General features: G+C 44.1%; 33 protein-coding genes and 1 pseudogene. 13 read left to right on the forward strand and 21 right to left on the reverse strand.

Translation table 11 applies throughout. The annotated features are described in order from the left end of the window. Positions 1-159: 159 nt before the first annotated feature. The 7 genes from sstT to malT all read right to left on the reverse strand — a co-directional run bounded on the left by sstT (position 160) and on the right by malT (position 9,372). Complete coding sequence (gene sstT / locus ACED25_RS02555; RefSeq protein ID WP_009845849.1) at positions 160-1,377, reverse strand: serine/threonine transporter SstT; 1,218 nt, start codon at positions 1,375-1,377, stop codon at positions 160-162. A 412-nt stretch (positions 1,378-1,789) separates the two neighbouring features. Further along, a complete protein-coding gene (rsgA, locus tag ACED25_RS02560) occupies positions 1,790-2,854 on the reverse strand; it encodes a ribosome small subunit-dependent GTPase A (protein ID WP_102249434.1) in 1,065 nt (354 codons plus the stop codon). A 521-nt stretch (positions 2,855-3,375) separates the two neighbouring features. Next, a complete protein-coding gene (locus ACED25_RS02565) occupies positions 3,376-3,834 on the reverse strand; it encodes a copper chaperone PCu(A)C (RefSeq protein ID WP_017096254.1) in 459 nt (152 codons plus the stop codon). 114 nt (positions 3,835-3,948) lie between these two features. Next, positions 3,949-4,545, reverse strand: coding sequence for an SCO family protein (locus ACED25_RS02570; RefSeq protein WP_012600175.1), 597 nt, complete (start codon positions 4,543-4,545; stop codon positions 3,949-3,951). Then, complete coding sequence (locus ACED25_RS02575) at positions 4,542-4,982, reverse strand: hypothetical protein (RefSeq protein ID WP_371694562.1); 441 nt, start codon at positions 4,980-4,982, stop codon at positions 4,542-4,544. Before ACED25_RS02575 ends, ACED25_RS02570 begins: the two co-directional genes overlap by 4 nt. A 203-nt stretch (positions 4,983-5,185) precedes the next feature. Then, entirely contained in the window at positions 5,186-6,106 is a 921-nt protein-coding gene (locus ACED25_RS02580; RefSeq protein ID WP_041473030.1) for a DUF368 domain-containing protein, read from the reverse strand. A gap of 557 nt (positions 6,107-6,663) precedes the next feature. Continuing rightward, positions 6,664-9,372 carry an HTH-type transcriptional regulator MalT gene (gene malT, locus ACED25_RS02585; protein WP_029223176.1) on the reverse strand — a complete coding sequence of 903 codons (2,709 nt, stop codon included), beginning with the start codon at positions 9,370-9,372 and terminating at the stop codon, positions 6,664-6,666. A 566-nt stretch (positions 9,373-9,938) separates the two neighbouring features. Here malT and ACED25_RS02590 point away from each other — a divergent pair. From ACED25_RS02590 to glgB, 3 genes are all read left to right on the forward strand, one after another. Further along, positions 9,939-12,392, forward strand: a complete 2,454-nt coding sequence (locus tag ACED25_RS02590; RefSeq protein ID WP_371694563.1) for a glycogen/starch/alpha-glucan phosphorylase — start codon at positions 9,939-9,941, stop codon at positions 12,390-12,392. A 176-nt stretch (positions 12,393-12,568) separates the two neighbouring features. After that, positions 12,569-14,749: a 4-alpha-glucanotransferase gene (gene malQ, locus ACED25_RS02595; protein ID WP_017096249.1), complete on the forward strand. Its 2,181-nt coding sequence runs from the start codon at positions 12,569-12,571 to the stop codon at positions 14,747-14,749. Between the two features lie 175 nt (positions 14,750-14,924). Next, positions 14,925-17,105 carry a 1,4-alpha-glucan branching protein GlgB gene (glgB, locus tag ACED25_RS02600; protein ID WP_371694564.1) on the forward strand — a complete coding sequence of 727 codons (2,181 nt, stop codon included), beginning with the start codon at positions 14,925-14,927 and terminating at the stop codon, positions 17,103-17,105. A gap of 152 nt (positions 17,106-17,257) precedes the next feature. Here glgB and ACED25_RS02605 read toward each other — a convergent pair whose 3' ends face one another. From ACED25_RS02605 to ACED25_RS02625, 5 genes are all read right to left on the reverse strand, one after another. Beyond that, complete coding sequence (locus tag ACED25_RS02605; protein WP_012600180.1) at positions 17,258-18,097, reverse strand: energy-coupling factor transporter transmembrane protein EcfT; 840 nt, start codon at positions 18,095-18,097, stop codon at positions 17,258-17,260. After that, on the reverse strand, positions 18,094-19,788 hold the full coding sequence (locus tag ACED25_RS02610) for an ABC transporter ATP-binding protein (RefSeq protein ID WP_371694565.1): 1,695 nt from the start codon (positions 19,786-19,788) through the stop codon (positions 18,094-18,096). The genes ACED25_RS02605 and ACED25_RS02610 overlap by 4 nt, the downstream gene beginning before the upstream one ends. A 6-nt stretch (positions 19,789-19,794) precedes the next feature. Continuing rightward, on the reverse strand, positions 19,795-20,343 hold the full coding sequence (locus tag ACED25_RS02615) for an ECF-type riboflavin transporter substrate-binding protein (RefSeq protein WP_009845837.1): 549 nt from the start codon (positions 20,341-20,343) through the stop codon (positions 19,795-19,797). 326 nt (positions 20,344-20,669) lie between these two features. Then, complete coding sequence (locus tag ACED25_RS02620; protein ID WP_009845836.1) at positions 20,670-21,800, reverse strand: HlyD family secretion protein; 1,131 nt, start codon at positions 21,798-21,800, stop codon at positions 20,670-20,672. Continuing rightward, positions 21,800-22,195: a DUF3302 domain-containing protein gene (locus ACED25_RS02625; protein ID WP_009845835.1), complete on the reverse strand. Its 396-nt coding sequence runs from the start codon at positions 22,193-22,195 to the stop codon at positions 21,800-21,802. Before ACED25_RS02625 ends, ACED25_RS02620 begins: the two co-directional genes overlap by 1 nt. Positions 22,196-22,457: 262 nt before the next feature. Here ACED25_RS02625 and ACED25_RS02630 point away from each other — a divergent pair, with 262 nt between their 5' ends. Next, positions 22,458-23,366 (forward strand): DMT family transporter, encoded by a 909-nt coding sequence (locus tag ACED25_RS02630; protein ID WP_371694566.1) that lies wholly within the window; start codon positions 22,458-22,460, stop codon positions 23,364-23,366. Positions 23,367-23,405: 39 nt separating this feature from the next. Here the strand turns inward: ACED25_RS02630 and ACED25_RS02635 are convergent, their stop codons facing one another. The 4 genes from ACED25_RS02635 to deoD all read right to left on the reverse strand — a co-directional run bounded on the left by ACED25_RS02635 (position 23,406) and on the right by deoD (position 28,902). Further along, complete coding sequence (locus ACED25_RS02635) at positions 23,406-24,986, reverse strand: GGDEF domain-containing protein (RefSeq protein ID WP_029225485.1); 1,581 nt, start codon at positions 24,984-24,986, stop codon at positions 23,406-23,408. Beyond that, positions 24,986-26,455: a hypothetical protein gene (locus ACED25_RS02640; RefSeq protein ID WP_009845832.1), complete on the reverse strand. Its 1,470-nt coding sequence runs from the start codon at positions 26,453-26,455 to the stop codon at positions 24,986-24,988. The genes ACED25_RS02635 and ACED25_RS02640 overlap by 1 nt, the downstream gene beginning before the upstream one ends. A gap of 186 nt (positions 26,456-26,641) precedes the next feature. After that, complete coding sequence (locus ACED25_RS02645; protein ID WP_029223173.1) at positions 26,642-28,111, reverse strand: lactate dehydrogenase; 1,470 nt, start codon at positions 28,109-28,111, stop codon at positions 26,642-26,644. 80 nt (positions 28,112-28,191) lie between these two features. Next, on the reverse strand, positions 28,192-28,902 hold the full coding sequence (deoD, locus tag ACED25_RS02650) for a purine-nucleoside phosphorylase (protein WP_004732072.1): 711 nt from the start codon (positions 28,900-28,902) through the stop codon (positions 28,192-28,194). 346 nt (positions 28,903-29,248) lie between these two features. Between deoD and ACED25_RS02655 the strand changes: the two genes are divergently transcribed. Continuing rightward, on the forward strand, positions 29,249-30,223 hold the full coding sequence (locus ACED25_RS02655) for a L,D-transpeptidase family protein (protein WP_032555087.1): 975 nt from the start codon (positions 29,249-29,251) through the stop codon (positions 30,221-30,223). Positions 30,224-30,417: 194 nt separating this feature from the next. Here ACED25_RS02655 and ACED25_RS02660 read toward each other — a convergent pair whose 3' ends face one another. Then, complete coding sequence (locus tag ACED25_RS02660) at positions 30,418-30,684, reverse strand: Lpp/OprI family alanine-zipper lipoprotein (protein ID WP_009845829.1); 267 nt, start codon at positions 30,682-30,684, stop codon at positions 30,418-30,420. A gap of 360 nt (positions 30,685-31,044) precedes the next feature. Here ACED25_RS02660 and ACED25_RS02665 point away from each other — a divergent pair, with 360 nt between their 5' ends. Then, complete coding sequence (locus ACED25_RS02665; RefSeq protein ID WP_009845828.1) at positions 31,045-32,376, forward strand: DEAD/DEAH box helicase; 1,332 nt, start codon at positions 31,045-31,047, stop codon at positions 32,374-32,376. Between the two features lie 152 nt (positions 32,377-32,528). On the opposite strand, the gene ACED25_RS02670 is transcribed toward ACED25_RS02665, so the two are convergent. Beyond that, positions 32,529-33,776, reverse strand: a complete 1,248-nt coding sequence (locus ACED25_RS02670) for an SGNH/GDSL hydrolase family protein (protein WP_371694649.1) — start codon at positions 33,774-33,776, stop codon at positions 32,529-32,531. 516 nt (positions 33,777-34,292) lie between these two features. Here ACED25_RS02670 and ACED25_RS02675 point away from each other — a divergent pair. Together ACED25_RS02675 and ACED25_RS02680 are read left to right on the forward strand one after the other, a co-directional pair. Beyond that, positions 34,293-35,234, forward strand: coding sequence for a triacylglycerol lipase (locus tag ACED25_RS02675; protein ID WP_012600192.1), 942 nt, complete (start codon positions 34,293-34,295; stop codon positions 35,232-35,234). Between the two features lie 39 nt (positions 35,235-35,273). Next, a complete protein-coding gene (locus ACED25_RS02680) occupies positions 35,274-36,167 on the forward strand; it encodes a lipase secretion chaperone (RefSeq protein ID WP_017101005.1) in 894 nt (297 codons plus the stop codon). A gap of 182 nt (positions 36,168-36,349) precedes the next feature. On the opposite strand, the gene ACED25_RS02685 is transcribed toward ACED25_RS02680, so the two are convergent. After that, entirely contained in the window at positions 36,350-37,993 is a 1,644-nt protein-coding gene (locus tag ACED25_RS02685) for a methyl-accepting chemotaxis protein (RefSeq protein ID WP_009845824.1), read from the reverse strand. 464 nt (positions 37,994-38,457) lie between these two features. Between ACED25_RS02685 and ACED25_RS02690 the strand changes: the two genes are divergently transcribed. The 5 genes from ACED25_RS02690 to ACED25_RS02710 all read left to right on the forward strand — a co-directional run bounded on the left by ACED25_RS02690 (position 38,458) and on the right by ACED25_RS02710 (position 44,550). Beyond that, positions 38,458-39,279: a phosphate ABC transporter substrate-binding protein gene (locus ACED25_RS02690; protein ID WP_009845822.1), complete on the forward strand. Its 822-nt coding sequence runs from the start codon at positions 38,458-38,460 to the stop codon at positions 39,277-39,279. 124 nt (positions 39,280-39,403) lie between these two features. Further along, positions 39,404-40,333, forward strand: a complete 930-nt coding sequence (gene pstC, locus ACED25_RS02695) for a phosphate ABC transporter permease subunit PstC (protein ID WP_009845821.1) — start codon at positions 39,404-39,406, stop codon at positions 40,331-40,333. Positions 40,334-40,397: 64 nt separating this feature from the next. Further along, positions 40,398-41,261 carry a phosphate ABC transporter permease PstA gene (gene pstA / locus ACED25_RS02700; RefSeq protein WP_012600195.1) on the forward strand — a complete coding sequence of 288 codons (864 nt, stop codon included), beginning with the start codon at positions 40,398-40,400 and terminating at the stop codon, positions 41,259-41,261. A gap of 75 nt (positions 41,262-41,336) precedes the next feature. Beyond that, positions 41,337-42,086, forward strand: coding sequence for a phosphate ABC transporter ATP-binding protein PstB (pstB, locus tag ACED25_RS02705; RefSeq protein WP_009845819.1), 750 nt, complete (start codon positions 41,337-41,339; stop codon positions 42,084-42,086). Between the two features lie 319 nt (positions 42,087-42,405). Next, entirely contained in the window at positions 42,406-44,550 is a 2,145-nt protein-coding gene (locus tag ACED25_RS02710; protein WP_371694567.1) for a diguanylate cyclase, read from the forward strand. Between the two features lie 135 nt (positions 44,551-44,685). Here the strand turns inward: ACED25_RS02710 and ACED25_RS02715 are convergent, their stop codons facing one another. After that, positions 44,686-46,368: a BatD family protein gene (locus ACED25_RS02715; RefSeq protein WP_371694568.1), complete on the reverse strand. Its 1,683-nt coding sequence runs from the start codon at positions 46,366-46,368 to the stop codon at positions 44,686-44,688. A gap of 2 nt (positions 46,369-46,370) precedes the next feature. Beyond that, positions 46,371-46,849 (reverse strand): annotated as a pseudogene (locus tag ACED25_RS02720) (hypothetical protein); the annotation flags it as partial.

A 46,849-nucleotide genomic window follows, 5' to 3' on the forward strand; every position in this document is an offset into this window, starting at 1 on the left:
ATTTGAAGTAGTCATAATTCGTCCTCAATGTGTAAACACATTTCAGGACGGGACACTCAAACAAAAAAAGGGAAGCATCTGCTTCCCTTTTTGTTTATGTACGATTTGCTTTTTAGAGCTTAGAGCTCAGAACTGTTTAGGTTCAGAGCAGCTAAAGGTTTATTGCTCTTTGTTTTGCTCGGCTTTACATACAGCAGCAGTGAACACTACGTCTGTTGAGCTGTTAAGCGCTGTTTCAGCTGAATCTTGAATCACACCGATAATGAAACCAACCGCTACAACCTGCATCGCTACATCGTTTGAAATACCGAATAGGCCACACGCTAGCGGGATAAGCAGTAGTGAACCGCCAGCAACACCCGATGCGCCACATGCTGAAACTGCAGCAACAAGGCTTAGTAGAATCGCAGTGAAGATATCAATCTCAATACCCATAGTGTGTACAGCAGCAAGCGTTAACACAGTAATGGTGATTGCAGCGCCTGCCATGTTGATCGTTGCGCCTAGAGGAATCGATACAGAGTAAGTATCTTCGTCTAGCTTTAGCTTCTTACAAAGGTTCATGTTCACTGGGATGTTTGCAGCGCTTGAACGAGTGAAGAATGCCGTTACACCAGATTCACGAATACATTGCAGTACAAGTGGGTATGGGTTTTGTTTTGTTTTAATAAATACAAGCAGTGGGTTAACCACAAGTGCGATGATCAGCATTGAGCTTAGTAGTACTGCTAGTAGTTGACCGTAGCTTGCCAGTGCATCGAAGCCTGTTGTTGCGAATGTTGCAGAAACAAGACCGAAGATACCGAATGGGGCAAGGCGAATAATGAAGCGAACAATGTGTGAAACACTGTGGCTTAGGTCTTCGAAAACCGCTTTGGTTGTTGCAGATGCGTGGTGCAGAGCAAGACCAAGACCGATTGCCCAAGCAAGAATACCGATGTAGTTCGCATTCATTAGTGCACTAACTGGGTTGTCTACAAGCTTGAATAGAAGCGTATGAAGAACTTCTGCAATACCTTGAGGAGGGTTAGCACCTTCAGCGCCAGCAACCAGTGTCAAAGTGGTTGGGAACATGAAGCTCAGTACTACAGCAGTCAGTGCAGCAGAGAACGTACCAATCAAGTAAAGCACAATGATTGGACGCATATGGGTATGCTGACCTTTCTTTTGGTTTGCGATAGAAGCTGCAACAAGAATGAATACTAAAATTGGGGCAACAGCTTTCAGAGCACCAACAAACAGGCTACCTAATAGGCCTGCATCTTGAGCTGCTGAAGGAGAAACCATGGCGAGAACGACACCGAAAACAATACCAGCAAGGATCTGTAGAACGAGATTTCCACGAGCGATGCGGGCGAGCATGTTGTGATTTTGCATAAAATACCTGCAATTGTTAATTTATTATAGTGATGTATCTTTTTATGAAGTTGTACCAAATCCAACTATACACTAGCGGAATTGGCGGTCATATTAGCGGGATCTAAGAGGGTGTCTAGGGATAGTTTACTTTTAGGGTTATTGTTTGCGCTATGTGGTGTTTTTAGAGCTAAATGTTAAATAAATGTATTTTGATTGAGCTATAAATCTGCTGATTCTCATTTGATAGATTCAAAACACTGCAAATGTAGAAATGTAAACGGCTATAGGAAAGAACATTGTGTGCATAAATAACCACACCATTATCAAATTGAAACAAAAAGCCCCACGTGATTAACACGATGGGGCTCATTGTCTTAATTTAAAGTTATCTTCAATACAGCTTATAGCTGTTAACCTTAAACCTTAAACGTTAGTCAGATGCTTTTTTAAGATTGCGGCCTTCTGATTGTACGGTTTTGTACATCTTGGAAAGCTGCTTATTGCTGGCGCGTTGTTCCGCTAACGAGGCGCCATTTCGGGCTTGTTCTCGCAATAACTTTCGATAGTTAGCAAATCGTCGCTCAGACAATTCTCCACTTTCAATCGCCTTGCGTATCTTGCAACCCGGTTCTGATTCATGATGACAATCAGAGAATCGGCAATGCATGGCTAACTCTTCCACATCAGAGAAGGTTTCACTCACGCCTTCAGCGCAGTCAGCAAGTTGTAGCTCTCGCATTCCTGGAGTATCGAGCAGTAAGCCGCCCGATGTTAGCAAGTGGAGCGATCGTGATGTGGTTGTGTGTCGGCCTTTACTATCGTCTTCACGAATGCCACCTGTGGCTTGTTCAGCCTCACCAAGTAATGAGTTGACTAAGGTGGATTTACCCACACCGGATGAACCCATTAAAGCCACAGTCTTGCCCGTTTTACACCAAGGCGACAAAACTTGAGTTGAGTCTTGGTCTAGGCTATTCACCGCTTCGATCATCAGCATAGAATCTAAGCTTTGCACTTGTTGTACTTTGTCTTCGTAGTCATCACACAAGTCTTTCTTGGTGAGTACGATAACGGCTTCAACCTGTGCTTCATTGGCGAGCGCTAGGTAGCGTTCAATACGGCTTAGATTAAAGTCGTTATTTAACGAAACCACGATAAATACCGTGTCGATGTTAGCTGAGATATATTGTTCGGCGACACGGCTACCTGCAGCTTTACGGCTGAAGAGTGATTGACGGTCTAATAAACGGCCGAATTGCAGTTCAGAGTTCAAGATTACCCAGTCGCCAACCGTCATTGCGGGTTGGTTTTGATGGATAGGGAGAACGATTTCGCCTTGTTCTGACGCTAGTGTATAGCCGCTGCGATGGTGCGCGGTAATACGAGCAATGACGGATTGGTCATAGTCTTCGAGTGTCAGTTGTTGTTGGAATACAGGTTGCCATCCAAGTTGTTGAAGTGACATTGGATTAGAAAATGCGTTTTGTGAATTCATGTCTATTTACCCAGACGTGCGAGCTTTCTTTTCTTGTGAGAGCATTAAAGTCTTATCACTGCATTAAAGTCTTATGAGAGCATTAACTTCTTGTGAGCTCTCTTATTGTTGATGAGATCAAAAGAGTTAATGAGACCAAAAAGAGTTGCTGAGATTAAAAGCGTCGAGCGTCAAAAATGTTTTGAGTTTGGGTCGAATTCAAATAGATAGGACCCCGGATTGAGTCATGCTTTACAGGCATGCAGGAATTGATCACTTACGATCAATAGTAAACCGGGTAAAAGTGTGCGGTCGTCAAAGAGTGACGATAAGTTGGTCGATCGGTATTTAAGTTGGATTAACCAAACAAGTTAACGCGTTACTTTTACTGCCAGTTTTAGTGTCTTCATTACAATCATCTTCTATTCTCCTTGGTTATTAATGTGGTCAGGCTTTGAATAAAAAGCGAGCTCAGTTTAGCAAAAAGCCACGATGGCGAGAAGTCATCGTGGCTTAAATTATTTCATCGGTTGTAAATCTGATTAATGATGATCGTGATTCATCTTTTTCATACCGCTCATCACTTTCTTCACTGGCGCATCAAAGGTCTGTGTTTCACCGTTTGCGAAGGTCAGTGTCATTTTGATTTGTTCACCTTCTTTTAGGCTGCTTTTCAAGTCAAACAACATGATGTGTAAGCTACCTGGTTTAAGTACTGCTTTACCATTTGCAGGGATGGTGATCGCTTGAACTTGACGCATCTTCATTACGTCGCCATCAACGATAACATCATGAAGTTCAACCTTTCCTGCTGCTGGTGTTGTTGCAGAAACAATAGCGCGATCTTTATCGCTATGGTTCATCAGAGTCGTGAATACCGCGCTGTTCACTGCTGAAGGCGGGGTTGCGCGCGCGTACGCGTCATGAACCATAATGTCGCTATTCGCTTGAGCAAGAGGAGTGAGCAATAAGCCTGCTAGAGCAAGTGCTTTTAACTTCATGTTGTTGTCCTTAGTTTTTTGTTTTGGTCTGGGACCTGACTTTTTGTTCGAACTTTATTCGTTAAGTTCTTTATTTTTGTACACGTTGTTTCTCGTCGCTGATGACTTGGTACGTTAGCGCGTTAATGTGTTAATAGCTTCAACAATTGGCGCTGGCGTTAACGTATGCGGCACTTTGGTAATCAGCGTGCCATCAGGTTTTAAAAAATAGAAATATGAGCTGTGGTCTAGGGTGTATTCCAACTCTGAACCTTCAAGCTTGGTCTTTCTAAAAATAACACCGTAGTTGTGTGCAAGCGTTGTTGTCACATCTAACGGGCCACTTAATCCTTCCATCATTGGGTGGAAGTATTGTGCGTATTCGTATGAGGCTTCAGCGGCATCACGTTCTGGATCGAGAGAAACAAACATCGGGCGAATCTTGGCTTTTGCTTCATCAGAAATCTGGTTAAGTGCTCCGGCTAACATTGCTAGAGAAGTAGGGCACACATCTGGGCAACGTGTGAAACCAAAATAAACGATACGAATTCTGTCATCGGTTTGGTCAAAGATTTCAGTTGGCTGGTTATCTTTGCCGAAAAGGGTTGTCGCGGAGAATTGTTGTTTTGCCGCGTGTTGTTTTTGAGCTTCGTTTTGCCCATCAAGATAACTTTTAACGCCAAAGCCAAGGACAAAAGCGACAACCAATGCTAACGACCAATTTCTACTCATCTTGCCATCCTTATTGCCGGGTTTACAGTATCGACACCATCAGTGAGCTCACCGATCCATGTCATCTTGTCTAAAGTACATACAGGTAAAATTACATCACCTTCATAGGTATTATTGCCCATGTTTTTTAATTGAAAACGTGCCGAGCCCATTTCCATCTCTAAACCTATAAGCGACAGCATTAATGTGTCAGAGGCTGCGCCTTCCCACACTACTTTGATTTTGGTGGGAGCCAGAGGTTGAGCTGTCTCGCGATCAAGTGTCATCGCAACTGTATTTTGCTCACACGATGTGGTGGAAAGCATGCAGTAATCATCTAAGTTAACCTCAGCAGAGGCTCGCTCCATCGCTGATTCAAATTGCTGAATTGCTTGCGGCCCATAAAAGCCTGCCACGAGAGCGATCCCAAGAGCAGCAACCTTTAACGCAGAGTGCATGTCGTGTTCTCATCTAATTTTATAAGAGCGGCGATGTTATCATATCCCTCAATATGTGCTTGTATCAAAAAGTAATTTTGTGCGTATGGTAGAACTAAAAAAGCGAAGCCATTGGCTTCGCTTTTGTCTGTGTCATAGGGGCGTGAGCTTAGTCTTTCTAAGCACTATTCGTTCTAAACGCTTTCCAGAAGTTGGCTGAATGATTAGTCAGCGTTGCGCTCTGCAAATTTCTCTAACCCAAGGACCAGAGCAATCGCTACAAGCATCATCACAATAGCCATTACTAGCTGTGAAGGTTGAGAAGTGACGGCTTCAAAATCAAACGGTGACAAGTTTTCTTGAATCAGAGGAACTTGCTCGCCTTTAGAGTTTGTACGCCAGCTGATCGTTTCTTTCCACGGCCAAATCTTCGGCAGTGTACCGATCATCAAACCAGTCAAGAATACTAATGTGAAGTCGCGGAATGAGCGCAATAACCAAGAAAGTACGTGAGAGAAAGTCAGCAGGCCAATCACACAGCCACTAAGGAATAGGGCAAGTACATCGACCTGAAATTCTTTAACGGCACCAAGTACCGGGCCGTACATACCAATTAATAGCAGAATGAAGCTCCCTGAGATACCTGGCAAAATCATCGCACAGATTGCAATCGCACCTGCAATGAGAATATTGATACTGGTAGGTTCCATTTGCAGCGGCTTAAGCACGGTAATGCTGTAAGCGAAGGCAACACCAAGCAGCAAAAATACGAATCGAATCATATCGCGCTTTTCTACTTGTTTAAGAATATGGAAAACCGACACCAAGATAAGGCCAAAGAAGAAAGACCATAGTGGAACTGGGTGGGTGACTAATAACCAAGAAATCAGTTTTGCAAATGTCGCAATGCTCGTGAATACGCCTGCGAACAGTGAAATTAGGAAAAAACCGTTGATGTGGCTAAACGCGGCTTTGAAACCTTCACGCTTCCATAGTCCAAGTACGCTAGGGTTAATTCTTCGAATGCTTTCTAGTAGCGTATCGTAGATACCAGTGATGAATGCGATGGTTCCGCCCGACACGCCAGGGACAACGTCGGCTGCGCCCATTGCCATGCCTTTGAAAAAAGTACTTAAGTAGTTCATTGCTTCATAGAGTTGAGAGTGATTTTGTGCAGTATACAAACTTTAGTGTCAAAAAAGTATGAATATGCCTTTGGCGAGGTGCTTTTATTACCTCTTTAATTGTAAGGCAATACGTTGATGTGAACATCTGCCTTACATTTAAAATACAACTGCTTGGAGTCTTATTATTATCGGCTGCAGTGAAACCTGTTTTCTATCGATATTGCATCTTGGTTGCATTATGCAAATGCACTTTGCAATTCGCATCATGAATTAGAGGTTTTTATGCGATGCAGGGCTTATAAAATGGCTGAATTAAAGTTGGCACGCTAACTGCATTATATACATTGACCCTTCTTAAGCCGAGGGTCACCTAGCCAACTGACGTTGTTAGTGAACTTATGATTTGTTCACAAATATATAGAGCCAATCGCGATTATTGCGGTTGGCTATTTTTTTGTCTGTCGTTTGGCTCTTTATGATCAGCTATCTGCTATTAACCCCATGCTCCAAACGAAAAAAAAGCCAGTCACCATCGGCGACTAGCTTAAGCTTTTCTCGAATTAATCTCGAATCGTTTAGTACCCCATCAACTGCAGTAAATTCTCCGCTGTGCTGATCGCTTCTTTGCGGTTAGCAATGTTTAGCTTTTGGTAAAGGTTACGGATGTGAGTCTTGATGGTGGTACCTGCTACATCGAGTTCTTGAGCTATCTGCTCGTTACTGAACCCTGAATAAATCAAACCAAGTACTTGCCATTCACGCTGGGTGAGTGGGCTTGTGCGCACAAGTTCAGGAATGTTTGGGTGATTGACTAAGTTTTCAACAAAGTCTTCATCAAAGTGAACCGAGCGGCTGCGTTGGGTGGTCGAGATATCTTTCATGATCTGTTGAGCGCGATGGCGTTCTAAGTCACCTAAGCCAGGCTTGTTGCTCAACTTATCCAAGATATGTCCGATAGTCCCGCCGTCTACTAAGAAGTTGCCGACCATACCGGTTTGGTTAGTCATATGAAGCGCTTCTTCAAGTAGCACGCGTGCGCTGTCTTCATCGTTAATTTGTGTACGTAACACGGCTTCAACGATCAAGTTTCGGTTGGTGTCTGTAATCAGGTGTGAACGCTGGGCTTCACTCTTAAGGAACGTCAGCGCTTCTTCCGCTTCTTCATACTGCTCAAGAATGATGTGAGCGCGAACGATGTTTCTCCATTGCAGTTGGCAGAAGTGGTTGCTTGCCGATTCAGGTCGAACAGCCACATTCAACCAATCACGTATCGCCTCTTTATTGCCTTTTACTTGCCAAAAAAGAATCAAAGAAAGAGAAGCGTTCGCCGTCCAGTCCACGTGGTAAGTCGATTGACGCAAAAGGTGCTGAATTTGGTCGATAAACTTAGATGCTTTATCAATTTCACCGCGACTCAGTGAAATACGAGCCAACATTGAATAACTGTGAAGGTGCTTACTTGGCGAATGGTGACCAAGGATATCCAAGCCTTTGTAACAGCACTCTTCCGCTTCATCTAATCGGTTCCAACACCAGAATATTTGAGCTCTAACACGCAGTAAGAATTCATGCAGAGGCACGTATTTTAGCTGGTGTTCTTCGATCAATTTGAACGCACTGTCTTGCAGCTCGAATGCCGCTTGAACGTAACCCTGTGCAATTAAGATCTCGCTCTGTTGTAGAATCGCCCAAAGCGCTTGGTGGTAAACTTGGTACTGGCGTGCAAGTTTTTCTGTTTGCTGCATCATCGGCAGTGCACGGCTCAAGTTGCCCATTACGTGATTGACTTCACCAACAACAGACGTGGCGACAATTCGGCTACGATAAACGGTGGTGTTCAGCTGACTTAGCGAAAGCTCTGCCAATTCTAAGGCTTTTTCAGGTTCATTACTGTTAATCGCAACTTGCGCGCGTAGGGCGTTGTATTGCCCTTGCTGTTGAGTGTCGAGTTCAATATTTCGAGCTTGATATTGTGTTTCAGCCTCTTCCAATAATGTCCCTACTTGTTCGTAGCGGTGCTGACTTTGTGCTAGCCAAGCTCGTAACATGGACAGTTTAGGGTCGCTGTAAAGTTGATCCGTAGTCAGTTGCTTGATCGCCATCTCTAACGAGGAAAGCTCGCCTTGGTTGAACATCGGCCAACCGTGGTCTGTCAGTATTTGAATGATCAGTTCTGGGTCTTCAGCGCGCTGTGCATGGCGTAGTGCTTGGTGTGGGGTGTCTTGTTTAATCCACGCCTTCGCGGCACTTCGGTGCAATTCTGCTTCTTGTTGAGGGATTCGAGCTTGACGCTCATGTGCCAAAAATTCACCAAACAGGTTATGGAAACGATACCAGTTCTTTTCGCCTTCAAGCGGGTAGATGAATAAACCGAATCGATTTAATGATTCGATCATACCCAGTGCGTCTTCACGTTGTGTTAGCGCACAAACCAGTTCGTCGTTGAAGTGGTCAAGCACTGAACACTGCATCAAGAACTGTCGAGTTTCTTTGTCTAACAGGTCGAAAACCTCTTCAACCAAGTAGTCCCAAAGATGGGCTTGATTAAAGTGGGAGAAGGACTCAGCAGACTGCGCAAGCGTACGTTTTTGATGTTGGGCTTGCAGCGCAATAAGTTGAAGTGCAGAAGGCCAACCCTCTACATAGGTACAAATACTGTCTGCCGTTGTGTCATCAATACCATCGGCAACACGCTGATTAAAAAAGCGCGTCGTCTCTTCGGTATCAAAAGCCAGCGAGTCATTACCTAATTCGATCATTAAGTCTCGAACGCGAAGGTTTGCCGTACCTAGGGGGGGTGTACCACGACTGGTTACAACCAGCGTAAGATTGTCGGGCATGTGTTTGAGGAAAAAGCGCATTGCTTCTTGAATGTCATCATTGTTGACTAAATGGTAGTCGTCTAAAACAAGAAAACATTCATGATGATAGTCCGACATCTCGGCGAATACTTCGCTCAATAAAGAATGCAGCGATGAAAACTGTCGTTTCTCTGCCAGTTTTTGGGCATTGGGACAGGAGTTTTGAGTCGCTTTATTGAGTGATTGGAGTAGGTAGTTGATAAAACGGAAGGCATCGTTGTCACTATCATCGATGCTGTACCAACCCACATTCGGCTTATCTAATAGCCACTGTGCAGCCATAGTGGTCTTGCCATAGCCCGCTGGAGAACGGAACAATACAAGCTTATAGCAATCTGCGTTCTGGAGCAGATCGAGAACCCTAGGTCGTAGGATTGCATTATGTAAGCGGCCGGGACGAGTCAGTTTCGAAGGGATCCACATGTCGAAGTTTTTCACCTATTCCGTGGCCTATGTTCTGGGGATTCTAAAACCGTAAAAGAGTTGCCCAATCACATCTGCCTAATTACTTAAGTCTGTGCTTATGTTACGTGAAGAAAAATGGCACCGACTATGATTCTCCTCAGAAACCTTGCGGTCTTGCATGTTTTTAGCTTTCTACGCCCTTAATTTGGGACTTTGCTCACGTTGCGTGGTGGTTTGTGAATGTGACTTTGTTCGGTCTTACACTGAGATTTATGTAAAAGATGAGATATGGAAAATAATTTCGTGATCTCAAACTCAGATTTGCTAATCAGTTTATTCCGGTTAAATAAAACTCACATCAATTAACGTTAAGTTATCGAACGGGAGCTTGTGATCTTAGTCACTCCAACTTTTTGTTCGAAGTTAGAACATGAGAGTCAGATCACTAACCTTACATCGGTACGCCCCCTACGCCCTCTCATCTACTCCTAGTTAGTCGTATTAACGGGAGGATGTTTAGTTAATGGTGACCATGCACGATATGTCACAGATGAATTAGAACTATTAAAAGCGAGATTTCTGAAATGAAACCAACTCAGCAAAAAACTTTCGATAAAGTGTCGTTCCAAGAAAGCGTTAAAAAGCATTTATCTGCAACTTACGCAACAACGATTGAAAACGCAGATAGCCGCGCATGGTACCTAGCGATGGGGCGTGCGCTAGCAGAATTGACAACATTTGACCTGCTAGAAACTGAAAATGATGAAAAAATCAAAAACGCGAAGAGCGTTAACTACCTTTCATTAGAGTTTTTGATTGGTCGTCTAACAGGTAACAATCTGATCAGCATGGGTCTGTACGAACAGATTACTCATGCAATGGAAGAGCTAGGCCAAAACCTAACTGACCTTCTAGAAGAAGAACGCGACCCATCGCTAGGTAATGGTGGTCTTGGTCGTCTTGCTGCATGTTTTATGGATTCTTGTGCTGCACAAGAGTACCCAACAGTAGGCTACGGTCTTCACTATGAATACGGCCTATTCAAACAGTCTTTCCAAGATGGTCGTCAACAAGAAGCACCAGACGCATGGCGTGGTGTTGAAGGTTACCCATGGGAAGTCGCTCGTCCAGAGCTAGCACAACACATTGGTTTTTACGGTCATGTAGAAGTTGAATTCATCGACGGTAAAGAAGTTCGTACTTGGGTTCCAGGTATGGAAGTAAAAGCAATGCCTTGGGATCTACCAATCGTAGGTTACGAGTCAAACACGGTTTACCCATTGCGTCTTTGGGAATGTCAGGCAATTGCACCATTCTCACTAGCAAGCTTTAACAACGGTGATTACTTCGAAGCGCAACACTCGCTAATCGATGCAGGTAACATCACTAAAGTACTTTACCCGAACGACAACCACGAGAAAGGTAAGACACTGCGTCTAATGCAGCAGTACTTCCACTCAGCAGCGTCAGTTCGCGATATTCTACGCCGTCACGAAGCAGCAGGTTTCTCTCTAGAAGATCTGCCTAAGCAAGAAACGATTCAGCTGAACGATACGCACCCAACGATTGCGATTCCTGAGCTAATGCGCATCCTAATCGACGAGAAAGGTCTATCTTGGGATCAAGCATGGGAAATCAGTGCACATACGTTCGCTTACACGAACCACACACTACTTCCAGAAGCGCTAGAGACTTGGTCTGAATCGCTGATCAACCGTCTTCTTCCACGTCACATGGAAATCATTTTTGAAATCAACCACCGCTTCATGCAAGAAGTTCGCAAGATGTGGCCTGGTGACGGTGAGAAACAAGCGAAGCTTTCTATCATCCAAGAAGGTTTCCACCGCATGGTTCGCATGGCAAACCTATGTGTGATTGGTTCTTACAAAGTAAATGGTGTAGCTGCACTTCACTCTCAACTTGTTAAGAAAGACTTGTTCCCAGAGTTCAACGAAATCTTCCCAGGTAAACTGACTAACGTAACGAACGGCATCACGCCACGTCGTTGGTTGAAGTTCTGTAACCCAGGTCTATCTAATCTAATCACAGGTAAGATTGGCTCTGAGTGGCCAGCAAAACTTGAGCAGCTAGAAGGCATCGCTAAGTTTGCAACAGACGCGAAATTCCAAAAAGAATTTATGGCTGTTAAGAAAGAAAACAAACAGCGTCTTGCGGATTGGGTTCAAGAGAACATGGATATCGAGCTAGATACTAACGCTATCTTCGACGTTCAAATTAAGCGTCTGCACGAATACAAGCGTCAGCACCTAGATTTGCTACACATTCTGTCTCTGTACCACCGTATTCTTAACGAACCTGGTTTCGAGTGTGAGCCACGCGTATGTTTCTTCGCAGCGAAAGCAGCACCGGGTTACCACCTAGCAAAAGAAATCATCTTCGCGGTTAACAAGATTGCAGAGAAGATCAACAACGATCCTCGCATCGGTAACAAGCTTAAAGTGGTATTCATCCCTGACTACCGTGTAAGCATGGCTGAAATCATCATCCCTGCGGCAGACGTTTCTCAGCAAATCTCATTAGCTGGTAAAGAAGCTTCAGGTACGGGCAACATGAAGATGGCTCTAAACGGCGCTCTAACTATCGGTACGATGGATGGTGCAAACGTTGAGATTCGTGAAGAAGTTGGTGATGAAAACATCTACATCTTCGGCCTAGAAGTTGACGGTGTTGTTGCATTGAAAGCTCAGGGTTACAACCCATATGACTACTACAATGCAGACCCACTATTGAAAGCATCTCTAGATCTACTGACTGGCGATGAGTTTACTCCAGGTCAACCAGGTCTTCTACGTGCAACGTTTGATAGCCTACTAGACGGTGGTGACCCTTACCTATGTCTTGCTGACTTCGCTTCTTACGTGAAAGCACATGAAGACATGGGTACACAATACAAAGACCAAGCAGGTTGGGCTAAGAAAGCGATTCTTAACACGGCATTGGTTGGTAAGTTCACATCAGACCGCTCAATTCGCGACTACGTGAACAACATTTGGAAACTTGAAGCGGTTAACCGTTAATAGTTGCAAAGTAGCCAAGGCAGTTTCTGCCTTGGCTCAATTAGCTTGTGAGCAAATAGACGGCTTATTCAGATAGCAATGCTTACAAACTGATTGTCACAAGCTAATTGATTAGTAAAAATTAAATAGACAACTCTACAAAAATTGAAAGCGTCAGAACGTTTTCGGAGAGAGCGATGAAAGAACAGACCGTATTAAAACAAGTCGCAGAAATGGCAAATATTGCCGATAGTTACGTTAGTGCGTGGGGCGATGAAGCACAAGTATCAGAAGAGACGATTACGTCTCTATTGGCTTCATTGGGCTACGATACAAGCAGCGATGATGCACTGCTTAAATCTGCAGAAAGAAAGCACAGAAAAGATGTACTAGACCCGGTTCTTGTCTTGCGTGACGGTGAGCCAGTAGAAGTGACACTCAATCTGGGTGTGAGTGCTCGTGAAAGTGAGTTCAGCTGGCGCTTAGAAACCGAGCAAGGAGAGGTACTTGAAGGCTATCTTCAATCTCAAGTCGTTCGTGACGAGCGTGCCGAGGGTGGCCCTTTAGTGTTTGCATTGCCAAGTGATTTGGCATGGGGTTATCACAAGCTCATTGTGAGTCGTAAGCGCCGTAAGAAACCTTACGAGATGACGTTGATTATTACGCCAAAAGCGTGCTTCAAGCAGTCACCCATTGAGCAAGGCAAAAAGCTTTGGGGACCAAGTGTTCAACTGTACACGCTAAGAACTCAGCACAACTGGGGTATTGGTGATTTCGGTGACCTAAAACAGCTTGTTTCGGATATCGCGTCTCGCGGTGGTGACTTTGTTGGTCTAAACCCAATTCACTCACTGTTCCCTGCGAACCCGGAAGGTGCGAGCCCATACAGCCCGTCTTCACGTCGTTGGTTGAACGTCTTATACATTGATGTGAGTTCAGTTCCTGAGTTCGCATTAAGCGCGGAAGCGCAACAAACGGTAGGCAGCGCCGAGTTCCAGCAGCGCCTACAGAAAGCTCGTGAAGCGCACTGGGTGAATTACACTGAAGTATCTGAGCTGAAGATGAGCATCTTACCTCTGCTATTTGCAGAATTTAAGACTCGTCATCTAGACAAAAACAGCGACCGCGCACAAGCGTTCTTAGCGTTCGTTGAAGAGGGCGGTGAAAGCCTGATGCATCAAGCCGCGTTTGATGCGCTGCACGGTGAACTGCATGCTGAAGATTCAGGTATGTGGGGCTGGCCTGTATTCCCAGAGAAATTCCGTACATTTGAAAGCCCTGCGACCCAGAAATACATCAAAGATAACCTAGATCAAGTGCATCTCTACATGTACCTACAATGGTTAGCCGATTGCCAAATCAACGATGCACAGTCTCTTGCTGAAGAGAAAGGCATGGCGGTTGGCCTTTACCGTGATTTAGCGGTAGGCGTTGCAGATTCTGGCAGCGAGACATGGGCTGATGAAGGCAACCTAGTGATGGATGCGAGCATTGGTGCTCCACCGGATATTCTTGGTCCTCTAGGCCAAAACTGGGGCTTACCGCCACTAAACCCAGAAGTACTTCAAGAAACCGGCTACGACGCTTACATCAAACTACTTCGTGCCAACATGAAGCACTGTGGTGCATTGCGTATTGACCATGTTTTAGGTCTGCTGCGTTTGTGGTGGATTCCAAAGGGTGAGAACGCAACGAAAGGTGCGTACATCTACTACCCAGTGCAAGACATGCTGTCTATTCTGGCGCTTGAATCTCACCGTTACCAATGCAGCGTTATCGGTGAAGACTTAGGCACGGTACCGGATGAAATCGTAGACATCCTTGCTGATGCTGGCGTGCATTCTTACAAAGTCTTCTTCTTCGAAACATCAGAAAATGACGGTGGTTTTATTTCTCCGAAGCACTACGCGTCACAATCGATGGCAGCACTGTGTACTCACGATATGCCAACGCTTCGCGGCTTCTGGCACTGTGATGACTTGAAAATGGGTCAAGAGATTGGTTTATACCCAGACGCACAACAGCTAGAAACTTTGTTCGATAACCGCTTGGAGTGCAAGCAAGGTATCTTAGACTCAGTGGCATGGCACGGCTTCCTACCTGAAGGTGTTGGGCGTGATGCAAGTCAAGTGCCGATGGATTCTTATCTTGCTGAAGCGCTTCAGTTGCACGTTGCTGCTGGTGGCTCAACACTCCTGAGTGTTCAGTTGGAAGATTGGCTAGAGATGGATAAGCCCGTTAACATCCCTGGTACGGTCGATGAGTACCCTAACTGGCGTCGTAAACTATCAATGAACTTGGACGAAATCTTCGCTCATGAAGGCGTGAATCGTATCGCATCTAAGCTAACTGATGTACGAGAAAAAGCAGCTAAGTAATGGAGTCGAGTGGCTTGAAAAGAGGTGGTTTTTTGCTTACGCCGTACGAAACTACAACCTCGGTCACTCAATATTGAATGCTCATCTGGTAGAATAAACCGTCGTTATATTGCCCGCACTAATAGCGGGCATTTTTGTATTATGTTTTTTGGATGTTTGGTTAGGGAGAAGCGTTTTGGAACTAAGTTCGATTTCAAAGCAAAAACAAATATATACCCAACTATCACAGGCTTGCTTCACAGACCCATTTGCGTTTTTAGGGCCATACTTACCTTCTGAACAAGGTTCATTACGAGTGTGGATTCCTGGGGCAGATAAAGTCGAGTTGATTGTTGGAAAGGAACCTCGTATTAAGTTAGCGCGAGAGGGTGAAAGTGGTTTCATTCTTAAGCAAGAAAGAGACTTACGTTTTACTCACTACAAGCTTGCGGTTGATTGGAATGGAGTAGAGCAGATCATCGATGATCCATACCAATACCATGATCTGTACGCGAGTTATGAGGATCTTCATACACCGAAAGATATGTATCATCACATGGGAGCTCAGTTTATTACGCTAGAGCGTGATGGACAGACGATTTCAGGCACGCGTTTCTTGGTGTACGCACCGCATGCAACAGCGGCTAGCTTGGTGGGTAACTTCAACGCTTGGGATGGTCGTCGCCACCCAATGCAGCGTTTAGATTATGGTATGTGGGGCTTATTTATTCCTGATCTGGAAGAAGGCGCACAATACAAGTTTGAATTAAAAGGGCCTGATGGCGAAGGCTTGCCACATAAAGCTGACCCATGGGGTTTCTACTCTGAGCAGTACCCATCATTTTCATCTGTGACTTACGATCACGCTCGCTACCAGTGGCAAGATTCTCAATGGCAGAATCGCCCAGTGACGCAAAAGCGCAAAGAAGCCCTTTCATTCTATGAATTGCATGCCGGTTCTTGGAAGCGCAATGCTGAAGGTGAATTCCTAAACTACCGTGAGCTAGCGGCAGAGCTAATCCCGTATCTAACGGATCTGGGTTACACACACGTAGAGTTGATGCCGGTTTCAGAGCACCCGTTTTACGGCTCTTGGGGTTATCAGCCAATAGGCTTGTTTGCGCCAACAAGTCGTTTTGGTTCTCCAGATGATTTCAAATTCTTCGTCGACCAATGTCACCAAGCCGGTTTAGGTGTTGTTCTGGACTGGGTTCCTGCACACTTTCCAAGTGATGATCACGGCTTAGCTAACTTTGATGGAACGCCTTTGTTCCATGATCCAGATCCACGCCGTGGTTGGCACCAAGATTGGAACTCGTACATTTACGACTTAGGTAAAGAGCATGTTCGTCGCTTCTTAGTAGCAAATGCATTGTACTGGTTCGAACAATTCCATATCGATGGCATTCGTGTTGATGCTGTTGCTTCGATGTTGTACCTCGATTACTCGCGTAGCCATGATCAATGGATTCCGAATGTAGACGGCGGCAATGAAAATTACGACGCCATCGCGACCCTTAAGTGGATGAACGAAGAAGTGTACAAACACTTCCCGAATGCGATGACAATTGCTGAAGAATCGACGGCTTTCCCGGGTGTTTCAGCACCAACCTTTATGGGCGGTTTAGGCTTCGGTTTTAAGTGGAACATGGGTTGGATGCACGATAGCTTGTCTTACATTCAAGAAGATCCAATCAACCGTAAATATCACCACGATACGATTACCTTCCCGTTGGTTTATGCTCACAGCGAAAACTACGTATTGTCTCTGTCTCACGATGAGGTGGTTTACGGTAAAGGCTCTATCCACAATAAGATGCCGGGTGATGAGTGGCAGCAAACGGCTAACCTACGCGCTTACATGGGTTACATGTATGCACAACCGGGTAAAAAGCTGAACTTCATGGGCGCTGAATTCGGTCAAACGGCTGAATGGAATCATGATGATCAACTGCAGTGGTTCTTGTTGGAATATGAACGCCATCAAGGTGTTCAACGCTTAACGAAAGATTTGAACAATCTATACCGCTCTGAGGCGGCAATGCACGATCTTGATTTCGACCCGAAAGGTTTTGAATGGCGTCTACAAGATTCTGCTGAAGCAAGTATCTTAGCTCATGAACGTATTAGTGAGTCGGGTGAACGAGTATTGGTTGTTTCTAATTTTACGCCCGTTCCTCATGAGCGTTTCCGCTTAGGTGTTCCAGCCCAAGGCCAGTACTCGCTATTGCTGAATACTGACTCGGCTGATTACGCAGGCAGCGGTTTTGAGGTGAAGCAGGTTGCTGAGGTTGAATCAGTAGCAAGCGAAGGTTTGGACACGTCGATTGAGCTGCGTTTGCCACCACTTTCAACGGTGTTTTACAAATTAAACTGATAACAATCACAGTAAGTCAGTGATCACAAAGACGACAAAGGGAGCCCTGAGGCTCCCTTTTTTTGTTTCGATTTTCACTCTAAAACGGCTTGAATTTCGTTAAGTAGAATATTATACAGCACGTTATTTAAGCGTCGCTTTCAATGAAAAACCTAAAATGGATACCAGAATAATTGTGGTTCTAAAACACGTTTTACGATCGCTAACACAACGATAAAGGCGATAACCATTAGCCAAACATAATCGATACGTTTCAAAGGCGCATAGCTATACCAAGTCCGTGACTTATGTCTGCCAAAACCTCGCAACGTCATTGCGTTTGAAATCTCGTCTGCACGGTCCAAACTAGAAAAAATGAGCGGACCTAGAACCTTAGCTACGTTTTTGATGCGAGTGAGTAAAGGTGCTTTCTTCGATAGTTCAACGCCACGAGCCTGTTGCGCGTGCATGATATTGATGAAGTCTTTTTTAACTTCAGGTAAATAACGCAGTGTTAAGCTGACCGCATAGGCGATTTTGTATGGAACGCCAATACGGTTGAGGCTTGCTGCAAACTCGGTCGGGTGCGTGGTAAAGACGAATATTAACGCTATCGGGAACATACTCATGTATTTGAGCGTGACAGTGATTAAATAAAACAGAGTCTCTTGGCTCAGCGAGTAGTTACCCGGCAGTGTCAGCAATAGAGTCTCGCTGCCGATGAGCTCTGTACCTTGCTGTGGAGCAAGCAGATACATGAACAAAGCATTTAGGCTTAATACACTCACCGTTCCCAATAACAAAGGCTTATAAACGCGCACAGGCACATTGGTAAGCTTTAGCAGGAATAAACCAGTCACAATAAGCAACGCAATCAATCTCAGATCGAACGTAGTTAAAACCACAGTGACCCAAGCAAGAAAAAGTACAAATTTAGTGATGCCGTTCAGTGCGTGTAACGGTGATTTAGTATCAATGTAATTGATGCCAAATTTTACTTTTGATGCATTCATAGCGAGCTTCTCTCGTCGTCGATGAAGTACTGCATAAAAGCGTTGGTGTCGTCGATTTTCATCATAGTCGCAAGTTCATAAATGCTGGTAGTACAAAGGTTCGCACGTTCTAAAAGCGATGGCTGACTAAACACTTCGGTCATGGCTGCATTAGCAATCAACTTACTGTCTGCGATTACGATCGAACGTGTGGTGTATTCTAGAACCAAGTGCATGTCGTGTGAGATGATCACAACAGTAATGCCCAAATCTCGGTTAAGCTTTTGGATGAATGCCAGCATCGATGTGTAGTTACGGTAGTCTTGGCCTGCTGTTGGCTCATCTAAGATGAGGAGTTCGGGCTCCAACACTAAGATAGACGCGATCGTTACACGCTTTTTCTGACCATAGCTCAGAGCTTCAATGGGCCAGTGGCGGAACTTACTTAACCCGCAAAGCTCAAGAACGTTCTCTACTTTTTCTGTGACCAGCTGTTCTGCCATACCGCGGTTACGAAGACCAAAAGCAATCTCATCAAAAATCATATGATGTGAGATCATATGATTCGGGTTTTGCATCACCACACCGACTTTCTGGCTTCTTTCAAAGATGGAAAGTTCAGATAAGTCTTGACCATTTAGATAGGAAGAACCTGAATCAGCATCTATCACACCCATGATGAGTTTGGTGATAGTGGATTTACCCGAACCGTTCTTACCCAAAATCGAGACAAACTCACCCTTACCAATTTTGAAACTCACATCTTCGAGTGCATTTTTTTCGCCGTCGTAAGAATAAGTTAAGCCATGAACTTCGAGCAAAGGCTGGTACTGTTTCTCTGCTACCGGTGCCGGGCGCTCAGCAAACCAAGCTTGAACTGCTGGGCGGAATCTTTTGTAATCCAACGCTTTGAGGTTTGAAAGTTTATCTTCGTTAGTCAGAGGGGCTTTCGCTGCTTTAAGTGCAGATAAGTAGAGAGGTTCACGAATACCGTGCGTCTCAAGTAACTTGGACGCTAAGATGTCATCCGGAGTCATATCCGCGACTATTTCACCGCGCTCCATTAAGATCACACGATCGATATCTCGATGTAGAACATCCTCAAGGCGATGCTCGATAATCACGATAGTCTTGTTGGTTTCTTTATGAAGTTGGTCGATGATCTCAATCGTTGCTTTGCCCGTTTTAGGATCAAGGCTTGCTAAAGGCTCATCAAACAGCAAGATATCGACATCATCGACTAAAATACCCGCTAACGATACTCGCTGTTTTTGACCACCTGAAAGGTCATGAGGAGAGCGCTCAAGCATATCCGCTAGGTCGACCATTTTTGCTGTCGATTTAACTAACGGGTACATATCAATGTTCGACATCAACTGGTTTTCTAATGCGAACGCGATATCTTCACCGATACTTAACCCCACAAATTGGCTGTCAGTATCTTGCAATACTGTGCCGACTTGCTCGGTATAGTCGTGCATTGAAAACTCAGACACATTCTTGCCGTTCATCTCTAAAGAACCAGACACCTCACCTTTAATTGCATGAGGTATCAGACCATTGAGACACTGACCTAGCGTAGATTTACCACTACCACTTGGTCCAATAATGACGATTTTCTCTCCTTTCTCTATCCTTAGATTGATATTTTTTAGCGTCGGTTTATCCAGCGACTCATATCTAAAAGAGAAGTTCGAAAATGCTATAGTCATTAGCGTTTATGCCTCGGTCAGGTTACGGCTTTGTTTGTTACGTTTAGCGACTGATTTTAGGATCAGGAAGCCTACCACTGCGATAAGAATAGTGTTGCCCGCAGCGATGATAGACAGTTGAGTGAAGACTTTAGTAAACGGTTCTGCGTATAGGATGGTATCTAGGAACGCAGAGCTACCATAACCCACAACGTTACCCGCAAGGGCAAGTACCACGAACAGTGCAAAATCTTTCATTGGTAGTTCACCTTGTTGAAGGCGATTCTTAGTCATCATTGGGAATAAGCCGATAACCATACCGACAATACCTGAGCCTAATACCCAAGTTAACCATACCCCCCAACCTGCGAACAAATCCGTTACCCAGTGACCGATAAAGCCAACCAAGAAGCCAACAATAGGGCCAAACAAAACAGAAAACAGTGCTAGGACTGCCATTGCTGGTTTCAATGTCGTGTTAGCAAACACTGGGACACCAAACATAGGTAAACCACCAATGCCGTACAGTGCCGCGCCAATAGCAATAACGACGACTGTTTTAGCTGAAAAGTTCATAGATAACCTCGAATACTGAAAATAAAGCATAATATTCGCCATTATTAATATGCGTCTCAATGAGAACGTTTTTTGGGCAAATATAAAAAATAAGGCGCGCATTATACAGTAGAACCCTTCCATAAGGGAAGGTAAGTGTCTAGATGTCTAAAATTCCATCTAGACGCATTAATATCATGTAAAAAGCGCAATTTTATGGTTAATCAAGCAACAAAAAAGCCAGAACGAGTCTGGCTTTTTGATTCATATTAACAATGTGTTAAGCGGGGTCGTCGTATATCTACGACCGTTTAGTGGTCTAGCTCTAGTTAGTGGTCTAGATACGGTTAGTGGTCTAGATATAGATAATTTTGCCAACTCTTCATGCGAATAAGCACTTTACGCATGATAGATACGTGAGTGAAGCTATCAGAATAAACGGCCACTTCGACGGCAGTACCCATAGGCAAATGGTACTCAGACAGATCATCAGTGATGGTCAGCTTAACAAATACACGGCCGCTAGTGCGCAGTGCGTCAGTACCTAGAAGTGTGCCTCGAGCTTGAAATTGGCTTTCACCAATGGCTGGGATCACTTCATCAATGCGTCCTTTAAACACTTTTCCTGGTAGTGCTCTAAATAGAAACTCAGCTTCGTAGCCAGGTTGCAGTCGTTGTAGTGAGTTTTGTCTAAAGGCTGCGGTATAGAATTGCGCCTCAGTGTGAACAAAGGTCATCACCGGCGCTAATGGTAGTGGTACAGCCATTACACCAGGACGAAGAGCGAGTTGAGTTACGTAGCCATCGGTTGGTGCTCTTACTACCGTTTGGTCAAGATTGAATTCAGCTTTACGTAAATCAGCAAGTAAGCCTGCAACCGCTGTATTCTCACCGCCAATCTCAGAGTTAAGTGCGATCTGAGCTTGTTGTTGGTTTGCTTCGGCTACTTTCACAGCAGCTTCTGTGGCTTTGTATGCCTGTCGACGAGTATCGAGCTGTTGCTCTGTAAATGCGCCACTTTCGAAGCCTCGCTTGTATCGAGAGAATTCACGTTGTGCTTTATCTCTTTCTGCAATGGCTTTTATTTTGGCTGCTTCGGCTTCTCCAACCTGCGACTCTAGACCTAAGGCACCTTGACTCGCTTCTTTTACTTTGGCTTGCAGCTTAGCAACTTCAGCTTCAAAAGGAATCGGGTCTATTTTGAAAAGTATATCCCCTTGCTTGAGAGGCTTATTTGCTTCAACCGGAACCTCGATGACTTTGCCTCGAACCCCTGAAACAATCGGTGTCGTTGAGTAAACTTGATTACCGATTTGTGTGAAAGGGTGGTTGTAGTTCATCAATAGAATCAAAGTACCGATGAGGACAACACCACCCAGTACGGCAGTGGGGACAGTCCATTTGTTTAGTGGGATTTTGAATACTTTGAAAATCGTAATACAAAGCGCCGCGTAGGTCATTATCAGCAGTAAATCCATTACTTAGCCTCCTGATCTTGAACGTTGTTTGTCTGTTTCTCTGTGCTGTTTTGCTCAGTGCCCGCTTGCTTTAGCTGTGCGATTTCGTTCTGAAGTGCACTCACTTGGTCGATGAGAGTGTCGACTCGGTGATGAATATCATGTTGTTCTTCTTCAAGCTTAGCGAAGCCCCAGCCACGATCTTTGCGCCACAACGTAGCCCAAATCCAAAGGAACGGCCAAATAGTGTGTAAAGTGAATAGGCTAACCCAGCCTGAGACATGAATAGCATCTTGATGAGGGTGATTACGTTCTTTCGCAATTTCATAAGGAATATCGTGAATAACGATGATGCCGTAAAAGATAACTAATGCTACGAAAATCAGTAGACCGAGTGCAAAGTAGTCTAAAAACATAACAGATCCTTGTAATGTTAGATGTTAGTTACAAATATACTACGCTATCATCCAAGTAATTGTTATAAAAATGATTTACCAATCTGAAAATAATATGTTGCTGCTAATAATGAGAATGAAATCACTGATGGATCTTATAAAATCCAATTGAACTTGAATAGGTTATTTCGGATTTCTTACTGACAAGATGACAGATCTGATTCAAACGATGCGCATAGCCATAATCATAGCCATAACAACAAAAAATTAAGGATAAATGCGGATGTATATAGGTGAATTAGCGGCCATTGGCGCTGCGATGGTGTGGGCGTGTGCGACATGGATTTATGGGCAGTTTGGGCATCGCTTCTCTGCGATGCAGTTGAATATCGTTAAGGGGGTTGTAGCCTCTGGCATGATGCTGTTGGTCATGCCGTTAATACCGATGCCTGAATTCGAACTGAGTGCTAACCATTTTTGGATCTTGGCGGTTTCAGGTGTTATTGGAATCGCGATTGGAGATAGCGCCTATTTTGCGGCATTAAAAAGAATTGGTGCCAATAAGACCTTGTTGCTGGAATCTCTGGCTCCACCTCTTTCTGGTGTTTTGGCATTAATGTTTCTTGGCGCGGCACTCACTTTGCAAAGTTGGCTGGGTGTTGTGATAACAACCTTAGCGGTGACCTTTGTGGTCTTTCAGCCGTCGAAATCAGCGAACGGTAATGATATTTCTAATGACAAAGCACAGTGGGGTGGCATTGGATATGGGCTTATGGCAAGTGTTTGTCAGGCGTCGGGTGTGGTGATTTCCCACTACGCATTGGTGGCGGGTGACATTCCACCATTGTTAGGTGCTTTGATTCGCCTGACGATTGGCGTGTTTGCCGTAATGCTGATTATCCCTTTCGTTGAAAAGAAGCCGTACTCGTCGATAAAAAGAGATTTATGGGCAATGACCAAGCTCGATAAACTTTGGTTATTAGGGGCAATCTTTGTCGGGACGTTTCTCGCTCTATGGCTTCAGCAAGTGGCGTTGAAAAATGCTAACCCCGCGATTGCTCAAACATTAATAGCGACCAGCCCGGTCTTTATTTTGGTGATTTATGCGATTAGAGGAGAGAAGGTGTCAAAGCAAAGTATCATCGGGACACTTGCCGCATTAGGTGGAATCTCTTTGTTCTTTTATCAATAAGAGGCGGGCTTAGCTACAGACCTACAGACAGACGTGGCACTATTCTGTACACACTTGATTACGGCCGTTGGCTTTAGCTCTGTATAGGGCTTTGTCTGCACGATAGAAGGTACGTTGAGTATTTTCTCCATCGCGATGCAAAGTGATACCGATACTAACGGTTAGACCGCGCTCGCCGAGTATTTCATGCCACCCAAATTGGAAGATACGCTCTCGATAATTTTCAGAGTGCATTTCTGCTTTCGCAAGGTCAGTATTCTCAAGGATGACGAGGAACTCTTCTCCGCCAAACCTGACACATGACGCGCCTCTAAACTTAAAGTATGAACGCAGTTCTTGAGAAACGCTGACGATCGCTTTATCACCCACTAAGTGGCTCAGTTCATCATTGATTGACTTAAAGTGGTCGATATCGATAACCATTAATGCGAAAGGCGTTTCGTGTAGCAGTAGATCTTTCAGTTTCACATCTAACCAGCGACGGTTGTGTAACCCGGTCAGTGGATCGGTGAAAACATCTTGTTGTAGCTGAGCAACTGTATTTTTATGTTGCTCTGTTGTCTCTTTAAGCTCTTTGTTCTCTTGTTCGGAGAGAATGAGTTTAAGTTGTAATTCAAACCGAGATAGACGGCGCAGTTGGCTTGCACCAAGTTCGCTGATCGGGATCTGCTTCATCAGATCCGTTTCAATTCGGTAGCCTTTCTTCTCGTAGCTCAGCGCTTCTTCAAAACGACCTTGATTCAAACACACATCACTTAGAGAATCATAGAAGCGCTTCGCAAGCACAGGTGACGAGCCGGGCTTCACACGTTTGTGGGTGCTCGACAAGATCATACTTGCATAGTCTTGCTTTCCGGTCGCACTCAAGCAATGTGCTAACTCTAGACGAGTCATGGTCGCGAGCCAACTTGCTTGAGTACTGTTGGCTGGATATTGAATTTTTGACAGACAACGAAGCGCTTCATGGTGCTTTTTCTTAGCACGGAGCACTTTTGCTTGATACAACAGTATCTGAGCTGTGAGTAGCTTATCACTCACTAAAATGCTCAGTTCTTCGCATTCGTTCAGTAAGTCGCTGGCCGCCGTTATTCGGTTGAGCAGTAGCAGACTTGCTACCATATAAAGCTTGAATTTCAGACGAAGTGATCGACTGCTTATCGCGTGATCTATGCTATTGATTTTTTGGTAGTAGCGAAGAGCTCTGCTGTGGTCTCCGTAAGCGTCACACAGGTTCCCCATACCTAAGATAGCCATTACATATTCATCGATATGTCCGTGCTCAACGGCGATTGTCGATGAGCTGACGAATTCATTCAGTGCCGACGTGTAATCACCAATTTCAACCAAGCGATTACTTAAGCTGGTCTTTACCGTAAGAATATCTTCTATATCTGTAGGAAGGTGGAGTAGGTCGAGTGCCAGTTTCAATTCATCAATACTGGTTTGATTTTGTTGTAACTCGGCGCGGTACTCAGAGCTGATGATGTAACAGTGTGCTTGTTCTGTTTGTGTCGTCGAAACGTGTTGGCGAATATGATTCCAGAATATGATCGCCTCTTCACCCGATACCGATGAAGGATCTAGACCTGCATCTGTAATCTTGCTTAATAGGGTTTCCATCATTCTGTTACCTCAGCATCGTCTTCTTCTAGTTGTTCAAGAGTGAACGGGAACGTCAAAATATCGTTGAGGCTGACGGTCGGTCTCGAACCTTTTAATCCTTTTCTGTGCCATGGATAGATATCTAGCATGGTGGTCAGAGTTTTGAAGATCTGGTCAGCAGCTTCGTCTTTTTCGGAAAGCATAAGAGCCACACGTTCCGAACTTAGCCTTGCAATGAAGTCGTTCTGATTACACAAGGTATGTGCTATCTCGGTACAGACATCTAAGTAATCGGTATCGATGTGATGGAACATGATGATGCAGTGATTAGAGCGTTTAAGCTCCGTCTTAAATAGTACCAGTTTTTCCCACCAGAAGGTTTCGGAAACGACATAAGAGAGGTGCTTTTCCGGGTCGTGTTCGTGTTGACCTCGAATGCGGTTAATTAGCTTACGAGCTCTCTGTTCAAGCTGGCGTTTTGAACTGCGCGCTTTGTCTAAACCGACACGATTTGTTTGTTCTTTAAGCATGCCGGTAGAATATTGACGATACTTCTTAAAAGCGATCAATGCGGCTTCAAAATCTTGATTTTCTTCTGCGACTAAAGACTGTTGATAACAAATTTGGCTAAGCAATTCGCCATTATCGAATTCGTTTGCTGACTCTTCTGCCAGCCTTAGCAACTCGGCGGCTTGTTCTGGCCTCTTTCTTAAGAGCTCCAGTCTAGCTCGGCTGATGTAGGAATGCGCTTTCATCCATACAAGGTTGTGCTCTACTGCTAGCTTGTGCGCTTTGGCTGTGGCTCGTTCTGCATCATCCAAACGTTCAAGGCCAAGTAGGGCAAGGCCTCGAAAATCCCATACTTCAGCGTGCCAAGTATTATCTTTATATTCTTTTAGTGCTTCTTCTGCACCGTCGAGCACCGATAGCATTTCAACATAGTTGTTGAGCAGGTAGTAATCCCATGCGAGAAGTATTCTTGCTTTGCCTTCTAACCAACCAATGCGGCTGTTATTCGCTACTTTTACAGCGAGCTGGTGGGTAGAGCGTGCAAGTTTATATTCGTGAGTCATTCGCCAAATGTTGCCAAGGCCAATGAGGCATTCAATTTGAATCTCCACTTCATCAACCAGTGCAGATTGTTCTAATGCATTGATCCAGAACTGTTGGGCGGAGTAATACTTGGCTTGTCCCCAGAATTGGAGAGCGTGTAAGTGGAGAATTTCAGGGAGAAAATGATCGGTATCTAATCGGCTTTGGCGTTTGTAGGCTTCCTTGATGTATTTTAAACCTTTCTGGTAATCCATAAGGTTCCAACAACATCTCGCCATTAACATGAATGACTGGATAGCGCCCTCTTCAAACAGAACTTGCTCTGATCTGACTAGGCATTGTTGTGCGATCTCTAGGATCACCAATGGCTCAGAATCAACGCGAGTTTTGAGTTGTTCTAGTTCGGTTTCAAGAAGGTACTGATTTTTGTCCAAGGCTTAGATCCATAATTATCGAACATATTGATAACACAATCATTATAGGAGTGTGATTGAGGATAAGCATCAATTATCTCTCGCTGAGCATAAAGGGGACACGTATCTTTTCCAATTTTGGGTGTTATCTCATGCTTTTGCTTTGAAATCAATGAGTTCTAGAGCGCTTGTCTAGACGGTAAATCTCTATGAAAGCAATTGCTTAAGGGTTAATGGCTGCTCTGTCACACCTAAGCGTTGTGCTGCCGTCAAGCCTTGCTTATCTTGGTAGCACAGATTGTGCCAAGATCTAAATATGTCGAGTAATGGAAGAATGCCCCCAGGACGAAGTTTACGTCTTGGCTCATTGATGAAGCTATCAAATAACAACTGAAAACGTTGTTGATAGAACTTTGTTTGCTGAATTGAAGCTGTATTAAACCACTGTTTTGGTTCTGGATTATTACCCGTTAGATAGCAGATACCTTTTTGACTGTCACCTTGACTCGCGATAGCCCAACGATCGCGCCACCAACTCATATGAACGATGTCGATCTTTTCAAAATTTTGGTCATCTTGCCAACCTGAGTCTTCCTCTACATACATAAGGTCAACATTTTGACTCTGAATACGCGGCAAGCAAACGCTTAGAGCGGCAGATCTTAGTAATGGGTCTTGTGGCATATAGATCGTGACATGCTTATTCTCATCACACATATCAAGCACGTGTAGGAAGTGAGCATAGGAAGTATAAGGCGGTCGAATTAGCGCGCCCTTCGAAGGGTAACTGAATGTCGTAAGGTTCCCCATTGGGTCCTCTACATTGCCTCTCGCAAGAATTACTTGATATTGCTGCTCAATGCGCTCTTTCAGTTTGTCAGATGGCTGAGGAAGTTCGAGATTCGCTTCTGAAGAATGCTCTTTAGACACAAAGCGTGCAACGTCATCATAAGGGTTGTGATCAGCACTTCCAGATGGTTCTTCATTTTGAGAGTAATTTACGTGTTGGCAAAGGATGTAGCCAGAGTGTGCCTCGCCAGTCGCTATCCATACCACACCATTGTTGCTTTTCGGTTGCAGGCGTTGGTAGTGAGAAGCGAATTCGTAATCTTTAGCATGGTTGACCCAACGAGCATCGATCATCGCTAACTTGCGACGACAGCGACTGGCGATATGGTCAACATGATCATAGAAAGTCTTTGGATTGATCTCTAACTTTCTACAAATTTCACGTACTGAATACCCCATGAACAATAAGCCCATGAGGTTCTCTTGAAACTGAAGTTTTTTGTTGGATCCTGACCACTTATCAACGAAGGTTGATTGGCAGTCTTTACATCTGTAACGCTGTCTATCGCCACTGTAGCCGAAGGCATGATAAAGATGTTTGTGGGTATGAACCGATAAGCCAAAGTTATCGCAATCATCATTACGACAAGCAGGGAGCCCGTCGCTGTGAAGTTGTCTTAGGCGATGAAGTTCGCTTAACACTTCACGATTGTTAAGTAAGGGGGGGAAAGCTCCACATTCACGACAAACCATCGCTGGACGCTTAGGGTTTGCGTGTTGCAAAACATACCGTTTTGCATCGCTCAAGCCAAAGTTGTCACACGCCAATGTTTTACAAAAGTTGAGTTGCAAACCATCCGCATCTTTTGGCAGCTTGTCGTTAGACACGATCTCCCCCTCGGGATTATTTGAGCAGCCAAGTGAGCTTGGCTGCGGGGTAACGCTTTTCAATGCATCTTATCAATTCGTTAGATGTTGATTGCAGTCTCTAGAGCAACTTTCATCATGTCGTTGAAAGATTTTTGACGATCTTCAGAGCTTAGTTTCTCACCACGGATGATGTGGTCAGATACTGTTAGGATAGTTAGAGCTTTAGCACCAAGATCCGCAGCAACACCGTAGATACCAGCTGCTTCCATATCAACACCAAGGATGCCTAGCTTTTCCATTTTTTCGAAAAGGTCAGCTTCTGGAGTGTAGAAAAGGTCTGCAGAGAATACGTTACCAACTTTAACTGGAACTTCTTGTGCACGTGCTTGGTTTACGGCTTCTTCTAGAAGACCGAAATCAGCGATTGCCGCGAAGTCATGGTTGTTGAAACGAATGCGGTTTACTTTTGAGTCAGTCGATGCACCCATACCGATAACAACGTCCATTAGTTTAACGTCATCACGTACCGCACCACAGCTACCTACGCGAATAACGTTCTTTACGCCGTACTCAGCAATTAGCTCATGTACATAGATGCAGCACGATGGAATACCCATACCGTGGCCCATTACAGAAACTTTCTTACCTTTGTAAGTGCCTGTGTAACCAAACATGTTGCGAACGTCACAAACTTGCTTCACGTCATCAAGGAATGTTTCTGCAATGTATTTTGCGCGAAGCGGGTCGCCTGGCATAAGTACAGTTTCTGCGAAATCACCAGCTTGAGCATTAATATGAGGTGTAGCCATGGTCGTTCTCCAAAGTTTTAACGGTAATTATAGGAACAGGGTTTTATTAATTACCGATTCTGTTGAATTGAATTCGTTTTGTTGAGGCAATATTAGCGAGTTAAAGCGAGGCTCCGTGAGATGTTTGTCACAAATTTGCTCTACCTTTAAAGTATTATTCATATAGATAACCAAATATGTTGAAAGTTTAGAGGCAATCGATTTTGTGTGGTTAAATTACGCTATGTCCAGAAGAAAAACGACAAATAAAGGCCTGTTGCATATCAGCTTGGAGCAACAATACGTTGTCGCGACGTTTGATCAGCGATAATCTAAACTTTGATAGAAAGACCAACCAAGGAATTGTATGTCGTACTGCGCTAACTCGACGCCTTTGCACTCAATGAGAACACAGATACGTAAGGTAGCTTTACCTCTAGTGAGGGTCACCATGCTTGTGGCAGCGATGGCTTCGTCGTGTGTGTCTGCGGCGACCTTTGTACTGCCTCCGGCTGAAAGCCGTATCGTCGGCAGAATACAACAACACGAAGTGGCTGCTGGCGAAACGTTGGCTATCATTGCTAAGCAATACGATATTGGTTTTCTCTCTTTAATGGCGGCAAACAAAGGCGTTGATCCTTTTCTTCCTGCTGAAGGTTATGTGTTAAGTATCCCTAGCCGTTTGATTCTGCCGGATACGCCGAGAAAAGGCATTGTGATTAACCTTGCCGAGTTAAGGTTGTACTTCTTTGAACCTGAGAAAAATCAGGTGCACGTATTTCCTGTTGGCATCGGTCGAGTGGGGCGAGATACCCCAGAGATGATCACTAAGATAAGCCAAAAAAGACCCAATCCGACTTGGACGCCTCCAAACTCAATTCGTAAAGAGTATCTAGAGAAAGGGATTGAGCTACCAAAAGTGGTTCCTGCTGGGCCGGAAAACCCTCTGGGCGAGTATGCATTACGACTTGCTTATGGTGCAGGTGATTATCTGATACACGGCACCAATAAAGACTTTGGGATAGGCTTGCGAGTCAGCTCCGGCTGTATTCGTATGGAACCTAAAGATATTGAGTGGCTTTTTGAACAGGTTAGTCGTGGTGAGCAAGTCACAATAATCGATGAGCCTATCAAAGTGTCTTTAGAGCCAGATAGGAGCGTGTTTGTTGAAGCTCACGAACCATTGACGCGAAGCGACGGCTCTAAGAAATTATTGCAAATCCCCGTTGAATTAAAATGGTGGCTTGAAGATGCAGATCTACCAAATTCAAAAGCGAAAGCGGTGATATTTGCTCAAAATGGCGTGCCTGTTGAGATAGCACCACCTGTGATTGAGTTCTAATTTGATTGCCTCTTCTGTAACAAGGGGCGTTTATTTTTGTCTACTTGAATTGATACCTTCTACTCGAATTAATGCCTTTTATTCGAATTAGTAACGCCCAAAAAAAGCACCACATCCGTTAAGAGGTGGTGCTGTCTATTTACTGCATTTTGCGACTGATTTGATCTACAGCTTAATCGCACTGAGCTCTCAAACTATTTAGTGTAAGACTCTGCGATGTTGTCGATACGGTCGTTAGCACGATCCGCTTCTTCTTTTGCTGCCATAGCGGCTGCAGCTGCTTCTTGAGCTTTCATTTCAGCTGCCGCTTTATCGCCTTTAAGTGCTTCAACTTCACTGGTTAGCTCAGCAACTTGGTTAGTCAATTGATCCATTTGTGACATTGCAGCTTCTTCTGGCTCAGAAGAACAACCAGCTAAAATGAAAACTGAGGCTGCAGCTGCGATTAACGTCTTATTCATAAGAACTCCTTGCTTATTTATCATCAAAAGATGCGCTATACATTCTTTATCATATAGTCGCTTCATTAATGATTGTAGCGACTAATTTTTTAACTGCAAAAACAATAACTAGAGAAATTACTAAATTTTTGAGGTAATTAGCTGAGCGTCACGTTATGTCTCGTTTATGAGATGAAGGGGTGAGAGCCGGTTTTGATGTGTTTTGGAGAGTTATTTCTTTACGATCAATGCATACAATGTGCTAGCAAACGAGAGATAAAGGGATAAATTTTCTGTGATCTCTATCCTTATAAAGTACTTTCGCGGTATCATGTCACGTTAAATTAATTTTATTCAATACCATCATGACTGGAGAGTCCTTTGCACTTTAAAGATTTAGGCTTAGATAACCGCTTACTGAAGAACTTAAAACATTACGACTTCAAGAAGGCGACAGAGATCCAATCAAAAGCGATCCCTGTTGCTATTGCTGGTAAGGATCTATTGGCTTCATCAAAAACGGGATCAGGAAAAACATTGGCGTTTGTGTTGCCAATGATACATAAGGCATTAAAAACAAAAGCGTTTTCTGCTAAAGATCCTCGTGGTGTAATTTTGGCTCCTACTCGTGAGCTAGCAAAACAAGTTTATGGCGAGCTGCGTAGCATGCTTGGTGGTCTATCTTACGAAGCCACACTTATTTTGGGTGGTGAAAACTTTAACGACCAAGTTAAGGCTTTGCGTAAGTACCCTCGCTTTATTGTTGCGACTCCAGGCCGCCTTGCGGATCACCTTGAGCACCGCTCACTGTTTTTAGATGGTGTTGAAACGCTGATCCTTGATGAAGCTGACCGTATGCTAGATTTAGGTTTCGCACCTGAATTGCGTCGTATCGCGAACGCAGCTAAACACCGTCGCCGTCAAACGTTGATGTTCTCTGCGACACTTGATCACGCGGAAGTGAACGACATTGCAAATGAAATGCTAGATTCGCCTAAACGCATCTCAGTGGGTGTTTCTAACGAACAGCACCTTGATATCACTCAGAAGTTTTACCTGTGTGACCATCTCGATCATAAAGAAGCGATTTTAGATCGTGTTATTGAAGAAGCTGAATACCGTCAGGTGATGATCTTCACGGCAACTCGTGCTGATACTGATCGCCTAACCGAGAAGCTAAACGAGAAGAAGCTTAAAGCGGTGGCATTGAGCGGTAACCTAAACCAAACGCAACGTAATGCAATCATGAGCCAGTTCGAGCGTGCGGTTTACAAGATCTTGGTAACAACAGACGTTGCTTCACGTGGTATCGATATTCCAAACGTAAGCCACGTTATCAACTTTGATATGCCTAAGCATACAGAAGAGTACGTGCACCGCGTCGGTCGTACTGGTCGTGCGGGTAACAAAGGTGATGCAATCTCTTTGGTTGGTCCAAAAGACTGGGATAGCTTTAAGCGTGTTGAGCTTTACCTTCAACAAGATCTTACTTTCTCTGTACTTGAAGGTCTAAAAGGTAAATTCAAAGGTATTAAGCCGCGTAAACCTGCTTTTGCTAAAGGCGGTCCTGCGAAGAAGAAAACCAACACTCAAGCTAAGAAAACGCCGAAAAAACCGGTTAAGCGCGATAAGAGCTTCCACAAGAATGTGGCAGTGGGTGATACAGTATTTATCCCTAAGAAGAAAGTTGCGCCAAAAACTGACGACGAGTAATCAACTCGCGTGAGCTAAAAGGTTATGTTTATAAAAACAGATCTTTATACAAGCTAGCGTAAATAAAAACCGCCTATGAAGGGCGGTTTTTTTGTATCTGGTTTCTGCACCTGAGAGGTGTTGTCTCAGGTTACAGAGTCATTCGAAAGGCTTTAGAAATCAAAGGTTGAGAATGAATACGCTAAGATATGGTCGGCAATGTATTTGTGGGTGGCGGTCGTTGGGTGTGTTACTCCCCAGAAGACATAGCTGTCTGATCCGTACGCTGCGCAATCATTGGTTAAGCTGTGACTTTTTAGGTAGTCGGCTGCTGAGCTTCTATTGATATTTAGGCAGGCATCACTCGCGTTTCGAAAGCCATGTTGCTCTGGATTATCGGTAATGCTGGCGAACAACGCGCTTGCATCGAACAACACCACGTTTTTACCCATGCTTTGGTAATACTTGGCCTGCGTCTTGATGAATTGATTGAACTCTAAAATCTTGCCACGAACTTTAATGATCTCTTGTTCAGTTGAGTATTTGAATTGAGGTGCTTTGGTTGCATCGGGCAAGGTGAACAGCAGGATATTGTTTGCACCAGATTCCGTTAAGCGTATCAAAGCGCTGCTGAAATCGGCCTTTACATCGGCCACTTCTCGGTTGTAGTTCATAAAGTCATTGAGGCCAAACTCTAAAGTAAACAACGAGTTTTCAGGGCGGTAGTTTTTGGCGACTTTCATATAGGTTAAGTAAGAGGTGACTTGGTCATACACTCCGGTTAATGCGACGTATTGATTGGTGCCAGCAGCCCCACCTACTGCCCAGTTATAAAGAGGCACATCTTTCGCCTTGGCTAAATACTCTGTCCAGACTAAACCGTTTGAAAAGTGCCCTAAAAACCATGAGTTAGCGTTCGGGAAAACCCATTGAGAACCGTTAAATAGGTTACCGGTGTCAGAAAGACTATCACCGAAGGTGACGATACGGTTGATGGTGTTCGCTTGGACAACGTTGTCATTTGTCCAAATCGAGTGGTTATAAGAGAAGCGATTGTCTGCTGCAAAGTAAGTGATGTCTGCGGCGTCATGTTGGATGTCGAGCGTCTGTTCACAACGCTGCTTGATTTCAGATTGAGGAGCGTCACTGTAGAACATGTTCTTGAAGGATACAGAAGACCACCAGTATCCATTGATTGTGTAGTAATCACCATTTTCCTTTTTCGCCCATTTCCAGTCGGTGGCTGGAGAGTCATGTGAGGCATCGGTTCGATACCAGCATCGAACATAAGAATAGGTCTCTGAACCTTGTGTACTAAATACTTGCGCGGATGTAATGGATTCAGGTGTCGGTATTGAATCTTCAGCAGCATAAGCGCCAAAAGGCAGGGTTAATGCGAGTATAAAAGCCGTATTTTTCATCACTGTATTCTCTTTTATATTTAGTGAGCCAAACAAAACGTTGTTGCTTGTGACTGATTTAATAACTGAATTGCTAATAACTGGTATGACCTATATCTAAAACCAATAACTCTCGTCAATACATTCAGTTTGTTAGCGGCTCATAACTGGCATCAGTGTCAAAGTTCCAACCACTTTTTGATTGAAAAACAATGGCTTCGAAGTGAAATGGCTAATATCTAACATTTGATTTTAACGAACTATCGCAGGCAAACACGTCGTCATTGACCGGTATGTGATGATTTGTCTATTGAATGCCGAAATGAAAACGTTATCAGAAGGGTGGGAGGTAAATTTTAATTTAATCAGTGGTTTATCTGTTGGTAGTATCAAGCGACGTTGCATTTTCTATGTTCATCACAATTGTTTAATTCAAGTTCAATATCACAAATATCAAGTTGTTACTTTTTGTTTTATAAAATCATCATCTACGGTTTCTTTACTCATCAGAGGTCTAATCTGTTTAAGGAAAGAGCATTGAAAAAGATATTAATTTGGACGATAGCCTGCCTATCCAGTTTTGGTGTCTATGCCGGAACAAGCGCATCAGCATTAGAAACCAGCGGATACACTGCAACGAAATACCCTATTATGTTGGTACACGGCTTGTTTGGTTTCGATACATTAGCAGGCGTGGATTACTTCTATGGCGTACCGGAGTCTCTAACTAAAGATGGTGCGAGCGTATACGTTGCTCAGGTTTCTGCTACCAACAGTTCTGAAGTTCGTGGTGAACAGTTACTCGCTCAAGTCGAGACTCTGTTAGCCGCGACAGGCGCAAGTAAAGTGAATCTAGTTGGTCATAGTCACGGTGGTCCTACTGCGCGCTATGTCGCATCGGTTCGACCTGATCTTGTTGCTTCGGTGACGAGCATTGGTGGTGTTCATAAAGGATCTAAAGTGGCAGACCTTGTTCGCGGGACGGTATCTGAAGGGTCAGTTTCAGAAGGTATCGCGGTTAAATTGGCTGGTGGATTGACGGCGCTTATCAACCTATTATCTGGTGGAACGGATCTTGATCAAGATGGCCTTGCGTCTCTTGAAGCGTTGACCACTGAAGGTTCGCTTGCATTCAATCAGTTTTACCCTGAAGGCGTGCCAACGTCTGAGTGTGGTGATGGTGAATGGCAAGCAAACAACGGTGTCTATTATTATTCATGGACAGGGTCTTCCACTTTTACCAACCTTCTTGATCCTACCGACGGAGCGATGACAATCCTTGGTTTAGCTTTTAATGAACCTAATGACGGGTTAGTGGGAGCATGTAGCGCGCATTTGGGCAAAGTGATTGGTGATGACTACAAAATGAATCACCTAGACGAGATCAATGGACTATTGGGTATCCACCATCTTTTTGAGACCGATCCAGTGACCTTATATCGTCAGCACGCCAATCGATTGAAGTTGGCCGGCCTTTAGGTAGCACTAACCGTTCATTAAGAGAATAAGGAAAGTATGATGAAAAAGATCGCCATTTTGTCGATAACCACGATAGCCCTGATGAGTACAGCGGCGGTCTTTTTATATCTAAAGAAGGAAGATACAAGTTCATATAATAACAGCGAACAAAGCGCTTCTTCATTGAAGGTTAGCTCTCAACAAGATACCGAAATCGATAGTGCGTCAGCTAAAGACATGATGGAATATTTCGTGTCAGGCAATACAGAATTAACCCTCGAAGATATTCGCGACAATGTGGCAAAACACCACGAGCAATCACAAGCTACGATTGTCGATGAAGCACTGTTTGCCAAGTATCTTGAGTACAAGGCGGCACTGACAGCATTAGACGTGCAATTCGACAACACCTCTATATCCGCTGAGGACTTACGTGCACTGAATCAAGCTCTCCTCGATCTTCAAGCACAGTTTTTCAGTGAGAGCGAGATAAGTATTTTGTTTACCCATGACAACAGAATGAGGGAAATCGCTTTAGAAAAGTTACTTCTGAAACAAGAAGGGCTAGACGAGTCAGAATATCAGCAAAGGCTTGAGTCTTATCTATCTGAACAGCCAGATTACGTTCAAGCCAGTCATCAAAATCAGGTATTACTCCCACAGCTATCCAGTTCAGAAGGTCTAGACGAACAAGGTAAATACTTGAAAAGAAGCGAACTGGTCGGAGAAGAAGCGACACAGAGGCTCGAAGCGCTTGATCAACAAAGGGCGGACTTTGATGGAGCTTTAGAAATTTACTTTGTTGAACGAAATGACATTTTGAATGACTCCGAACTCTCTGAAATTGAGCAACAAGAGACTATCGCACAGCTTCGGACTACGCATTTTCAGCCACAACAGCTGAGAAGGGTAGAAGCGATTGAAAGAATCAGAGCTGCTCAGAGCGATCAGTAATCTCCAGAAATTAAAAAAGCCAACTACTGATGACTCAATAGTTGGCTTAATAATGAAGGACGGTTACTGCAATCTGTACATGTTAAGTAAGTGCTTACAGTTTAAGGCTTAAATTTTGTATCCTAGAGCCTATACCATAAGCCGTTACAGCTTGAACCTTAAAGCTTATTCGCCCTTACCCCTTAAACCTTAAAGAAGCCCAACTGCTGCTTTTGTTGTTCAGCGAGGTTTGATAACTCGTGGCTTGCTGCTGCAGCTTGGGTAATGCCTGTTACATTTTGGCTTACTAAGCTGTAGATATTTGAGATATTACGGTTAATGTCTGAAGTCACTTGGCTTTGCTCTTCTGCAGCAGCGGCGACCTGAGTGTTGATTTCCGTGATATCCGTTACTGAGTTCGCAATGCCTGAAAGTGCAGAGCTTACCTCACCTGAAAGCGTCTGGTTATGTTCCAACATAGACAGCGAACTGCTCATACTCTCATTCGCGTTTCCAGATTGAACCTGCAAGCCTTCAATGATGGTTTGGATTTCTTTGGTCGAATCTTGTGTACGTGCTGCCAGCATTCTCACTTCATCAGCTACAACCGCAAAACCACGTCCGCTTTCACCTGCACGAGCGGCTTCAATGGCAGCGTTAAGCGCAAGAAGGTTAGTCTGCTCTGAGATGCTTTGAATAACCTCAATGACATTACCAATCTTCTCTGAGTGCTCTTTTAGCGTGCCAACAACGTTCGCAGCTTCGCTAAGCTGAATCGCCATTTGCTCGTTTGCTTGGTTACTTTCATTAAACAAGCTCATGCTGTGTGTCGCCATTTCGTCAGCTTGCTTAGACGCGGAGTCGGCTTGTACTGCATTTTCGTTGACGTTTGCTGCTGTGCTCTCAAGTTGATTCACGGCAGAAGCAACTTGTTCCACTTCTTGCTTCTCTTGGTCTGAGTTCGCGCTTGATTGTGTCATTACAGCAGCTAGTTCAGTCGATGCTGACGCAACTTCGATGCTGATTCGAGACAGTGAACTTACCGTGTCACGCAATTGCTCAACGGATTTGTTTACGTCTTGCGCAAGACGTGAGATCTCATTGTCTCCATGTTCTTCGGCTTTTACTAGCAGGTTACCTTTTGCTACTTCGCGCATGGTTGCCTGAATATTGTTGATTGGTTTAACAATGATGCCAGCCAGTGTCCAGCTAATAACAAGAGCAATAGAAAGAATCACTAAAAGCCCAATAGTCGCAGTATTTAGGGTGCTAGTGTGTTGCTGACCATTGGTATGGACTTGTTGAGTAGCAAGCAAGTTTAGCTTTTTAGAAAGACTGTCGATTGCTTTTACCATTTCGTTACCTGCATGGCGGTATTGGTCAATTGCCGTTTGGTAACGAGTATCAAAGTCAGAAGTTAGCACTGAATTACCGTGTTTTGCTTTTAACAGGGGAAGCATGGTATTGCGTGAAAAGTTAACGTAATGGTCCATCGCTTTGCTCATTGCTGCGACTTCATCTTGCATACCTGGCACTGTGTCTAATGAGCTCAGTAGGCGTGAGTTTTGATCGCGTTTTTGATTAAGCGTTTCAACGAGTGTGTTTACATCATCAGGGTTGAACAAGCTATAGATTGCTTTGATGCGCATGCCGTAACTATTGTCGACGATTTCGCTGAGTTCTTCTTTATGTAGAATGAGTTGATCTGTTGCTGTTGATACATCTTTAAATGCGTTTTCCAGCTTGTCACCTCCGATGATGACACCCGTCAAAAGTAATACGACGGAAAAGAGTACTGGAATAAGAATTTGTATTTTAATTGATAAGCCACTGAGAAGTTGGCGCATGAATTGTCCCTCTATAAATAAGTAAATGAGCCGATGCAATTGCTTTTATTATAATTATCCCGTGATTCTAACTACTGAGAATGACAATTCAATCAGTAATACATTCGATTTAGATATATGCGATAGGTAATTGATAAATTACGGTTATTTATTGTGCAAAATGAGCGTTTTTCTTTATTTCTCTATGGTTTTCCCGTTATGGTTTGGTGTGTGGTAATTGGTAATATTCGGTATTGGTGGAATGTTGAACGATTTGGGTTAAATAGATTGAAATAAGTGTTTAACGTTTATGAGTTATTTAAACTTATTGCTTCAAGGTTATTTGACACGAAAAAAGACGAAAATAAATGTCAGCTGTCATATAGGCTTCAATTTAATGAAACACAACTGTCACATTCAGATTCTAAAGTGGGCACCGTTCAAGTTAAACACAACGGCAATAACGCCACTTAAGGAAATTTGTGATGAAAAAGACAGTTATCGGTGCAATCGCTCTTTTAGGTGCACTAACAGTGACTCCAGCTTCAGCTAAAGAAACTATTTCAGCAGTTGGTTCAAGCAGCGTGACGCCACTGATGGAAGTTTTCTCTGAAACATACATGAAAACGAATTCAAACGTATTTATCGAAGTACAAGGCCCTGGTTCGTCTGCTGGTGTTAAAGCGGCGAAGAACGGCAGTGCAGATTTAGGTATGTCTTCTCGTAACCTTAAAGATAGCGAGAAAGAAACAACACTAGTTGAAGAAGTGGTTGCTCGTGACGGCATCGCAGTCGTGGTTAACCCTAAGAATGGTCTTGACGGTCTAACGGCTGAGCAAGTAACGGCTATCTACAAAGGTGAAGTAACAAACTGGAAAGACGTTGGTGGTGCGGACAAGCCAATCGTAGCAATCACTCGTGATACAGCATCTGGTACTCGCGGTGCATTCGAAGACATCATGTCTCTTAAAATGAAGATTTCTGGCACGAAAGTATCAGCAATCTCTCAACGTGCTCAAGTTGCTAACGGTAACGGTGCACTAAAAACAATGGTTGCATCTAACCCTTACGCAATCGGCTATATCTCTTTAGGTACAGTAGATAACTCAGTAAACGCGCTTGCAATTGACGGTACTGAAGCATCTGTAGACAACGTTAAGAACGGTTCTTACAAAGTAGCTCGTCCTTTCCTAGTACTTTACAAAGAAGGTAAGCCTTCTTCTGAAACTCAAAAGTTCCTAGATTGGATGCTAACTGACGAAGCTCAATCTCTTGTTGAGAACAAAGGCTACATCTCAGTTAACTAATCTATATCTCAATTAATTAAATATTGCTCAGCCTACCTTTTCAGGCTGAGCCTTTTCTATCCCACTTCGAGTTAATCCGTACGCTTATACAGCGTGTTAAGGATTTCGATATGTGAGACTTGTTATGACCATCGCAACGAATAGTGAACAGCTTATGAATAGCGAAGCGACTCAACTGAAACGCGGCTTACGTAAAAAGAAGCGTGTAGATTGGAAAGAGCGTATTTTTCACGGCTTATTCCTTACTAGCGCAATCATCGGCATCGTATCCCTTGCTGTTATTGCTTTTTTCATCGTTAGAGAAAGTATCCCTGCGTTCCAGGAAGCGGGCCTATCGGGCATCGTGCTAGGACAGAACTGGCTACCACCAGCACTTTACGGTGTTGCTACCATGATTGTGGCATCTGTCGTATCGACATTAGGTGCAGTAGTGGTCGGTGTGCCGATTGGTGTGTTAACGGCAATCTTTATTGCTGAAATCGCGCCAAAGCGTCTGGCGGACATCATTCGTCCTGCTGTCGAATTGCTAGCGGGTATACCTTCGGTAGTTTACGGCTTCTTCGGTCTCGTTATTATCGTTCCCCTGATTCAAAACGTATTTCAAGTGCCTGCGGGTAACACGATTTTGGCGGGTATTATTGTTCTGGGTGTGATGATCCTTCCGACGGTAATTACGGTTTCTGAAACCTCAATCCGTGCTGTACCAAGAACGTACAAAGAAGGTTCTTTAGCGTTAGGTGCTTCAAAGATCTTTACCATCTTTAAGTTGCTCGTTCCGGCTGCTCGCTCAGGCATTATGACGGGCGTAATTTTGGGTATTGGCCGTGCTCTTGGTGAAACGATGGCAATCATTATGGTGATGGGTAATGCACCTGCAATGCCTGAAGGTATCTTAGATTCAGCGCGTACACTAACCGCGAACATTGCGATTGAAATGTCTTACGCGAGTGGTATTCACGCAAGTGCGCTATATGCGACGGGTGTTGTTCTCCTTGTTTTCATCATGTCTCTGAATGCAATTCTCCTTTACTTGAACCGTGAGAAGGCGAGGTAACATTATGTCTTTAGAAAATAACGTAGCACCTCAAGCTAACCCTACGAACTTGCAAGGTAAGACGATGAATAAAATCGCGTTAAAGAAAGCCCGCGCACGTAAAGACGCCGTTCTGAGTGGTTTTATATGGGCTGCTGCCGCGTTAACGGTGGGCTTCTTGTTCTGGATTATGTGGTACATCCTCTCAAACGGCTTACAGCACGTTGATTGGAATTTCATCACGGATGACTACACGCGAACGGGCGATGAGCACGGCATTTTTCCGATGATCATCTCGACCATCTACATGGTTATTGCTTCGATTGCGGTTGCGGCGCCATTGGGTATCATGACGGCAATCTACCTGACTGAATACGCAAAAGTAGGCAGTCGCTTAGTTAAGATCATTCGATTTTGTACCGAGTCATTAGCAGGTATTCCGTCAATCATCTTCGGTTTGTTTGGTATGACATTTTTCGTGGCTATTTTAGGTTTAGGTTTCTCTATCCTATCGGGCGCGTTGACACTGAGTATCTTGATTCTTCCAGTGATTATACGTACTACTGAAGAAGCATTGATGGCGGTATCTCAAACTTATCGCGAAGGATCGTATGGTTTAGGTGCTTCTAAAATCTACACAATCTGGCGTTTGATTCTACCAAGTGCAATGCCGGGTATTATCACTTCAGTTATTCTGAGTATTGGTCGTGTTATTGGTGAATCAGCGCCAGTATTCTTGACCGCAGGTATGGTTGCTCGTATCCCAGATTCACTATTGGATTCTGGCCGTACATTAACCGTTCACTTATATAAGTTAACGACTGAGCTATTTACCATTGAAGAATGGAATCAAGCATACGGCACAGCAACAGTACTGATTGTTCTTGTACTGCTGATCAACACACTCACGAAGTTGATCGCAAGACGTTTTAATACTGCAACTTACTAAGCAGGGTTTTCTAGAGCCAAATGAGCTCCTAAAACAAAAACAGTACAGACTTTGACGAATTACGAGATTACGAATATGAACAAATTTAATATTAAAGACCTAGACCTTTTTTACGGCGAAAACCAAGCGCTTAAATCAATCAACCTACCCGTGCCAGAGCGCCAAGTGACCGCTTTGATTGGCCCGTCGGGTTGTGGTAAATCAACGCTATTACGTTGCTTGAACCGAATGAACGATCTTATTGAAGGTGTAAAAATCACCGGCCTTCTTGAGATGGATGGCGATAACATCTACGGCAATATCGATGTGGCTGATCTACGTATTAAAGTCGGCATGGTTTTTCAAAAGCCAAACCCATTCCCAATGAGCATCTATGAAAACGTGGCATACGGACTACGTGCTCAAGGGATCAAAGACAAAAAGCACATTGATGAAGTGGTTGAAAGTTCACTTCGCGGCGCGGCGCTTTGGGATGAAGTGAAAGATCGTTTGAAAGCACACGCATTCGGTTTGTCTGGTGGTCAGCAGCAGCGCCTGTGTATTGCTCGCACCATCGCAATGCAACCTGACGTAATTTTGATGGATGAACCTACTTCAGCTCTTGATCCAATTGCGACTCATAAAATAGAAGAGTTGATGGAAGATCTGAAGAAGAACTTCACTATCGTTATCGTAACGCACTCAATGCAGCAAGCCCGCCGTATTTCAGATCGCACGGCTTTCTTCCTAATGGGGGAGCTTGTAGAGCACAACGAAACCAGCGTTATCTTCAGCGAACCAAAAGATGATCGCACTAAAGGTTATGTAAACGGTGACTTTGGTTAATTGCTTAATCGATAACGTGGTCAATACCATTAACTGAAACGCAGGTTAGATAATCGATTCGATTTACAGAATTATCACTATAACTATAAGCGATGGAAGTTTTGCCCCACTTTAGGTGGGGCTTTTTTATGCTGTTAAAAAGCATCACATGTCGACGAAATTTTGGGCAGGAAATCCCATTTTTGTAGTCCTTCTCATGCTTGTGATAATGCAAAAGGTCAAATTGCGACCCACTTAACATCTCATTTTTAGTTATATTGATTGCATATCAAGGCTTCTGTATTTTTGCGTTATTCTTATTAGCCAATGGATCAACGCCGTGCATGTTAAAGCCTTTGCAAAACAGATATCTGCTACGCGTGACCACCGTTTATTGGCTGAGTCTCTGTTTGACTACCTGATTAAAATGCTTGGTCCCCAAGGGATCGGAATATTTTCAGAGCCAATACCAAAAAGCGACTCGTTACCGTTGTTTTCCTACGGTGAATTAACCTCTCTTGATCATTACCCTTCAACATTTTGGCCATGGGTTTCACAGTTCGACACTGCAGACGGTGTGTTACCGATGTCGCTCAATACGTGCAAGTGGGATCACAGTAAAGCGCTTGGTGGAGAGTCGTTCATCATGATGCTCGACAACGCCCCAGCCTGTAGAACTTATTTAATTATTCAAAATTGCATCGCAGAAAAAGTTAATCAAACCTTTGACCAAGGGCTGGATGGCCTTCAATTAGCGGCAGCTCGCTGGCAGTGTATTCGCGCAGAAAAAAATGCAGCTATCGAGATTAAGCATAGGGATACACGTGAAGCGCAATATCTTGATGAAATTAAGCTTCGAGAGTTGTTTGTCGAGAATATGAAATTGGTTCATCAGGTGGCGTTAGAGCTCTCGAACCCTGAATCATTGGATGCACTCTACAAAGCATCGGTAGAGGCGGTACGCGATAGACTTGGTTTTGATCGCGCCATATTTATGTTGCTTGATATGAAAAAACGTTGTTTTAGTGGCACCTACGGCACCGATGAACTAGGAAAAACAAACAGCGAACATCACACTCAATATGACCTGCATCAGCTTGAATCGGAATATATCGAGGCATTGTCTGACAACCACACTAACTTGGTCGTTATTGAACAGGCTCCACTCTACACTGAAGGTAAGGTTGTAGGGCAAGGGTGGAATGGCATGCTTATTTTGCGTGAAGGGGATAAACCCGTAGGTTGGATTGCCATGGACAACTACATTCACCGCTCGCCAATCACCAATTACCAAAAGCAGATGCTTGAATCGTTCGGCTCTCTGCTGTCTCAGATATACATTCGTAAACGCCAAGAACTGAACATCCGAATGCTGCATTCGAGTATGGTTGAGTTGTCTCGCTGCGATAGCGTCAGTGCTGTGTGTAAGTCCGCCGTCAGTTTTGCTATTCAGCATTTAGGCATTGATCGATTAGCCGTTTTCCTTACCGATAAAAATTGCAGTTACATGCAAGGTACTTGGGGTACCGATATAAAAGGCGATATTGTCGATGAGTCTTATTATCGATCAGAGCTGGTAGAGCGTGACATTGTGTCTGCAGCTCGTACTTACCCTAACCAAGTCGCTTTTGAAGAATCGGTCCCTATTTATCATGATTACAATATTGTCGGGGTTGGCTGGACGGCAATGACAATGCTCACCACAAATACAGGCGTTCCGATTGCGTTTATCGCTGCGGATAATTTGCTAACACGAAGCCCTTTAACTTCACAACTGCGTGAAGTGATACGTATCTTCGCCTCTAGCCTTGCTGAAGTCTTACAAAGAACCATGGCGCAAGAAGAGATCAAAAAGCTCAATGAAACCCTAGAACAAGAGGTTAGCAAGCGAACTCAAGAGCTTGAAAATGCCAATGAACAGCTCGATGTAATTTCTAAACTCGACCCGCTGACTCGTCTTGGTAACCGCCGTATGCTGTCACAAGTTTTAGATGATCTGAATTGTGAGGAACACGGTGCATTTGCTACGCAGAATGAGGTCACCTTTGGGTTAATTCTTGTCGATCTTGACCATTTTGGTTTGTACAACAGTGTCTATGGCCATACTGAGGGGGATGTCGCTTTACGTGCCATTGGCAAGATACTGAGCACTCATGTTTACGGTGATCAAGAAACCTTCTGCCGTATCGGCGGTGAGGAGTTTATGTTGTTGATGATCGGTACCAATCACACAACAACAAAGCAGCGTGCAGAGTCGATTCGACAAAGTATTGAAGATGCAAAAATTCTCCATTGTAAAAGTAGCACTAGCCAATATTTAACCGCATCTGTGGGTTATGCATCGATAACTTCGGATCAGCGCCAGTTCGATTTTGATTTGTTGTATGGCAAGGCTGATAAGGCTTTGTATAAGGCGAAAGATTCAGGGCGAAATAGAGTTGTCTCGGCTATGAAGCGAAGAAAAGTTGCGGCTACACTGACTTAGTGTGGTATCTGTTTTTTCCGTTCTCAAAAACGACTGAAGCCGTGATGATCACAATGTGGTCATCACGGCTTCGTTCTTTTTTTTACTTAGATTTTCTGCCTAATTAGCTTTCTGCTTACTTAGAACACCGGTTAATTAAAGCCTTTCTAATGTGCTCTTGTGTGCTTTGTTCGAGATGCGTTTTGGTTTCTTAACCGCTTTGATTGCCTCAGAAGGGTCCCATGACTGACTTGGTGAGCAAGCTTCAGCATAGAGGCTCTGATTTAGCTTGGTGAGCTCAGCTTCGATTGTTTCTAACGTCTCATCACTCAAGTCTGGGTTTTCTGTTTTCCACTGTTCGAACAAGGTTCTCGTCTTCACACCGTCTTTCATTTTCAGAGCTGCAATAAGCGCTTCTGCCGTATCGGATTGACGTTCATCTTTTTGCTTTTGTTTTACTGCTGTACCGCGGCGTGACCAGAAGTAAAAAGCAACCGCAGAGCTAATTATCCATAAAGCAGCAAACAGCGCCGTTAGATAAGGCCACATTCCTGGGTTTTCAACGGTAACAATCGTCGGGCTAGCTTGCTGAGTTGGTGTCTCCATAGTAGGAGCTGGCGAGCTTGAGCTAGCGCGTTCACTTGCCTGAACTGACAACTCAAGACCAAGCGCTTTAGTGGTTTGTTCCGATTGCGTATCGGTGTTGAACCAAGCTTGAGACACATCAGGAAGCGAGATATTTCCAGCTTCTTTCGGAATCAATACTTGCTTATAAACGACCACAGCATCACCAGACTGGGTTGTGCCAAATTGCGGTTTCTCTTCATAAACACGAACCGATTTAGGGTAGGTGATATTCAGTTTTGGCAGTTGGTGCTGCGTTAAGTTGCTAGCCGTCATAGTTATGGTTCGAGTTAACGAATCACCGGCTTCCAGTTCTAAACTTTGCCTATTACTATCGAAACCATTGCTTTCTGTTAGCTCATTACCTTGGCTGTCTGACCATTTCTGTAGCAACTTGAAGTCAGAGGTTGGTAACCACTCACCTTGATAGCCTTTTGGTACCGAATTCACTGTGACATCTAAGGTTTCAACAGGCGTGTCGAGCTGGAAAAGGCGAGTTTTGCTTGAGTTGTTGGTTGAGTAAACAACAGCACCGGTTAACTTTGGCCCTTGAAGCTGAAATTGTCCAGCTTGCTGTGAGGATATATGGAAAGATTGCTGAACAACTGTGACTTCTTGTCCGTTGATAACATCTTGGAACTGTTTCGACTCACCGATGGGTTCCACGTCCAAATTTGATGAGTTTGGTAGAGAAATTTGGGGATCTTGTAATCTTCTTGGGTCCGCTTTGATGATGAGCTTTACATCAAGCTCCGCGACCTCTTGAGGGTATAGCGAGTCTTTACTCAGATTAAGTTGAAACTCGGCCATATCACTCTGCTTTGGAGCGGCTTTATTAACCGCAACGTTGATGGTGATCGGCTTAGTTTTAGCGCCTTCAATATCAAAGCTAGGAATCTCTAATCGGCCTAATCGAAGCGGGGCAAGGGTAATATTCCACTCGCTAGACACAGTGCGGCTACTATTGACGATTCGCATCGATGAGCCAAAGTTTGGTCTACCAACATAGAAATCCTGTTGGAGAGCCGTTAGATCTAGAGCATCCGAAGACACCTTTTCATCGGTTGCGACTCTAAGTAGGAACACTTCATCTTTAGTGACGCTGTTTTGTGAAACGCTCGCTACGGCCGTTGCTGCCAATGCAGAGAAGGAAGAGAAAGCTCCCAGCAACAAAGTCAGGAGTATTGAGAAAAATGGCTTGTTTAAAGATCGCATGGTTACCACTTTTTGTTTTGGTTGTTAGGAGCACTTTTTTGGCGTGCTTGTAGAATCATTTGCGCTTTAAGCAGTTGGCTCGGGTCACGGGCGCTTTCTACTTGCTCAAGCTTTCGCATATCCGGATCGCTCGACATAGGTTGACCTGATGCTTGTGCTGCAGCTTGTTGAGCGTTGTTATCAGTGTCTTCTTTAGCTGCCTCTTGTGCTTGGGCAATTTGAGATGCTGAGTCATCTTTATCTTGTGGCTTCTTATCTGCTTGACCCGCTTTGTTTTGTTGCTCAGCTTGCTTGTCATTTTCTTCATCCGTTTTGGAATCAGAGCGGCTATCAGCTTGGCTTTGGTCGGTATTCTGATCTTGGTTTTCATTTTGAGTTTGGTTACTGCTTTGATCTTGGCTGTCGCTTTGACTTTGCGACTTGCCATTGTCAGCAGAGTCTTGTTGTTGATCCTGCGAGCTTTGCGAAGAATCATTTTGCT

It is taken from the genome of Vibrio sp. 1F263 (genome assembly GCF_041439035.1).
Taxonomy (GTDB): domain Bacteria; phylum Pseudomonadota; class Gammaproteobacteria; order Enterobacterales; family Vibrionaceae; genus Vibrio; species Vibrio tasmaniensis_A.

What these genes read in the sequence shown, in the direction of transcription:
- ACED25_RS02690 (WP_009845822.1), top strand. Translation starts at nt 38,458, where the DNA reads ATGAAAAAGACAGTTATCGGTGCAATCGCTCTTTTAGGTGCACTAACA.
- pstB (WP_009845819.1), top strand. Translation starts at nt 41,337, where the DNA reads ATGAACAAATTTAATATTAAAGACCTAGACCTTTTTTACGGCGAAAAC.
- ACED25_RS02670 (WP_371694649.1), bottom strand. Translation starts at nt 33,776, where the DNA reads ATGAAAAATACGGCTTTTATACTCGCATTAACCCTGCCTTTTGGCGCT.
- ACED25_RS02660 (WP_009845829.1), bottom strand. Translation starts at nt 30,684, where the DNA reads ATGAATAAGACGTTAATCGCAGCTGCAGCCTCAGTTTTCATTTTAGCT.
- sstT (WP_009845849.1), bottom strand. Translation starts at nt 1,377, where the DNA reads ATGCAAAATCACAACATGCTCGCCCGCATCGCTCGTGGAAATCTCGTT.
- ACED25_RS02630 (WP_371694566.1), top strand. Translation starts at nt 22,458, where the DNA reads ATGTATATAGGTGAATTAGCGGCCATTGGCGCTGCGATGGTGTGGGCG.
- ACED25_RS02615 (WP_009845837.1), bottom strand. Translation starts at nt 20,343, where the DNA reads ATGAACTTTTCAGCTAAAACAGTCGTCGTTATTGCTATTGGCGCGGCA.
- ACED25_RS02635 (WP_029225485.1), bottom strand. Translation starts at nt 24,986, where the DNA reads ATGGAAACCCTATTAAGCAAGATTACAGATGCAGGTCTAGATCCTTCA.
- ACED25_RS02685 (WP_009845824.1), bottom strand. Translation starts at nt 37,993, where the DNA reads ATGCGCCAACTTCTCAGTGGCTTATCAATTAAAATACAAATTCTTATT.
- ACED25_RS02570 (WP_012600175.1), bottom strand. Translation starts at nt 4,545, where the DNA reads ATGAGTAGAAATTGGTCGTTAGCATTGGTTGTCGCTTTTGTCCTTGGC.
- ACED25_RS02580 (WP_041473030.1), bottom strand. Translation starts at nt 6,106, where the DNA reads ATGAACTACTTAAGTACTTTTTTCAAAGGCATGGCAATGGGCGCAGCC.
- pstA (WP_012600195.1), top strand. Translation starts at nt 40,398, where the DNA reads ATGAATAAAATCGCGTTAAAGAAAGCCCGCGCACGTAAAGACGCCGTT.
- rsgA (WP_102249434.1), bottom strand. Translation starts at nt 2,854, where the DNA reads ATGAATTCACAAAACGCATTTTCTAATCCAATGTCACTTCAACAACTT.
- ACED25_RS02565 (WP_017096254.1), bottom strand. Translation starts at nt 3,834, where the DNA reads ATGAAGTTAAAAGCACTTGCTCTAGCAGGCTTATTGCTCACTCCTCTT.
- ACED25_RS02610 (WP_371694565.1), bottom strand. Translation starts at nt 19,788, where the DNA reads ATGACTATAGCATTTTCGAACTTCTCTTTTAGATATGAGTCGCTGGAT.
- ACED25_RS02625 (WP_009845835.1), bottom strand. Translation starts at nt 22,195, where the DNA reads ATGTTTTTAGACTACTTTGCACTCGGTCTACTGATTTTCGTAGCATTA.
- malQ (WP_017096249.1), top strand. Translation starts at nt 12,569, where the DNA reads ATGAAAGAACAGACCGTATTAAAACAAGTCGCAGAAATGGCAAATATT.
- ACED25_RS02575 (WP_371694562.1), bottom strand. Translation starts at nt 4,982, where the DNA reads ATGCACTCTGCGTTAAAGGTTGCTGCTCTTGGGATCGCTCTCGTGGCA.
- ACED25_RS02655 (WP_032555087.1), top strand. Translation starts at nt 29,249, where the DNA reads ATGTCGTACTGCGCTAACTCGACGCCTTTGCACTCAATGAGAACACAG.
- deoD (WP_004732072.1), bottom strand. Translation starts at nt 28,902, where the DNA reads ATGGCTACACCTCATATTAATGCTCAAGCTGGTGATTTCGCAGAAACT.
- ACED25_RS02680 (WP_017101005.1), top strand. Translation starts at nt 35,274, where the DNA reads ATGAAAAAGATCGCCATTTTGTCGATAACCACGATAGCCCTGATGAGT.
- ACED25_RS02590 (WP_371694563.1), top strand. Translation starts at nt 9,939, where the DNA reads ATGAAACCAACTCAGCAAAAAACTTTCGATAAAGTGTCGTTCCAAGAA.
- ACED25_RS02620 (WP_009845836.1), bottom strand. Translation starts at nt 21,800, where the DNA reads ATGGATTTACTGCTGATAATGACCTACGCGGCGCTTTGTATTACGATT.
- malT (WP_029223176.1), bottom strand. Translation starts at nt 9,372, where the DNA reads ATGTGGATCCCTTCGAAACTGACTCGTCCCGGCCGCTTACATAATGCA.
- ACED25_RS02715 (WP_371694568.1), bottom strand. Translation starts at nt 46,368, where the DNA reads ATGCGATCTTTAAACAAGCCATTTTTCTCAATACTCCTGACTTTGTTG.
- ACED25_RS02605 (WP_012600180.1), bottom strand. Translation starts at nt 18,097, where the DNA reads ATGAATGCATCAAAAGTAAAATTTGGCATCAATTACATTGATACTAAA.
- pstC (WP_009845821.1), top strand. Translation starts at nt 39,404, where the DNA reads ATGACCATCGCAACGAATAGTGAACAGCTTATGAATAGCGAAGCGACT.